Here is a 47,327-nt window from a genome sequence, read left to right as displayed (position 1 = left end):
GTGCATATGCTGTGGCGGCTTTGCATTTAAAACGGTCTTTTAGCTTTAGCAGAGCTAACAAAATTCATATCGTTGAATTAATCTTTCAGCGGTTTGGTTACCCGTAACGTGCTCCCCCTAAAATATCCCCGATTTATAGTTCGTTTGTTTACTTAAAGAGCCCTCACCATAACGCGCTGTTGGGCCGCTATTTGGGTGAACTTTTTCAAAACTGTCGTACGGTTTCGCTGCTAAGCGACTGTATTGGTAGGTTTCAGGCGCCATTTTTTGATTGTGGTCGCACTTATCCGTTGGGTTCAGGATCTGGTAGGTCGTCGAGCACCATGAACTTCGCCCCCTTCGCTATGTTGTGGCCGATGGCTGCCTGGCCGAACAGGTTACGGCAATCTCTTTGTTGCGGACCAAATCTGCCTTGGACAAAGGGTGACTTCGATAGCCCTTGCGTTCCACGTGATCGTCGATACCACACTGTTCCAATTTTTTCACGGGCTGCTTTGGGAAGAATAGGCCGCGTCTGCGTACAGCGCAGCCTCATCACCCAGCAGCAGGGTATCCCGCTCAGTACTGTCATCTACATTGCCTTGGGCAACAGTTTGGCGGTAGATGAAGCCATATTCATCAACACCGGTATGGACAAAATAGCCATAAGTAGACTTTATATTATCACGACTGTGAGCCTTTACGTTCCAGCCCGCATCCTTGTCACGCGTAGGTTTATCATTGGCGTCTTTGCCGTGCCCTGAGAGTTATAAGTGAATCTGGTGTTTGGTGGATTTGAAAGTTGGCGGTGCATCTGGTTGGATTGTCGTTGCGAGGCGTATCCTCCAACCGAAGAGGACGCACCACCATGGAAGAGAATACCATCGTCGAGTTCAACGGTCGAGATGCCGTTATTGACCCTTTGACAGATCTGCTGCGCAAAGGTGCACGACAGCTTCTTCAAACCGCTATCGAGGCAGAACTGGTGTCTTTTCTGAACGAATTTAGGGATCAAAAGACACCAGATGGACTGGCAGGAGTTGTTCGTAATGGCCATCATCCCGAACGGGCTGTTCAGACCGGTATAGGTCCAAGTTGCTTTCCTTCCCCATGGGACAACGGTCTGATGGCCAAACTGTAGGGGAAATATCCGCTTCAACACAGCTTGAGAATATGCCATGTCATTGTCTTGTCCCACCCACTTAAAAAATAAGGGAAAATGAACCGAACTAGAATTTCACTGACTTGGGTGGGCACATCAATATTCCCAATGCTATTGCTGAAAGATTTTTCAATTTGCTCAAACAGGAACTCATTTGGCACCGGTGATATTAATCAAAGTCTGATGCCAGACAGGACGTCTTCGACTACTCAATCTTGAGACCACGAAGTGTTAAGTACTCAGGATCACCGCAATTGGACAGAATTTCAATCTCCAGAAACCTCGCTGCAACTTGATTTGGTAGCTTTAATGTGTGCCATCCACCCGGTGCATTTGCCAGACAAATGTCATCTGTATTCCCCATATCGATCCATGACTTACCATTTTTACTAACTTTGACGTGAATGCTCTTGGCAGATCTTGCTGTTAATGTTGGGGCTTGGGGAAGAAAGGAAATTGTACTAAACGATTTCACTTCACTCAGATCGATACTCAACAACTGAGGATATTTAGGGTTTTTTTCTGCATGCCAGCCAGGAGATTTCTGCGCTAAAAGGCCCTCTGGCCCATAGTTGTTTAGCGTTGATGTCGCGGAGATGGTCGGTGTTTTGGCTATCGTGATAGTCGGGTTCTTTGGTTTGCTTGTTAGCTTGGACAAATTCATCACATAGGGTTGAATAGGGGCATTTATAGTCTCGTGACCGTCTGTATAAGCCAAAACAACATTATTGGGTCTAACTAGGGCAGAGCCGACACACAATGCCGTATCGAAGCCGCAATCAACTAAATTGAAGTTTGGGATATTGGTAGTCTCACGGAATACTGCATTCAGCATCCATGGTATCGAAACTGGATTGTGAGAGGAAGCTAGCACTGCATTTTCAGTACTAAACTTTTCATTATTGATCAAACTAGCTACGCCAATGGGTCTATGCATTTCTGGGCGCACGACTAGAATGAATCGATTCTTCGACCACCCTTTTTCTTCAATCCATCGATTTACCCCAAGCCTTAGAGCCTCGATTTCTGAACGTGTCGTTACTACTTCAAGAAATGAATTACTGTTCTGAGTTAAAGTGATGGGAAATAAAATAAACAATACCGGTAGAAAAAATACTCTATGTGACGATTTTATTGGTAATAATAAAATTAATTTACTCATTAAATAAACAATAGAAAAACTAAAGAATAGATAGAAAGAAATAACGTGGCGTGTTGCTAAGTGATCCATTTTGCTGAAAAGCCATGGAGATGTCGATGCTAACAAAACCAAATAAATGGTAATGAATAAAGTCGCAGTATGAATAGTAATGACAAAATAATTTTTAAATGAATTTTGTGAAAAATAAGAAATAATGACTGATAAAATGAAAGTGGCAACAATTATAAGTGTCATTCCGTGAATGGAGGGGGAGTTAAAGGGCGACATTGTATAGAAATAAAGTGTAATTTCTTCAATTCTGTCAATTATAGAACCAAGCGATAATTGGGCGGTGAATTTGTAGTTCCCGAGGTCTGGTAAATCACCTTTAGTCAAAAATAGTATAAAAATCACTATCTTTGTAATGCCGTAGTATATAAATGAAATTAAGGCGTAAAAAAATAAAGAAAATACCAATTCAATTATTCGTTTGAGGATGGTTAGTTTAATATTCGTAGCAAAATTTATTAACAATAATGGAAGAACGATAAATGCGAAAGCAGGATATATCATGCATGCAGACAAGAACAGTATTGCCGACTTAATATAGGTTTTGTAATTTCCAAGAACCCAAGAATCTATTTCCGATAAATATTTATATGAAGCTCCGGATAAAACAATAGATAGTAATACCATTAATGCAGGCCAACCCTGTAGATACATGAATGAGTATGCTGGGGATGTTACAAAGACTGCAGAAACAACAAAAGCTGAGACCAGATTGTCTGTAAATTTCACTAGTATCAAAGCAAAATAAGCAACTGTAAAAACGATAACAGCTAAAGACAGAGCCCTCAGAAGCCTAAAGTCCGAAATCTGTTCAACAAACGCATGCTCTAAACACTCTGTTGGCCAAACCAGTGGTCTTCCAGTTTGAATATAAAACCCTCGGATCATTGAAGAGCACTGCTTTAGACGATCAATAGAAGATTGCGCATCTGTTGAATAGCGAAAGGCTCGCCACTGATCTTGTGCAACATAGTCAAATTGAAGGGTTGGTAGGTAGGCAAAAATAACAAGAAGTAATGAAGTGATGATTAGAAATTTTGAAGATGTATCTTGGTTTTTCCATTGATAAGAAAATTCTCTCATCCCAAACATTAACCGCGCCTCCAGAACCACAACTCGCGGATGAACTGAAAGTAATAGGCTGCGCCCCACTGCAACACTTGGAGTTTTCTCTCGCCGCCGATGCGTGGCGGTTCGTCGCCAGGAATTTCGGCAATCATCAGTTTTGCTTTTGCTGCACGAACAGAGAGAAGCGGTTCCCAACTGATCTTGGTTCTGAATAGCTTTTCTGGTAACGCGTGAGCGTCCTCACGATTGAGGCCTAGTTCCTGAGCCATTGCTTTTCGATAGGCGCGATAGATGACCATAACATCGGTATAGTGTCCACCGTGCAAAAAGTTGACCGTATGGGTGAAAAGCCAGTTGCCGAAAGCGGTCACGAAATCGTCATCCTCGCTCTTGGCATCGCCCAAATAACGAGAGGCAATCACCATATCGTAACCTTCCTTCATCTTGGCAATCAGCTCAGGAATTAACTCGGGTACGGAATTACCATCAGGGCTGAAGGTGATGACAACATCTCCTTGGATGAACGGCCATACCTCTGTATAGGCATGACGAAAGCCTCTTTTTTGTTGGATGTATACCTCGTAACCATTTTCGTGCGCCCACTCTACGGTACCATCGGTTGATCCACCATCAACTACAATAATCTGATCAATCCAAGACCGGTCGATCTGTGGCATGATAGCTTTCATCCCGTTTATCTCATTGAGCGTCATTACCAGGAGTGTCGTTTTCATTTGCTTTCCTATCTTTTAGAAATTTTGGTAAACAATCTCACGAGTGCCAGAAAAGTTACCGCAGCCGATACGATGAGAATCCCGCGAATAATTTCGCTCACATCATCTTGGTTTGCTGTGAAGGTTTGTAGAGTGTCACCGATATAGGCAACTGCTATGGAGGGAGGTAAAAGGAAAACAAAAGTTGGCCAGAGAAAGCCAAGATTGGACAATGAGGTAAGACCCAGTAAGTAGTTCAGAGGTCCTGTGGGAATGATGGGGTTAACACGGGCAAAGGCTACAAATTTCCAGCCATTGCGTTCAAATTCCTCTTGTACCCTGCCTGCCCATCTGTTTTGGAAACGTTCCCCCATGGGTTGGCCCATTAGCCGCCGTGCCACAAAAAAAGAGATCCAACCACCGAATGTTACACCAATGGTGGAGTATATACCGCCTACGAAGCCACCCCAGAAGAAGCCTGCGGCTAGATTTAGGGGAAGCGAGGGCAATGCAGCAACGACCGAGACGGCATAGACTAACGTAAACAATAGAACGGCAGCAATTGGATGTTGGGTCCGATATTGTTCAATTATTGACGGGCTAAGCCCGCCGCTTCGGTAATTATACCAAGCCCAGACTACAAATATGACAAGGAGAATGAACAAAACTGCGCGCTTGGGTCCTATATATCGCCGAAGGCCTTTTTTATTTTTCAGGGATTTTATGAGATACGCCATGCACTCTGAGCCTCAACCCGAGGTCGCGGAAAATACGATTTCCGGCTCGTCTTACCGGGCGGTACTGATATGACCATCGGTATTTATGCTACACAATCGGCACATTATAGATGATCGCAAAGTGAGGTCGATTTTTATTCTGGTGCCTAACTCAATTTAGCAACTTCTAACGTATAACGGCAAGAGCTAAGAACCAATTCATATTCAAAAAGCTTTGGAAGGGGCCTGTCAGTCAAATTTGAATTGGCTCGCGACAGCCATTATCATTGTCTTTTATGCCACAGAAATACCGCGCCACTCAGCGAGAGCGGCGTTACGTGTCAGCTTGAAATTTAGCTGCTGTAGAAGCCACTCTCGCCGAGAGGCGAGATCCTGCCCGTTATATCGTAACTGTGCATCGACAGTTTCCAGGCACCGAAGCCCTGATCTATGATGATCTAGGATTGGCCACGGACCGCAAATCCAAGCATGAAGAAGCGCCCATGCGGAGTTTGGCTCTTGCCGTTGATCTAAACATCAATTCCGGAAATCATACACTCAATCATCTCCAGTCGTTCAATATCAATCTGCCATTTGTGCTCAAAGGCAGAATAGGGGGGGCGCCGCTTGCGGTTCTCGTTTGTAACAAGCACTAACTCTATGTCTCTGGTCGCGATTGAGGGATGTTCGAATAGCTCGCCTAACAGCCGCAGGCGTCTAGGTGTGACAAGATAGCGATCACTGGATATCATTCAGATTCCAAAACTGTTGATCGAAAGGGTCGGCTAGCCCATTCAATTGCTTAAGTACCAGAATCTTTGAGGCGTTTCTGCAGCTGATTCAACGGAGGATTAGCTTTGCATCATCTATTTCAGCGCACGAGCCTCGCACCAGACGACCTTTGAGCAGATTCAATCCAAATTGCAGGAGGAAATGTACAAATTCAGGTGCGGTCACGTTCGGCGGTATGTCCCTACTGCGGTCGACCCGATGTTAGGGATATGTAAAAGACCAGCAGTTTTGATTTTCGAACAATTCGATCCTAGAATTGTGTCTGTGCAGACAAGTTGCACGGAAGACTGTGAATGGACGTTCGTAATCATGTGTTGCAGTTCGATAAATGAAATTGGTTCCTGTATGAAAGGCAAGCAAAGAAGCACGCATTTGCCGTGTAGGTGGCATTGAAACGTTGCGGGAAAATACGATGAAGATCATTATAACGGGTGCCTCGGGATTGATAGGAACCTCTCTGACACAATTTTTGGCAGAGGAGGGACATCAATTGTTGCTGGTTGGGCGCGATGCCGCACGACTAAGAAACCTGTTTCCTGATCAACTCAGCTGCAGCTATACAGATCTGTCGCCGGAGTTACTAGGCGAGTATGAAGCGTGTGTGCATTTGGCAACGCGCAACAAAGACGCTGGCGGATCGCTGGCGGAATTCCAAGGCGCAAATGTCGAACTATTGAGTGATTTTTGTGATAATCTTGTCCAAGCCAATGTGCCGCAGCAAATATATTTCTCGTCCATTTTAGCAGACGAAGATGGTTCATCTTTTTATTCAAAAACAAAGTGGCAAGCGGAAAACCTCTTGCTGAATCTTTCGCAGCGCGTGCCTAATTGGCGACTGACAATCCTGCGGCCAGCTTATATTCATACGTTCACCTATCGCGGAAAGCTGACGCTTTTGAACCGGATGCCTAATGCTGTTTCCAAGCGGGCATTTCAGATACTTGCTGCATTCAGACCAGTGGTCTCGCTTGACGAGGTGCTGCAAACTGTTGATCTGGCTCTCGCAGGAACGCTGCCAGTGAATGAGGGGCCCGTCGTTTTAACCAGTCAACAAAAAGACAATCCTTTCTACGCCCTGATCCGCTGGCTGATTGATTATGCGTTCGTGTTTGCCGTGCTTTGCTTTGCGTGGTTGTTTCCCATTCTGTTTTTGTTGATCAAATTGGATAGTCCTGGCCCCATAATTTTCTCGCAACAAAGGGTCGGCAAAGATGGAAAGCTCTTCATGTGTCATAAATTTCGATCCATGCGGGTTGGGACTTATGATATGCCTACTCATGAGTTGCCGCCATATGTCGCGAATAAATTTGGACAGTTTTTGAGAGAAACAAAAATCGATGAGTTACCTCAGATCTGGAATATTCTGAGGAGAGAGATGACGTTGATTGGCCCCCGACCTTGCTTGCCAATGCAAGATAAATTATTGTATTATCGAAATAAATTGGGTGTGCTGAGTGTTCTGCCTGGCTTGACTGGCTATGCACAGGTAAACAAGGTTGATATGAGCGAACCTAAGCGCTTAGCGGCGATGGATCGTGACTATATCAACCGGCGCACATTATTGTTGGATTGCAAAATCTTGCTCAAAACTGCGTTCAAGTGATTTTTCCTTGGCTCCAAAACCGGTTCTATTCCGGTTGAAAACATACTGACTAGATGATAGTCGTTCGAAAATTATCCTACAATCTAGGCGGCAGATAGTGAGCGGGCTTTCAGCGTCAAATAAGATTTTTAGTCCAAGATTTTTACTGTACGCGCTTGCGGCGTGGATGCTTTTGATTGCAGTGTTTACTGTTTTGGGTAACGCTGCCTCTGATATTTGGCTCGTTGGTACTATCGTCATTTTTATTGCCCATTCAGCAGCAACACATCAATGGCAATGGCTACAAACAAGATGGTTCCAGCTTGCGATAGTTTTCTGGATTTGGTTGGTGATCACGTCGCTTCTATCGCAATGGCCGGAAAGCTCAATCAAAGTGTCTTTGCCATGGATACGATTTCCCCTTTTCGCAATTGCTCTGCCGATCCTACTTGGGTTGCAGTTTAGAATGCGGCACATTCTACTTGCGTCACTTGTCACATGTCTTCTTGTCCTAGCTATCGTGCTTGTTTTTGAGAAAATCAACAACCCTGGTGTTGAACGGCTGTATGGTGTCTGGAGCCAGGATCAATCCCCCAAAGCGGGTTGGCTGGTTGCTGGGTTTGGGCTTCCGGTGGCTTACTGGGCGTTGAGCAAAATGCTAGAAAGTGCGACAGCGGCTTTATGGGCATTGCCCCTCGTTGCCATTCTTGTGTTTTCTGCAACATTGACCGGTGAAATTTATATTACCCTGTCATTTTTGTTAGGCATTGCGCTGTTTCTCGTAGCCTGCCGGATGAGCGTCAAGTTATCAGCTTGGGCGTTTCTACTGGGTCTTTTAGTTCTTCTATTGATTATATGGTTTGCTCCGGAAACGGCTCAACGCTTTCAGCATTCTCTCACGACTCGCCTCCCGTGGATGCCGAGTAGCGATTACTATACCCCATGGATGAGAGGGCTTGCCGCAGCAGAACTCAATCCGTTTCTTGGAATTGGTGCAAAGAATCATATGTTCTATTGTGAAGAAACCGCCGAATTGCTCTCCATTGGTGGTGGTGTTTGTTTTCCACACCCGCACCAACTTTACATACAGATAGCCGCTGAAACTGGTGGAGTTGGGCTGTTTCTGTTTCTTCTAATGGTAGCCGCACTAATTTATGAAATTGTGAAAGGCGCGCATTGGCGCACTCTTCCGCTGCCCACAAAGGCCGCACTTTGCCTCGTAATAACAGTGCTCTGGCCCATTTCCACCTATTCTCATGCCTTCGGGCAGCACAGGAATTTCTTCACCTGGTTTGCCATAGCTTGGGCCCTATCATTCGTTTCCAAAAAGAACACATCGCGAGGTAATTCAAACCATCCCACGGCATGAGCTGCGACTGAAATTCGAAATGTGAGTTGAGGAGGTGTATCTAGCCGCTATAGATGAAGCTAAGAATGACGAAGTGCCGATCTCCGGCCGCAACGCAATACTGCAGGCGCTTTTTGATCTTTCCATATGCAGAAAATCAGAAGTATCGGACGCTCAAAGGCGCAGGCGTTCCATTTATTAAGATCTTTGCGACAGGCTCACGAGAAATCATCAAACAGGAATCTCACGAACAAGGCGCCTGTTTCACCGCTAAGCTTGCTGCATAATATCAACAACCAAATGAGGCAAAGTCACTCCAATTTTGAATCACACTTGGTTCTGTTTTTTTGATTGTTGAACCTGAAGGGTTTATTTTTTTGATATGACCTTTGAAGCTTTCGAAGAAAGCGGTTACAAGGGTTTTCTTCGAGCAATTTGGTCCCAATTGATATTTTTACACTGAGACCAGTTTAAGGAAAGGCTTCGTCTTGTTCAAACCCCACATGGGAGGCCGATTTAATTCGGGTTGCTTGTTGCCTCTTGTTAAACAGATAGTGAAAAGTCGGCGGTTGATCGGAGCAATGGCCATCCGAGATTTTAAAACGCGTCATGTCGGTACGTTTGGTGGCATCATTTGGGCAATCATCCAGCCACTTGCTCTGGTTACTGTATTTTATTTTGTTTTCGCCATCGGCTTTCGCGTTCAAAGCCCTGAAAAAACACCGTTCATACTGTGGTTTGTCGCTGGACAGGTTGTATGGACGCTTTTTAGTGATAATTTGATTTCAATTGTTTCCTCCATTACCAGTAACGCCCATTTTATCAAAAAAACTATTTTCCCTTCCGAAATATTTGCGGTTATCAAAGTCGTTTCAGGAACTATGTCGCATTTGATATTTCTGTCCATTCTCGTTTTGGTGATGATTTTTTTCAAAATTCCGTTTCATATCGAGCGAATACTCGTCCTATACTATTATTTTGGCATGGTTGTATTCATGCTTGGGCTGGGCTGGCTATTGTCCGCGCTGGAGCCGTTCTTTCGCGATATTTCTCAGGCCCTTGGGGTCGTCCTGAATATTTGGTTCTGGGTTACGCCGATTGTCTGGCCCGAGCAGATCATTCCCGAGCGTTATCATTGGGTGCTTGACTACAATCCCATCTACTATCTCGTAACCGGATACCGACAGTCTCTTATATATGACGAAGTTATATGGCCGGACTTATGGCAGACTGCCTATTTTTGGGGTGTAACAACTGTTCTCTTTGCTACCGGAGTGTTTGTTTTCAATCGCCTAAAAACAGAGTTTGCTGATGTCATCTAGCAAAATGCCGGATCCAATCACTTTAGAAAATATAGTGATCTCGGCCCAACAGGTCTCGAAAAAATTTCGCCTCTTTGACAATCCAAATGATAGAATAAAGGAAGCGCTTCATCCGTTTCGTAAAAACTATCATCGTGAGTTTTGGGCTCTGAACGACATTAGCCTTGATGTTCGTAAGGGTGAAATAGTCGGGATACTTGGACGAAATGGCAGCGGAAAGTCGACTTTGCTGCAGATAATCTGCGGTGTTATGCGGCCGACCCATGGAGCAATTCATACATCAGGTCGCATATCCGCACTCTTGGAGTTGGGAGCTGGTTTTAATCCTGAATTCACTGGTCGCGAGAATGTGTTGCTCAGTGGCGCCATAATGGGCTTTGAGGCCGATGAAATGAAAGCCCGGTTGCCTGAGATTGAAGCATTCGCCGACGTTGGCGCTTTTTTCGACCAGCCTGTAAAAGCATATTCTTCAGGCATGTTCGTACGAGTTGCCTTTGCTGCTGCAATTAGTATTGATCCAGAAATCTTGGTGGTGGATGAAGCGCTGAGCGTTGGTGACGCCAAATTCCAGCATAAGTGTTATAAAAAAATTGAATCGTTCAGAGCTGCAGGCAAAACAATTTTGCTAGTAACCCATGATGTGGGCCAAATTACCGCCCACTGCGATCGAGCAATCCTGATCGATAAAGGTAGCATGTTGATGGATGGTCCATCACGAGACGTCGTCGATAAATATATCGAGATGTTGTTCTCAGACACAGACGAACTTCCTCTAGAGGACAGACCAACTCGCGATATAGGCACCGCTTTCAAATCTTTGGAGAAGAAAGAAAAATCCAACTTAGAGAAATTTACTGAAATAGATAAAAGGATTGAGCAGCGCGGGTCATACTGCAAGGATGAAGCACGCTACGGAAATTTGGCGGCGGAGATTATCGATTGTGTCGTGGAAGTTTCTGGCGAGCTTAATGCGGTACAGCTTCAACCCGGAAAACCTGCGAGATTGCACCTCAAGGTAGCATTTCATCAGCAGATAAATCCCATGTATGGATTTGCAATCAAAAATTTGTCCGGAATTGAAATATACGCGACCAACTCCTTCATGTGTAGGCAGCCCATGCCACTGGGAAAAGCTGGAGAGACCAAAGTAGTGGTTATTGAATTTGATGTACCGCTCCAAGCCGGTGAGTATTTCTTGGATTTGGGCGTCACTGCTGTCGATGGGTCTGAAGGTGGTCTTGCCGCTGACGTTCGACGATCTGTGATGATGGTGCAGGTGGCATCAAACGCAAAGAAAAAAAGTTTTAATGGATTAGTCGATCTTTCCCCGAAATTTAGTGTCAAGTAGACAGCTTGCTGAGGCCTCGCTCGACCACAGTGGGATACAAAAATGACGCAAATGACCAAGAGACGCGGGTATTCGGACAAAGTCACAGCCACAGTGCTGCTTGAGGCCTAGATGGAGACAAGACGGCGCAAAAACAGTTTCCTATCATAAAATCGATTGAAGGAAAGTCGCGATATGGAAATGGCAAGCGATGATCAATCAAGAGGCCGTGGACCTAGCCCTGACCCGAGACTGCCAATTGCTAAGCTTGTTCTTTGCTCCCGGCACGTTGATATCAACCAGACCCTCCAGGGTACTGCCCAGTAAAGCGCAGCATCCAATTGTGCAGTGTTTGAGGCCCCCTTTGTCACCCGGCAGGTAGAACGTCAAGCAATTACCCTGTGAAAGGGAAAAGTAGCTCGGTTAGATCTATCAAACTATGTACGAGTATATCGGGCGCGGGATTAACAGTTTTCGGTTGTTTAGAAAACAGAACAGAAGTCCCGATACCTGCGTTATAAGCGGCTTCGATATCCGATGCTTTGTCTCCCACAAGCACCGATGATCCTAGATCAAGGGCATGCTCTTTGCTTGCACGATAAATCATACCTGGTCTTGGCTTTCGATCCTCGGAATTCACCTTGTAACGACCAATTCCATGCACCGGATGAAAAGGGCAAAAATAGATACCGTCAATGGTAACCTCTTCGCTTGCAAAATACGCGATCATCCATTCCGACAAAGAATGAAACTGCTCTTCAGAATAGTATCCACGCCCGATGCCAGCCTGGTTTGTCACGATGATGATTGGCATGCCAGCGGACATCGCTCGGCGGCAAAGGCCAAATATCCCTTCTACGAAATGAAAATCCTCAATTTTGTGCACATAACGAAGATCCTCATTGATTACGCCGTCTCGATCTAAAAACAATGCCGGTCTTTTCATAGCGTGAATTTGTCCATTCCTAAAATATCAAGCACCTTGCTTCGAAATTGTCTCATAAGCTGCAGGAAGGAGCTGTCGGGTATAGACTGGGTCATTAATGTGATGGATGGTTATTGATCCTCAGCAAGACCAAAGCCCACAGAACACCGCTGAGCGCCATCAGTGACTAGACCCCTTCTCCCCAGTCGGTCATCTGTTTCAATCGTCATCTTGGCTATGCCTTCTTGAATCCAGCATAATAGAACCGTAAAATCATCCAAACACACAGATAACAGCGCCAGGACAGGGGCAGGTTAGCGTCCAGAAGAAATAATCTGACATATGCGCGAATAGGGAAAAATATGCCGCGCCGATGGAGGCTCACGGGTGAAAAACTATGCGGGTGCAGAGGTCTTTCAGGAAATTTAATAGCATAGACCAGTCGCTCGGCTTCAGCTTCCCGTAGTGAGATGAGTTCGGCAAACGTATAATCATCGTCAAATCGGGCTCGTTCGGTATATGTTTTGTCTAATACGCTCGTATTTACGCGGTAATGGACATGCTCCATCACTATATTTTCAATGTAGATGAAGCGCTGTATCCCCTTCTTCTCAAGTCGTTTGAAAATGTCCATGAGATGGACATCGATAAAAGCTCCTTTATAGGCCCGAGGATAGACCTCAAGCATCAGATCGGTCATTTTGCGCGACATAATTGGAAACGTGCAGAGCTTTCTGCCTTTAAAAAGATCGTTGCCGTAGGCTAGATATATTCCATCCGGAAAGCGCCCGTCGATTTCGCGCACGATATCATCCCAACCTTTGGTCCTGAAGATCATATCATCATTCACCGCGATAGAAATCTCACCGCTCGCCCGTTCCAGGCAGATCGCATTATATGCCCCCATATTTTGCCGAGGGACAACAACCTGAATTAAGTTCAAACTTGGAAATTTTATGTCACGGCTATCATCATCGTCATCGTCAGAACAAATAATGACTTCAATTTTGCTAGGTTCAGCTGCCGTTTCCAAGACACTATTGAGAAAACGATAAACAAGCGTCCGTCGACCGCGCGTAGGTAGCAGAAGAGAAATCTGTTTGATCATTCAGATTGACACCATCATCAAAAAACACAGCCGAAGAAAGAGATCACTCGATTTACTGAAGCAGGCTTGGGCGCTTTAAAAAGAAAGACTTGAGGTGCTTCCTGAAGCATTCCCGATTGAAGGGCTGTATATCGTAAACACGACAAACAATAAAGAGGTGGCATTTAGCTGTGCCTGAGACAATTCCTCAAAAACACTTCAACACGTCAGAATTACACCGACGTTCAAATCGACAAATGATCTGTAATCGCCCAAAAATCGATCATGTCATGCGGAAAAGGGTGCTCGCGCTCAAATGTCTCGGCCATATCAACGTAATTATCATATGCGCGATCATACATTCCGCGCCAATCCTCTGAATAGGATTTTAGCTCGAGCATCCAGTCTTCATTGTCGATGCCAAGTTGGTAAGTGCATTTCGCCATTTCACAAGTATCAAAGGTGTCCAGTGAAACCGTTGCACGTCCGCAGCGCAATGCAGCCAATATTCGCATTGAGGACAACCACTGCCACTCTTTTCTTTGAGGGAGGTTTAGCACCAACTTTGCGCTGATATTGATCGCGTCCCTCTTCTCGGGAGCGAGTAACGTCGACGGATATTTGATTGATAAATCGTTTGCAGAAATTATCGACAGCAAACCTTCTCTAAATTTTGTTTTGAAACCAGTAAACGCAAAGTCGCACATTGGATTGGTCGATGTGTTGTTTGCCTTTTTTATTCTTGGAAAAGGTATTGATAGAACTTCTATTCCAACTAACATCTCAGACATATTGAGTAGTTCTGGAAGATCGCCTAAAACGAAGAGACATCTAATGTAAGATTGACAGCTGAAGAGGTATTTAAGTCGATCTACCTGCGTCTTTGGATGCATATAATCATTGTCGCTCCATAATGGTTGACCATGAATAAATACCTTGCCGTTTTTTAAGTCTACGTGCTCGGTCATGACAACAGCGACGCGTTTTTTAGTCCTCGTGCAATATTCCACTAATATTTCACGCGTGTCTGCAGAAAAGTTTTCAATAACAACGTTTAACGCATCATCGTTAGGTGACTGACTGACTGTTATTTCGTACCCATTCTGCTTGAATGCAGCCACGATGTAATCCACCTGATCGCTGATGCCGAAATAGAGGTGGTTATAAACCCACAAATTTATTTTTGGCTTCTGAGCAATTTCTTTAGGTTGGCCGCACACGCTTTGTCTCCCATTTGGTGTCGATGACTAGCACTTCCCGTTTCTAATGCACCTTCTAGGTGGTGCCAATATTTCAATGCATGGCGTAAATCATTAAGGTTGGAGTGATTTTGTATTTTTATTTCTATAATTTTCAATTTTACTTGTCATTTATGATGCGTGTGATCAGCTTACTATATCGAAAGTGCTTATAAATTCTCATGTATTCATTATTATTGAGGCGATAAACATCGAATTCACCTTCACTTACTGGAATTGCTATAAATAGATGGAAATATCTTACTATATTGAATCCTTCAATCCCCTCCGCAACCAGTTCCGAATCTTCCTTGACGCCAAATCCCAGTTTGTAACCTGCCCAGTATTTACTAAATCGAATGGCCAACAAAATGATCGCCTTCAAATATCTGAAAAAGCGCCTGACAAGACCATGCAATTTCGGGTTTCGCATGAGTTTTCGTGACACCCATTTCACGATAGACGGCTTGCCAGGCTCAGGCCCATACTTATCGGAAGGAAAGAGCATATCTACCAAGGCCAATAGATCATATTCAATTTTTAATTTGGGTGCGGACGGGTTTAAATAATGTTCCAAAACGGACCAATCATTCAAACTTATTTCGGAATTCCCATGGGCATGCAGAAATGTGCCACCCAACTCAAAAATCACGTCGTCGCCGGAATAAATACGTTTTACGGGTTGGGGAACGCTTTCAAAGACTCTGGCCCAGTCAGCCTTGTCCAAAGTTCCGTTCTTAAAAACAAATTGCCTCTTCTTCAATGTCGGAACATCAATGGCCGTGCTTTCAGTAATATTTTGAACAGACTGCCAAAAATGATCGCTAAACGCTTTGCCGGAAAACCTGGTTTTTGCCTCGCTGAGAATTCTACGCCTCAACGGGGTAATCGTATCAGGCTGATCGAGAAGACCACACACACGCGTCAGCAACTGAGAAACGAGCGAGTCATCGACAGACTTGGCCATCTTATAGTTGTCGAGAAAAATGCCCGTATCACTATCTCTAGACCAGATAGCCTTATGCATTCCCTTGAGAACGATCCCGGTTTCTCCGTCGTTAACATATACGGATGTCCCCAGCGTATCAGTTACTACGGGAATCGCGGCACAATGCATTGCGTGCAAGATTGAAGCCGAATGTAAGGAGGCACTGGGCAACAAGAAAAATTGCGAGCTCTGCATCAAGGCGTTTAATTCATGGTTGGACAGATATTTCTGAGTCCATAAAATACTCTTTCCCATTTCGGAAGCAACAAACTGCGGGTCCACGCCATTTTCTTTTAAACTCAAATCAGACGGACGGCCGCATTGTAGTATCAGCTGTCCTCTACGCCCTGATTCCAAATATTCCTTCCAAAAACGAAGGGCGATATGACCACCACGTTTGAAAAAATTATTAGGACTTTGACTGGCAGAGTTGATGAAGAGGAAGCGAGGCACATTTCCTTCCGAAAACTCTGGGTAGACCTCTTTGTCAAAAGACTTATTGCTTAAGCCTGCTTTAGAAGAGAAGAGTTTTTCGTCAATAGAAGGACTATTAAAAAACAGTCTAAAGCTTTCAAGCGTTTCCGGAATATGGGAGAATATTGCCAAACACATCGGATTGGAGAAAATTGACTGATAGTGCGCTTTCAAGGCAGCTTGCTGTCGATATTTCCCGTCACCCTGTTGCGTAAAAGGAAAAAATACGGGTGCGAAAGCCTCACAATGAAATACGAAAGGCCTTTTCATTGAAGGGAATGGCGCCGTATGATGAAACTCTATTTCTCCTTCAAGAGCCTCTGTTAACAAAATGTTGCTTGGAGTGAAAAATTCATAATAGGTTTTGGGTATGAAACCGGGAGGGGCCGAGTTAGCCGCCTTTTCAAGACGTTTCACATCGCACGCTATCTTCTCTCTTTTATCTTTATTCAGCTCCAGAAAACGCTGAAGCTGGACATTATCCCAAGCCTGAATATCCACCTCCGCTGGGGCATGGTCAAATAATGCCCTATATAGCGGATGAAATCCATTTAGAGGGATATAGTGACTAAGGCTCCAGGGGGCGGCTACCTTCAATACCCCTCCATTTTTTTTAGCTGTACCAAAAACCATTTCTGCCCCAAAAAATAGAGGTTGCGCTCCCTCTACAAAAAACTAGATGCTATCCGGATCTTTAAAACAGTTGAAGTTACCCATCAACGTATATTGATCCAAACTTTGTAATTTGCTTAGAAATAATTTGTGTCTCATCACAACCGCACGCGCGTGGACAACTTTCGTCAAGTTAGCCGTCTTCATTGTTCCGTCTATTCGCAAGCGGAGGCGTCGGAAGCAAACCCCAGAGCACCGAACCTTGTTGGATAACGCGTCCTAACCAGCTATCTTGACCGACTGGTCCAGCCCTTACTGCTTTTCCGCAACTCGAAAAAAAACGGGTAATTCAAGAGAGGGCACACCAGATGGCTGTTAAATGCAACCTTAAGTAAAGTATTGTTTTTTTGCCCTTTTCATGGGTCCCTATATTTTTTTAATCGAGTGGACAATGGAGCCGAAAATGTAAATTGTAGAAAAAACTGGAGAGGTGATTCGATGGATGCGTTCTTCATAAATCCGGATTCGTCGGCCAAAGCCTATCAAGATCTTGCTAAAACCTTTTCGGCCATTGAGCCGCCGACCTGGTCATTGCTGCTTGCTGAATCCTGCCGCAGCAAAGGTTATGCTGTCGGGATTTTGGATTGCGATGCGGAACGTCTATCGCTTGAGCAATCGGTGAAACGGATAGAGGAAGCTCGCCCACGTTTGATCGTCATGGTTCTATACGGGCAGAATCCAAATTCCGGTACAACCAGCATGATTGGTGCCATTCAGTTGGCGCGTGCTATCAAAGAGGCTGGATTATCCGCACCCGTTTGTTTTGTTGGCTCGCATACGAGTGCGTTGCCCAAAGAGGTTCTCTCCTATGACTGCGCGGATTTGATCCTTCTGAACGAAGGCGTTTATGCGCTGCACAATCTGTTAGCCTCGAATCTGAAGGATGATGTCAAATCCATCAGGGGTATTGGATACAAGGAAGTCAGCGGCCTAGAAACGTCACTGATTCTAAATGCACCTGAACGCGTGGTTCCTCAGTCACATATGGACATCGATTTGCCGGGATACGCTTGGGATCTCTTGCCATATAAGGAGAAACCGCTTGATCTCTACCGTGCACATTTTTGGCATGCCGGGTTTGATCACGCTAAAAGAACACCATTTGCGGCAATATACACGTCGCTCGGCTGTCAGTTCGCCTGTAACTTTTGCATGATCAATATCGTGAATCGTGTAGATAGTGATGACAAAATCGATGCATCCCATTCGCGTGGAATGCGTTTTTGGAGCCCCGAGTGGGTAGCGCGCGAAATGCGCAAGTTGGCGGATATGGGTGTTGAGACACTCCGTATCAGCGATGAGATGTTCTTCCTCAATCGAAAATATTATCTGCCGATTCTGGAGAATTGCATTGAGGAGGAATACGGGTTCAACATGTGGACCTACTCTCGCATTGACACGGTTCGCCCCTCAGCGCTGGAGACCTTTAAGAAGGCCGGTGTGAACTGGCTTGCTCTTGGTATTGAGGCCGGTAACCAGCTCGTTCGTCAGGAAGTCTCCAAAGGAACCTTCAAGGAAGTCAACATTCGCGAGGTCTGCAAGACGATCACGAATTCTGATATAAACATCATTTCAAACTATATTTTTGGCTTCCCGGAAGACAATCTCGACACCATGCAGCAGACGCTGGATCTTGCGCTTGAGTTGAACACGGAAATGGCCAACATGTATCCTTGTCAGGCGCTCCCGGGTAGCCCGCTCTACAACACTGTCAAGCAGAAGGGGTGGGCGCTTCCCTCAAGCTATGAAGGATTCGCGTTCCTTTCCTATGAGAGTGAACCCATGCAGACAAACCATCTGAGCGCAGCAGAGGTCCTAAAATTCCGCGATGAAGCTTGGCAAAGCTATTTTACTAATCCTGCCTATCTGGATCTGGTTGAGAAGCGTTTTGGTGCGGTTGAGCGCTCCAACGTTGAGGATATGACCAAAATTAGACTCAAACGTAAGCTTCTTGGAGATTAATGGCTCATGATTATTACAAAAACGCCATTTAGAATTTCCTTTTTCGGTGGAGGAACAGACTATCCAGGATGGTACAACAAGCACGGCGGTGCAGTCCTTGCCACGTCGATTGACAAATATTGTTACATCACCTGCCGGCTGCTTCCTCCGTTCTTTGAGCACAAGCACCGAATTGTGTATTCTAACATTGAGAATGTAAAAGAAATTGAGGAGATTCAACATCCTTCCGTGCGCAATGTCATGCACTGGATGGACGTCGTCGAAGGGTTGGAGATCCATCACGATGGCGACTTGCCTGCACGCTCAGGCATTGGCTCAAGTTCATCTTTCACTGTCGGTCTGATCCATGCGATCAAGGCTCTGCGTGGCGAGTATGTGTCCAAGAGAGATCTGGCTATCGATGCCATTCACGTCGAGCAGGATGTGATAAAAGAAAATGTCGGCTCACAAGATCAGGTGAGCGCGGCTTTTGGCGGTTTCAATAAGATTAGTTTCCCCTCTTCAGGAGATTTTTCGGTTGATCCGGTAATCATGAACAAGGAACGCCAGGCTGCACTGGAGAGCCACATGATGTTGTTCTTTACGGGATTTACCAGGATTGCATCGGAAATTGCGAAAACTCAGATCGACAACCTGTCCAGCCGTCAAACCGAACTAGAGACAATGCATGCGATGGTTGACGAGGGGCTCTCTATCCTGGGCAACTGCAGTACAAGCCTTGATGAGTTTGGCACGCTTTTAAATCATAGTTGGCATTACAAGCGCCGTCTGTCCGACCGTGTTTCCAACGCTGCAATTGATGAGCTTTATGCCACGGCCATAAAAGCTGGTGCTCTCGGGGGAAAAATTCTTGGTGCTGGCGGCGGTGGGTTTTTACTGATGTTTGCCCGTCCCGAAGAACAGCCGAAGGTCCGTGAAGCGCTTCGCAATCTGGTGCAAGTGCCGTTCAAGTTTGAGAATAGCGGCTCCAGCGTCGTTCTCTACCAACCGAACGGATTTTGAGATGCTGAGCAAGAATAGTCGCATCTATATCGCGGGCCATACGGGACTTATCGGTTCTGCCTTTGATCGAGTTTTGGCAAAAGACGGATACCGCAATCTTATCAAACGCTCTCATGGTGAGCTTGAGCTGACGGATGGGCCCGCTGTTGATCAATTTTTTGAAGCGGAAAAACCGGACTTCGTGATCCTATCTGCCGGCAAGGTAGGGGGTATTCAGCAAAATCAGGCCACCCCGGCCACATTCATTGATACAAACCTGTCGATCCAGCTCAATGTGCTCAAGGCTGCACACCATGTTGGCGTAGAGCGCCTTGTATTATTTGGGTCTTCTTGCATGTATCCACGCGAATGTCCGCAACCGATGCCGGAAACAGCACTTTTAACAGGGCCTCCAGAGCCAACCAGTTTGCCTTATGCAATATCAAAACTTGCAGGCGTGCAATTATGCCTTGCTTACAATAAGCAATATGGCAGTCAGCGGTTCATTCCGGTCATCCCCAATAGCGCCTATGGGCCAAACGACAATTTTAATGCGGATGCTGGCCATGTTCTTTCAGCATTGATGTCTCGTTTTCATAAAGCCAAAGAGAGCGGCTCACAAAGCGTCACGGTATGGGGAACAGGCACGCCAAGGCGTGAATTTATCCATTCACAAGACATTGCCAAGGCGGTCCTTCACCTGCTTTCTATGACTGGCCAGGCGATTGAGCTTCCTGTCAATATTGGTAGCGGAACCGACTACTCGATCCGCGAAGTGGCAGAGGCAATCGCTCAGACTGTTGGCTATGACGGGGCGTTGGAGTGGGACAACTCCAAGCCTGACGGAGCACCGCGCAAGCTGCTTGATTCCGAGCGTTTGCGGACGACCGGTTGGGCTCCGAGTGTTGATTTCGAAGCGGGGCTGGCAGACACTTACGACTGGTTTATGAGCCAAGGCCCTGGGCGAGAGGAATAAGATGAAAACGAACTTTTTGCGTGATAAAGCGCATTGGGTATGGCGAGAGACACTTGCCGTTCACCTCCGTGCGCCAGAGACCCGCATTGCCTCATCGCTCTCGCCGATCGAAATTTTCGTCGCACTCTATTATGATGACGTGTTGCGTTTTGATGCGATTAATCCACTTTCTCCAGAGCGTGATCGGTGCATCATCAGCAAGGGACATGGCTCCATTTGCATGTATCCTATCTTGGCCGATCTTGGCTTTTTTCCGAAAGATGAACTGGAAAAAGTCTGTATGGCAGGTGGTATTTTAGGGGGCATCCCCGATCCTGTGATCCCAGGCTATGAAACCGTGAACGGTTCGTTGGGGCATGGATTAGGGGTTTCGGCAGGAATGGCACTTGGCCTGAAAACAAGGCGTGCCGACCAGCAGGTGTTCGTCGTTTGCGGCGATGGTGAATTGCATGAAGGAGCCTGTTGGGAAGCCATTATGTTTGCTGCTCAGCACGGGCTTGATAACCTCAACCTGATCATAGACAACAATCATATTGCAATGCTGGGCTATACCGACGACATCGTTTCGCATGGTTGCTTTTCGGAGCGTCTTGGCAGTTTTGGCTGGAGTACCTATGAGGTGGATGGCCACAATATCAGTGATGTTTGCGCGACCCTTCACAGTATGAAGGCAACACGCGATGGCAAGCCGAAAGTGATGATTGCCAACACACTGAAAGGTCACGGTGTTCCCGGTTTGGAGAACCAACCATTGTCCCATATCATCAATCCGAAACCTGAAGTCATCGACAACCTTCTTGAAAGCTTAATGTGACCGAAAAACCCATTGCAATGCGTGACGCGCTGCTGACGCGGATTTGGCGGGCGATGTCCTCAGACGAGAATATTTATTTCACGTGTGCGGACTTTGGCTCGCCGGTACTGGACAAAATCCGTGTGGATTTCCCCGACCGTTTTGTCAATGTTGGCATCGCAGAACAGAACCTAATCAATGTTTCAGCAGGACTCGCGCTGGAAGGGTTCAAGGTCTTTGCCTATGCAATTGCACCGTTTATTACCATGCGCTGTTTCGAGCAGCTTCGCGTAAGTCTCGCTTTGCTTTCCGAAGTGCGCCCTATGAACATCAACCTTATTGGAGTCGGCGCAGGTTACAGCTATGTGGTTTCGGGACCAACGCATCAATGCTATGAGGACATCACATTGATGCGAGCTCTGCCGAACTTCCGCGTTTTGTCGCCTGCCGACCACATCACGGCGAGCGCTATGTTCGATCTCTGCACCGCCAATGTCGGCCCGAAATATCTCCGTTTAGACGCGCAAGTTCTGCCTGTGATATATTCTCAAGATATAGGGGCGCCAAATCTAGAGACGGGTTTTAAAATTCTGCGGACCGGCAGCAAGGTTTGCATCATTTCGACTGGATACATGTCCCACACGGCCATGAAGGTTGCGGACCGGTTGGCGGAAAGCGGCATTCAGGTGACCATCATTGATCTTTTTGACATAACCGGATTCGATCAGGCTCAAATGCAAGCACTGATCAGCACTTACAAAGGCCTGGTAACAATAGAAGAGGGTTTCCGCGGACGGGGTGGCGTGGATGCTCTGTTCTTTGAATTGGCCGCGCGCAATGACATCGACATCAAGCATCTGAACATTGGGGTCGAAGGAGGATACCGCTTCGAACTTGGTAGCAGGAGCGAATTACATGAGCAGGTCGGCATTGGAGAGAAAGCCGTTTTTGATGAGGTCAAAAACTTTGTTGCTTGTCTGTAAGTATCAGCCGACTTTTAGTTTTATACGAGAACCAAAATGAAAAAATTTCCCTTGATGCGCAACAATATCCTGCGCGAAGACCTCGATGCTGTCATCGAATATCTCAAGCAGGATGATCCAATCCTCACCAATGGCGCAAATGTACGTGCTTTCGAAGAAGAGTGGAGCGAATGGCTCGGGGTTAAATACTCGGTATTTGTCAATTCCGGTTCCTCGGCAAACTTGATGTCGATGACTATTCTCAAGTTCGAATATCCCGACGGCGGTGAGATCATTGTTCCTCCGTTGGCTTGGGTTTCGGATATCGCCTCGGTGCTGCAAACCGGGTTCACACCTGTCTTTGCTGATATCAATCCGCGTACGCTTGCGATGGATACCGATAAAATTCTCGAAAAAATCACCGACAAGACCCGGGCGGTTTTCTTGACACATGTTCAAGGTTTCAACGGACTGAGCGACAAGTTGATTGTCGAACTCAAAAAGCGCGGGATTCCACTAATCGAGGATGTATGTGAATCTCACGGAGCACGGCACAAAAACGCCAAGTTGGGAAGCATTGGCGTAATGTCCAACTTTTCCTTCTACTACGCTCACCACATGACCACGATCGAAGGTGGCATGGTTTGCACCAACGATTCAGAGATCTGTCAAAACCTGCGCATGTTGCGTTCACACGGTATGATACGCGAGAGCACGAATGAAACTCTAAAAGATGCCTATCTTGCCGCGCATCCCGACCTGAATCCCCAGTTTATATTCGCCTATCCCGCCTACAATATGCGAAACACGGAAATCGGCGGTATTCTGGGGCGCCGGCAACTGAAGCGTCTCGACGACCATGTCGCCCAGCGCACTAAAAACCAAGCTCTTTTCTTAGAGTTGATCGATTCCCATCGCTACCAAACCGACTTTGAAATTGAGGGATCGAGCAATTATGCCTTCAACCTCATTTTGAAACATCCCGATCCAGATCTAATGGCCTCGCTAACCTCAAGACTAAATGAAGCTGGTGTGGAATTTCGACGTGGAAGCGCAGGTGGCGGCAACCAGCTCCGCCAGCCTTATTTGAAGTCGCTTCTTCCAGCTGACGTCTATGACAGCTGTCCTCTGACCGATCACGTTCATTTCTATGGTATGTATATAGGTAATTTCCCGGATCTGTCTTCTGATGAGATCAAAGAGATTTGCTCGATTATCAACGCAGCCTGACAATTAAGGGGTGTCAGCAATATGACACGAGCGATTATCCTTGCTGGGGGGTTGGGGACGCGGTTGAGACAGGTCGTCTCTGACGTCCCCAAACCAATGGCGCCAATTAATGGGAAGCCGTTCCTTGCGCATCAGATGATGCATTGGAAGCGCGCTGGTATTGATGGCTTTGTGTTATCCATTGGATATCTTGGTGAAATGGTTATCGACTATTTTGGCGACAGTTATCTCGGACTGCCGATTAGTTACGCAGTCGAGAACACCCCGCTGGGTACTGGCGGGGGGCTTCTGCTTGCCATAGAAAAGCTGGACAGTGACGAACCCTTTCTATTGTTGAATGGTGACACCTATTTTGATGTCGATTTAGGGCAGCTTTTGGAGCTCCATTCTCAAAGCGACGCAGGCGTCACTTTTGCGCTCTTTCGTGCAAATGAGCCGGATCGCTTCGGTGGAGTAAGAATGACTGCTGAAGGTCGTATCACCGAATTCCGCTCTGGAAAAGCCGAGGTAGGACAGTTGGCCAATGGCGGTGTCTATTTGATTGATCCGTTGGTCATAAAACAAGTCTTCCATGCCGCCGGTAATAATATTTCGTTCGAGGAGGACATTCTTCCTGAACTTTTCAAAGCTGAGATTCCCTTTTTCGGACTGCAAAGCCACGGAAAATTCGTCGATATCGGCGTGCCTCGGGACTTTGCCTGTGCGTCCAATATCATGTTTGAGCAAACTGGAGATACCTAAGATGTATGGTGCAGAATTGCTTTTGAAAAAGAATCTTAAAGCTTCAATTGCTGCGAAACAGCAGATGCTTGCGTCCGACAAACAGATGAAACTATTCGCTTGTGCAGCTAATGCCGTGGTTGAGTGCTACAAACAAGGTGGGCGTCTTTATATCGCAGGCAATGGTGGCTCCGCCGCAGATGCCCAGCACCTCGCGACTGAGTTTGTCAGCAAACTGGCTCGTGATCGTGCTGCCCTGCCAGCGGAAGCCTTGACGGTTGACAGTTCCGTCCTGACCGCTATTGGCAACGATTACGGCTTTGACAATCTCTTTTCCCGTCAGATTGAGGGAAAAATGAGGTCGGGCGATATCTTTTTAGGCATCAGTACGTCAGGTCAGTCCCCTAACATACTCAAGGGTCTTGAGACCTGCAAAAGCCTCGGTATCACGTCTATTGTTTTTTGCGGCAACGATGGTGGCCAAGCCAAAGATCTTGCTGACTATTGCATCATCGCACCTGGCAGTACGACCGGAACCATACAGGAAATTCATATTGTTCTTGCGCACACGCTGTGCGGTTGCGTGGAGAGTGTCATTTTTGGAGAGAGTAAATGAGCTACAACATACTTGTTACCGGTGGCGCTGGCTATCTTGGTTCAACGATGGTGCCCGATCTGTTGGCAGACGGTCACAAGGTAACGGTGCTTGATAATTTCACGTTTGGACAAGCGAGCCTCAATCACGTCTGCAATCAACCAAACTTTTCGGTTGTGAACGGTGATGTTCGTATCGAGGAACACATTGCGCCGCTTATCAAAAAAGCAGATGTGATTATCCCTCTGGCTGCGCTCGTTGGCGCCCCCCTGTGTTCCAGAGATCCGGTTGGTGCCAAGACAATCAACCACGATGCAATCATGATGATGATGAACCTGGTTTCCAAGGAACAGAAGATCCTGATGCCGACAACAAACAGTGCTTACGGCTCTGGCGACAAAAATAATTTCTGTACGGAAGATTCTCCACTTCGGCCAATTTCCAACTACGCGATTGAAAAGGTTGCTGTCGAAAAGGAACTGATGCAACATCCAAATGCGATCAGCTTTCGCTTGGCAACTGTATTTGGCATGTCGCCGCGGATGCGCGTTGATCTTCTCGTAAACGACTTTACCTACCGTGCCGTCAAAGACGGCGCCGTCGTGTTGTTTGAGAGCCACTTCAAGCGCAATTACATTCACGTGCGCGACGTTTCAAAGGCTTTTCGCCATGGTTTGGCCAACCACGATAAAATGAAGGGGCAGATTTATAACGTCGGCCTTTCCGACGCAAATATCTCAAAGAAAGAGCTTTGCGAAACCATTCAGAAGCAACTTCCCAACTTCACTTTTGTTGAGGCGGCTCTTGGTAAAGATCCAGACCAGCGCAACTACATTGTCTCCAACGACAAAATTGAGGCTACCGGCTTTAAAACCGATAATTCGCTTGATTCTGGTGTTAGGGAGCTAATCAAAGGTTATACCATGCTACGCAACACCCGCTACGGCAACATCTGACAAGAATGTGGCCCGCGACGGTAGAAATTGGGGACCATGTTCGCTCTTTTCGACAATCCGCGGGCCTTGCGCTGATAAAGTGGAGGGTTGCCCACTCGGTTTATGCAGCCATGCTTTTAGTGGTGCATTTAAACCTTCTGGTTCTGCACCATGAATATCGTTGTCCTTGTTGTCTTCAAAACGATCGCACTAAACCATGGATGCCCCGTCCATGGTCACAACCTCAATCGACGAATGGCAGTTGATTATCCTGCCTTTCGTCGATTGGTTTGGATGCTAATATCAACGCATTTCGAACAATTCTTGATGGAATGCACCTCCATCGAGCCCCCGCTCAGAAAGTTTCGATTTTAGTATTTTCCCCATTTGAGCTGGGCCACAAAACCAAAGTCCGGCATCCTTCCAGCCAGGCACTTCAGAGTCTAATTTATCAGCACTAAACCCCGTACCATCCTTATCGATAATGAGGTGTAATTGGATATTGGCTTTCTTCGCATCTGCTTTGAGTTGCTCTTCCAGATCAGGAGAAATGGCCGCGGTGACATGAAACAAATCGATTGTCTGATTGGAACGCCTTTTGGTCAATTGCTTCATCCGGGCTATAAATGGGGTGATGCCGATACCTGCACCAACCCAAATCTGGCGATTATTGCCGTCTTCAAATGTAAAGTGCCCGTAGGGTCCCTCGATGGTTACAGGATCACCTTCCACAAGAATGCTGGACATTTGAGAGGTATAGTCGCCCAGTTCCTTGATCAGGAACGTGATCTCGTGGCTCTGATCGTCCCAGTCGGATGCCATGGTAAAGGGATGTTTGCCTTCTTTATCGTCAAAACTGACAAAAGCAAATTGTCCAGCCTTGTGGCCTTTCCAGTCCCCATCAACTTTGACTGTGATTGAAAGGGTCTTCATGTTGGGGTGTTGCAAGAGTGCTGTGATCATACCTTTGGTCTGGCTCGCTTTACCATGAAGTCGAGCAAGGATCAGAACCGCAGAGATTACGCCACCGATCATCAGAGTACCCATGAGGATGCCCAACGGATGCAGCCAAAGTTCGAAGGGAAAGAGAATTACAGAATGGGCGACCAACACCAAATACGTGATGGCTAGCAGCGTGTGCGTTTGTAAAAAACGTTTGTAAGGGAAGTATTTAATTAGTGCCAGGATCATCAGGAGTGCGGCTAAATAGAATGCATACTCACCCAGCCCTTCTGCGGTTGGCCGTAAGTCACGAAATATGCTCTGAATCATATCTGTCGTGGTTAGTGTCGATGTATCACCGGCACCTGCAATAGGTCCCTTATGTTCGGGGCGGGCCATCAAACCGAGGCTAACCATCCATTTGGGTAGATTGACAATGAACCAGTGGGAAATGCTTGTTATCAGCGCAGTGATGCCAAGCCATTTATGCAGCCGGAAGCTTTTGTCTAATCCATTAAGCCAAGACTCAAACCATTTGGCGCGGGTCGCCAGTATCATTGTCGCAGACATGGCACCCATGCTAAGAATGCCGGAATAATCGATTATTGCACTCCGAATAGAAAGGAGGGAGAAGCTGGCGGGATAAGCACTGGGTTGGGAGAACCAGAGAGCAGTTAAAGCTGCTAGCAAGCTCCAAAGAGAAATCTTAATTGCTTTCATCAATTTTGCCTTTTCATGTCAGTTTTTTGCCTGAAACCACCAGCGATTGGTTTCTATACCGGCGCCTGTTACAGGGTCAGTATTCCGAAATTGGAATTTGTGAAAGGCAGCCTTAGATCGACTTCACAGGCAAAGTGTATCCATCTGTCGCAACTTCAATGACCGACACAAATTGCGACACTTTTAGACCAAATGCAGATATTTTTTTGGATGCTTTGAGCAGAGTGTTTGAGACGAGCCAGCATGTGCTTGGCCCATTCTCACTAGGGCAGGGCCGCAAGATGATTCACACAGGTACTTTAGCGGGCGGCGATATGTGGAACCCAGCCCAAGCTGGTGAAGTTTTTGTCACGATGGGCAAAATGCTCATGGACGGAGAAGAAATCAAGGCTGGCATTGATATTCCTGGCCTTGGCGTTATCGATCCTGATGTAGAAGGCCGCGATATCATCACGGACAACCTTCTAGAGGTGGATAGAAAGACGGTACACAAATTGGCCGATATGGGTCTCTAAGCCGTTCCTCTCAAAGGGTGCGTGGGCGCAGTAAGCTTTGCGCACCCTCCTTTACAAGGTTCGATAACATGACACATGCCAACGCAGAGCGCTTTGCCCTGCGCCTTGGGCTGATCCCCCCCCCCGTGCGGTTCGTGCCGCGAAGATGAAGCAGAAGGCGCAGGCGGTTCTTGATCGATTGGATGTAAAACTCGAACTAGATTTGCCTCATTGCGCGACGGTAAGACAGTCGGTGTGTTTGATCATCGTTGAGGGCAATTATCTGTTGTTGGATAGAGAACCCAGGAACAAGCTTGCTGCTTGCTTTGATCTGACTGTGATAATTGATGTTCCCCAAGATGTGCTCAGGCAGAGGCTCCGACATCATTTACTCACAAGAGTAACCCAATATATTTAATTCCTAAACTGGTTTTGTCCCGTTTCCTCTGAGGGTCTCGTCAGAAGGAAAATGGTTTGACTCTTGGCGGTCTGCTGAACCCGAAGCGCTTACGTATGGCCACCTTTTTTTCTGCCAAACTGACCGGTTTTTACGACCCCATCGATATCAATGGATCTAGCCATCCAAAGCCTGTCGCATTTGTTTGATGGCATCACCAATCTTATCGCCATAACGCAACAAGCTGCCGCCCAGCAGGTAAACACAATCCTCGCCATACAGATCTTTCATGTCTGGCAAACGTTCGATGCTCATGCCGCCACCGGGGCTGGGCAAGATTGCCTTGCCAAGGCCTCCAGATGTACGGCAACGCGAAACAATTTCCTCGCATTCCGCAACGGAAAAACCGAACCGTCCTCCGTGGTTGGGAAACACCGAGATATCGGCGCCGGCCAACCGCATCAAATCACCGAACAGCATACCGTGGCCGTAACCAAAGTCAGGCGACAATACATAAGGGCCCAAATGGGACGGGTGGGCCATGATGGGCAGGTTGAAATCTGTGTCTTGCGCCAACCGGTTCATCGCATCAAAGCCAAACAGTCCGGGAATGAGAAGAATACCGTGAGCCCCGGCATCTTGCGCGTAATATGCAAGGTCACGAACCTGATCGCTATGTCCGCCAATGTTGGCAAAATAAAGCGATTTGGTGGTCTCGCCCTCATTGGCGCGCTCTCTGTTTGCAAGATTAACCGCCTCTGCCGCCAATTTCACGCGGTCCCGAAAAGGAGCGGCATCCTGATTGGCTAGGCCGTGGTCTTCTTTGACTATGTCGGCACCAGCACGGGCCGTCAAATAGCATAAATGTGCCAGCCGTTCAGAAGAAGACCCCTGTGGTTTGATAACAGGGCAGACATAGCCTCCGCTTTTTCGGCCAGTCAGCTTGCGAAGGCCATCAACGCCGAACTGGGCACCGGGGAAGCGCGCCTTGATGTCGTCATTAGCGGTGATGGCAATTGCCTTGACCCCTTTCAGGATCGAGGCATTACCGAGTATGACATTGAGCAACTGGGGCAATTCGTGTCCCACCGCATCGATATGATAGCTTATACGGCTCAGCCAACTGTCCTCACCTTCTTGCTCAACGGCTTCTACTTTGCCCAGAACAACATCTTCAATATAGCCAACCGGCACAACATCGCGCGGAATTTCGACGGTATCTTCCAGTGCGATGTTGGCCGCCCTATCTTCGGCGTCAGATTGGTCGTCAGCAAACAGGCGGTAGGTGATTTCAAAACGATCCATCACAGCCCCTCCGCCTTGACCAGAGAATGCACCTCTTCAACCCGTGCTGCATCCAAATCGGCTTCAGATATGCCAAAACTCTCACCGACTAGATCTTCAATGCCCTTGACCAGAGCCAGTGCATCCAGACCGTAATACCGCATCAGGTAAGCGCGCGAGCCACCATGGGCATAGGTGTCTTTCAGGCCCAAACGTATGAGACGTTTGCCAACGCCTGCATCGGCCATAGTCTCGGCAACAAGCGAACCAACGCCGCCTTCCGTAATGTGGTTTTCGAGGGTTATAACGCCATGTTTGACCGATCCGATATGGTCCAATAGCGCTTTGTGATCAAATGGTTTGATCGTGTGTAAATGCAAATGACGGATCGATAGTCCGGCATTGGCAAGGGCTGATCTGGCCCTCATGGCTTCTTCAGTGCAGATGCCTGATGTTACGACGAGGATGTCGTCCCCATCTGAAAGTTCGCGCATCTCGCCAACCTTGATGGCTGTGTCGAACAAGCGTGGCACAGCACCGCGCAGCACGCGGCAATATACAGGGCCATCAATGGAATCGGCCGCTTCGCAAATGGATTCGACTTCGGTGGCGTCTCCGGTTTCCAGAATAGTCATGTTTGGAATGGAACGCATGACCGAGATGTCTTCGATCGACTGGTGCGTCATACCGCCGGGTGTGGTGATGCCGGGCAGGAAGCCCATAAGCCTTACTTTGCGGCGCGGATAGGCTATCGAGGCCATGAGCTGATCATAGGGGCGGCGATACAAGAATACGCCGAAGGTGTGGATGAAGGGACGATATCCCGCCAATCCAAGGCCACCGGCAAAACTCATCATATTTTGCTCGGCCATACCCATCGATAGGAACTGATCGGGGTGGCGATCGCGAAAGCCGTCAATTTCGCAGGATGAAGTCAGGTCTGCAGAAAGACAGAGGACTTCAGGGTGCGCTACCGCATAGGTCTCAAAAGCGGTTGCATAAGGTCGTTTAACCATTTCTACCATAATAATGCTTCCTCAGTGAGCGTAATCAATAGGGTCAACACCGAGATCGGCAGCGATAGACACATTCATGCGGGCGCGCTCTTCTTCGGATTTAAACCGCACATAATGCAGACGTGGGAAGCGCTCTTCAAGAATGCTCATGGTGTGGAACGGATTGGTACGTGCCATAATAATCAAAGGCTTGCCTTCATGAGGTTCCTTGGCGGCATCGCGTATGGCGCTTAGATCATGGCCGTCGACCTCAACGCAGGCAGCACCAAAATTGATGAATTTTGAGCGGATATCGCCAACTTCCATGACGGACGACATGGCACCATCACACTGCTGTTCATTGACATCCATAATCGCCATAACAGTGTCGATGCCATGATAGGCGCATGCCTGAACCGCTTCCCAAGTTTGACCTTCTTGCACTTCACCGTCAGACATAAAGACCCATGTGCGGCCGGTGTCGCCATTGCGGCGGCGGCCCCATGCAAGGCCCGCAGCGGTGGACAAACCGACGCCGAGCGTGCCGTTGTGTACTTCCATGCCTGGGGAATGCTCCGCACCAATCATTTCGACAGACGAGCCATCCTGATTGAACATTTCCAAGCCTTCGGGGTCCATGCGCCCGGTCTCAATAAGCGTGGCATAGGCCACCAGCGCATAATGGGCAGGCGCAATGAAAAGCCTGTCAAAGTCAGGTGTTGCCGGGCCATTGTAGCCGGCACCGGTGTGATAATCGGGATTTTCTGCAGAAGGCACCCCCGCAAACGGCTTGGGGATGGCGGGCAACGTGGGATCACCCAAATTCAATTCTTCATTATAGAGCCAAGCAAGTTGTTCGGCAGAGGAACAGGCTTGAGAAAGATAACCACCGTTGTTCCGCATCGCGTGTTCATACACACGACGACGGATGCCCAAGGCTACCTCTTCAGTTGATTTTTTATTTCGCATGTCAATATCTCGTCACTCGTGCCAAAGCATATGTCTAGCGCGTGGGGTTGGGTCTAAGGAACTAAATACGGATGTGTCGGGCAACCAAATCAGCCAGTTTGGCCCAATCACACGACGCCTTTTCTCAAGATGAAGCAGCCATAGGCGCGCACTTCGCAGGTGCGAACAACTGCAAAGGCTTCATTGGCCTGCGCATAGAAAGCCTGTCGCTCAATGCTTGATAGAACGCCATTTTTGGGAAGACGCTTTTTGAGAATGTGCCATGCGTCATTGTGGACGTCGCCCGTGGTATCTGGCTCATTGTCAATCTGCATGCGCAGTGCAGAATAATCAAAAAATCCGTCTAGGGGCATCAAATCCGTAATCAACTCAATAGCAGCGGGAGCGTCAAGACCCGCGAGCGGAATGGCCTCTTGGACAACGCAATGGCGTGCCGTTGAGCCGGAGGGAAAATTAGCGTCGGCCACGACAATTTCGTCTCCATGCCCCATAAGTGCAAGGCAATGCAAAAGGGCAGGAGGCATGCGACGGTCAATTCCAATTAACATCGTGATACTCCTCGGTTCGGCATACTTGTGGGTCTCAAAGGCCCGGCCTTTTACAGGCCGGGCATCATCTTGTTGCTTTCGACTTGGTATCTTATCGTTTTGGCAATGGCATCCAGCTTGGAACAGAGACGTCTGCATGGGCAAACTGTGGCATCTTTGTGCCCAATTCTTCCATGTTTTTGATGTCATTTTCATTGAGGAATTTTTGCGTGATGAGTGTTGGTGGAACGATAACTTGCGCACCAGGATCTTCATTTGCCAGCATCATTGCCAGTGAACGGACAGACACTTCGCCCACAACTGCGGGGTTGGTTGCAACTGTCGCGGCCCAAGCCGAGCCGGGTTCGCGCATGGCAGAGATATCGGCGGTTGAGACATCGGCGGAGTAGATATCGATATCATCGCTAAGACCAGATTCGTCAACCGCGATTTTTACGCCTTTGGCAAACTCGTCATAGGGAGCAAACATCACGGTAATGTCGGAATAGCCCTGCAAAACGGCGCGTGCCTGATTGGCAACAGAGTTGGCAATTGGGTTGTCCATTGTGCCGAACATCGCCGCTTCCTTGATGCCCGGATTGGCTTCTTTCACGTCTTCCCAAGCAATATGGCGGCGGTCCAGTGGAGCGATACCTGCAACATAGACATAGCCTGCCGTGAAGCTGTCACCGTTGTCTTTTATGGCTTGTTCCAAAGCCAGCTTGCCGAGCATATAGTCAGATTGCTCGATCTGCGGGATCTTGGCATTTTGAACATCCACGTCAAATGCCACCACCTTGATACCCGCCTCAACAGCGCGTTGGGCGGCATCGCTCATGGCTTCAGTCAGTCCATGCTGAATGATAATGCCATCGACTCCAAGGGCGATCGCCTGATCAACCATATCGGCCTGTAGAGCGGCGTCTTGTCTGCTGTCGAAAACACGCAAATCAACGCCCAGAGCGGCAGACTGTTTTTCAACACCTGACAGATAGGCCTGAAAGAAATCGCCCGTTGAAAGATAGCGTACCAATGCAATGGTAACTTTTTCAGGGTTGTCGAATGGGGCAGGCATATCCGCAGCTTGTGCAGCTGGAAACGCCCCAAGGACGAAGCTTGCAGCGCAAGCCATTTTCATAAACTGTCGTCTCAACATGTTTTAATCCTCCCGTTTAAGACATTTGGTAGACCTGAAAAGAGCCAAGAGCGGCAAAGACAGATCCATCGCTCGTATTCGAGTGTGGGCTTATCACTCCCAAAAATAATTCGCCCATCTGAACAGGCCACAAACCTGCAAATGAATGTGACATGTTCCTTTTGGTTTTTGTGTCTGATGCTTTGAGCCAAGCCCTTCAAACCAAGCCCCAATTTCTCTTTCTATTTTGCATAGCCCCCTGAACCGCTATTTGGTTTTAGCCAACGAGGTTACGTTCAAGTCTTTCCACCAGAGCTGCTGCGTGCATCGAGGTAGAATGTGAACACCAGAGCGACAACCAGCACGGCGCCTTTGACGAAATCCTGCGTATAATAAGGAGCGTTGAGCATGGTCATGCCCTGCAACAGAATGCCGACAAACAATGCGCCAATGGCGGTGCCAAAAGCATTGGGGCGAGCCGCACCAAGCACCGCATAACCGATGAGGGCGGCGGCGACGCTGTCGAGCAGCAGGTTGTTGCCTGATGCGATGTCACCCCGTCCAAGGCGAGCTGCCAGCAAGATGCCTCCAACCGACGCCATAACACCGGAAATCATGTAGGCAATGACCTTGTATTTTTTGACCGGAGTACCGACCAGTGCCGCTGCGCGTTCATTCGAGCCGATGGCATACATCAGGCGACCATGGCGGGTGAGAGCCAAAAAGATCCAGATGCCGACGGCAATGGCGATGAAAATTAAGACCGGAACAGGCAGCAGGCGCTCGAGCACCAGATCAAACCGGTGCCGCCCGATCCACAGAAATGCCGGAGAGAAAACGCCTTGGGCTGTGGTGCCATCGGTCAGGCTCATGCCAGTGGCAATGGAGTTGCCTTGTGTCGGAATGCGTTGAAGTCCAATCAGAAGGAACATCATACCAAGGGTTGCGAGAAGATCGGGGACTTTGAATTTTACGATCAATAGTCCGTTGATCAGTCCAACGAACGCACCCATTGCGAGGCACAATACAACTGCGACAAAAGCAGACTGTTCCAGAATTACCATGGAGTAGGCTGAAAGCATGAGAGAGGAGGTCGCAACCGCTCCAATGGAAAGATCAAAGCCATCAACGACGAGCGTGCAAGTGACGCCCAGTGCCAAAATGCCGGTTATCGAGACAGATTGCAGAATAAAGACGGCTGAGCGCGGGGAAGCAAAGCCTCGGGATGCCACACTGAAGAAAATGACAAGGCCGACCAGCAGGATCAGAAATCCGTATTTGATGGCGAAGTTTATGATTTTGTCGTTGTCCATGATTCACTCTGCCGCTTCTTGATTTGTTGGAACGCCCGATACTTGAGCGACCAGTGCGGTTAGATCGATGTCGCTGTTGATATGTTCACCAGCGATGGCTCCTTCATGGAGCACAATAATGCGATCAGCAATTTCCAGTGCTTCGTCGATCTCGGCGACGAAGACGATGGTTGCGCGTCCTTTAGCTGTTGCTCTGATGTGGTAGCCAATGTCTCGGCGCGCGCCGATATCTACACCTTGGAAAGGCTCATCCAGCAAAAGCACCCGTGATGATTCAATAAGCCAGCGGCCAATCATAACCTTCTGTTGGTTGCCGCCTGACAAGGTGTTGATGCCGTCGCTATTGGCCTGACAGATAATGCCGATCCGACTGATCATGCTGTCGGCAGCACCACGTTGCTTGCCTGAGCCCAAAAGAGAGAGCCGGCTGAATGCGCCCAAAAATGGCAAGGTCATGTTGTTGGCGATGTCAAAGTCGGGGATGACTGCGTTTGAGGCGCGGTCTTTGGGCGACATGAACACACCGCATTTGACAGCATGTTGGGCGTCTTTGGGTTTGTAGGGCTTGCTGTCCAGAAACATCTCGCCAGTGCCCGACTTGGACAGGCCAAAAATGATCTCACTGAGGCGGGACTTGCCGCTCCCCAGAAGGCCCGTGATGGCGACAACTTCACCGTCGTTGATGGCAAGGTTTATCGGCTTGGATTCGGGGATGAGTTGGATGTTTTTAAGCTCAAGAATAGGCGCTCCGCCTGATACGGGATGAATGTCCGCATCGGTCATTTTCCTGCCAAGCATGGCCGTGACCGCACCCTCATAGTCCAGAGTGTCGCCTTCGAACTGGCCGGAAATCTTGCCGTCTCGCATGCAGATAATTCGATCGGCAAGGCGGCGGATGTCGGACATGCGGTGAGAGATATAAAGGATGGCAACACCCTGCGCCCGCAAACGGTCAATCAGGGCGAAAAGACGATCTGCTTCAGATGCAGAAAGCGACGAGGTCGGCTCATCCAGAATAAGAAGTTTTGGAGCACGCGCCATCGCGCGGGCAATGGCGATCATCTGGCGGTCCGCCACTCCCAAGTCTGCCACACGCGTGCGCACATCCATGGACAGGCCCATGCTTGCAGCAATTGCCTCGGCTTCCTTGCACATGGCGCGATTGCGCACAATCAATGGCGCATTCGTTCGTGCCAATTGGTCCAGCAGCAGATTGTTTGCAACATCCAGATCCGGGATGACCCCGTCGTCGATGGACTGGTGTACGGTCACCACCCCTTGCGATATGGCATTCGCCGCGTCGTGGGGGCTATAGGGAGCGCCTTCCAGCTCCAGCTTTCCATCATCCGCCTCGTAATAACCGCAGATGACTTTAACAAGCGTGGATTTGCCCGCCCCGTTGGCTCCCATCAGGACTGTAACGGACCCCGGGTAGAGCTCCATATCCAGTCCGCGCAAGACAACATTCTGCCCGAAAGACTTGCGTAAACCCGCAACCCTAAGCGCTACTTCAGTCAATTTTTCCTCCCAGCACCGAACAAGCGGTGTATTCCTCGAAGCCAAGTATTCACACAAATTATTCAAATGTCAAGTCACTTGACGTTTGAATAATTTGATGTCATTGTGCTTGCAAACATGGGAGGAAAATAGCCATGTCAGACCTACAGACATACACACCATATTCAACGGAAACCCTGCCTTCTTACCTGATGGGTTTTGCGGCCATAACCGAGCGGCTGGGGGGAGCTCCCGCCAGTTGGAAAGTCAAAGAAGTTGGCGACGGCAATCTAAATCTCGTCTTTATTGTGGATGGGCCGAGCAGTAGCATTATTGTTAAACAGGCACTGCCTTATGTGAGGCTTGTGGGAGACAGTTGGCCGTTGCCGCTGTACCGCGCATTCTTTGAATATCACGCATTGAAGCGTCAGGCCGAGCGAGATCCGGGTGCGGTTCCCGAACTCTATCATTTTGATGAAGTCCAAGCGCTGATTGTGATGGAATTTATCGAACCACACTCCATTTTACGCCATAAAATGATCAACGGCGAAATGGTTGCAGGTCTTGCTGACTTCTTGGGAAAATTCTGTGCCCGAACAGCGTTTCGCGGCTCTGAGTTGTCGATGAAATCTGCTGATAAAAAGGCCGACGTTGGCTTGTTTTCTGGCAATGTTGAAATTCCCGCCATTACAGAAGCATTGGTTTTCACTGACCCATATTTCGATGCGGAAATGAACCATCACACACCGGAACTTGACCCGGTTGTCGCCAAGTTGCGCTCAGACACTGTGCTCAAAGCGCAGGCTCAGCGGATGTTGATGAAATTTGCCTCCAACACCGAAACAATGGTGCACGGGGACTTGCATTCCGGCTCGATTATGTCAACGGATACGGAGTCCCGCGTTATTGACCCCGAGTTTGTTCAATATGCTCCTATGGGGTTTGATATTGGCATGATGACTGCCAACTTTCTGATGGCCTATTTCAGCCAGCCCGGACATCGTGGTGAGGATCTGGAGCGTTATCAGGAATGGATCTTGTCTGTTATCACCGACTGCTTTGCCAGCTTCGAGGCTGAGTTCAAGCATCTTTGGCAGACTGAACGCACCGGGATGCTGTATCCTAAAACACTGTTTGAAGATCAGCAGCAGAGCTCGGAAGCGGCCTGTGAGGGTGTTTTAAAAGACATTTGGGATGACGCGCTAGGGATTTGCGGTATCGAGATGCATCGACGCACACTGTCTTTGGCACACAATGCTGATTTTGAGACGATTGAGAATACGGCTGTGCGCGCTGCATTGGAAGCACGTAACCTGATGATGGGGGCCGAGCTTGTTCTTAACAGGGATACAATCCCAAATGCGACTGGCTTGGTTGCAATGGCACAGGACTTTAACAAAAGGGATTTCCTATGAAGGTCAACGGCAAACACTATCGCTCGCTCTGGTGGGTTGAATCCCGTGGCGAGCTGGAAATTATTGATCAACGCTGGTTGCCTCACGATTTTCGCATCGAGGCCCTAACTACAATGCAGGATTATGCCGACGCGATCGTAGAAATGCGCGTTCGGGGTGCCCCGTTGATCGGTGCGACGGCGGCCTACGGAATGGCGTTGGCGATGGCGCAGGATCCATCGGATGCCAATATGGATAAATCTTGGGACTTTCTTGACCGTACGCGCCCGACTGCCATCAATCTGCGCTGGGCTCTGAACCGATGTCGTGAGGCTCTTCGTCCTGTTGCAGAAGGCAACCGCGCAGATGTTGCACTCAAGCTTGCTCATGAGATTGCCGATGAAGATGTTGACATTTGTCACAGCATTGGCCAACACGGACTTGCTCTTATTCGCGAAATTGCGGCCAAAAAACCAGTTGGAGAGCCAGTCCGCATTCTAACGCATTGCAACGCAGGCTGGCTTGCTACCGTTGATTGGGGCACAGCAACATCTCCGATGTATCAGGCCTTCGATGCGGGCATTCCTTTGCATGTTTGGGTGGATGAAACACGACCAAGGAACCAAGGTGCTTTGACGTCATGGGAGCTTGGTAGCCACGGTATTCCTCACAAGTATATCGTCGATAATGCAGGTGGTCATCTGATGCAGCATGGACTGGTTGATCTTGTCATCGTTGGCACCGACCGGACCACCCGACGCGGTGATGTTTGCAACAAAATCGGCACCTATCTCAAGGCGCTTGCTGCGCATGACAATGGTGTGCCCTTCTATGTCGCGCTTCCATCACCAACCATTGACTGGACCGTTGATGACGGTGTTGCTGAAATCCCCATCGAAGAGCGTGATGCCTTTGAAGTCACCCATGTACAGGGGTTAAATGCCGATGGAAAAATCAGCACAGTGCAGGTTTCGCCGAACGGCACACAGGGGGGTAACCCGGCTTTTGATGTGACGCCGAACCGGTTGGTGACAGGACTGATTACTGAGCGTGGCGTTTGTGCTGCAACACCGGAAGGGTTGGCTGCGCTGTTCCCTGAAATGGCAAAGGTCTCTGGCTAAAGCTATTTTCTTTTGGTCTTGCCGGCATTATTGGCAGTATCTGGGCGGCTCGTTTCCCTAAACGAGCCGCTCCTGAACAAAGGCGTTTTGGCTTTAACGCTACATGCTTTAAATGAACCGACATTCAGGTGATTCCTCCTGAGGCCTTCTTGTTCGAATAATCTATGGATTTTTCTCAAGGGTTAGGGGGGCGCCGATCATTCTTTAGGGAATGACACTGTTTTCCTGCAGTCTGGATGGTTGCCGGAACTGAAAGCATGAAGGGCAAAGTTATGAGTTCGGACACCACGTCAAAAGCCAAGCCGTCGCACTCCTTGCCGCGCCAGATTTCGCGTCAGGATGATGCTATTATAGAAGCCACTTGGGCCTATTATCATGATGGGCTTAATCAGAGTGACATTGCCACCCGTTTGGGGGTTAGCCGTGCATCCGTGGTCAATTATCTGACCGAAGCACGCAAACGAGAATATGTTCGCATTACTCTTGATAGCGAGGTCTTTTTGAACCATGAGCTATCGGTGCGCCTCAAGCGGGTTTACGGTCTTGCCGCGGCCCTCGTTGTGCCTTCGGACCCGACTGGGCAGGCGGGAAGCACTGAGAGAGTGGCCCGCGCAACTGCAGATTGGCTACCGCAATTGCTTGAACCGGGCGATCGGCTTGGGATTGCTTGGGGTGAAACTCTGTACCGTGTTGCGGAGGTCGCACCGCATTTGTCTATCAATGATGTCACCGTTGTGCAGCTGGTTGGCTCTCGCGCTGCGGGTCTTGGGTATGCGGCCGAAGTTTGTTCGGCGACTATTGCGCGACATTTCGGTGCCAGCTGTATCAACCTGCACGTTCCGCTCATTGTATCCAACAGCGATTTGGCTGCACAGCTGTGCGCCGAGCCAGATATTGCTGAACAGCTTCAAGCGGTCAATGATTGCAACAAGGTTTTGTTTGCTTGTGGCACGGTGGGTGACAATAGCCATATTGCCCGAACCAGAATTCTCGATCTGGCCAGTCTCGCGGCTCACCGAAAGCAGGGCGCTGCCGGTGTCATTTGCGCGCGTCTGATTGACCATAATGGCAAGCCGATCCCGACCGAGGTTGATGATCGCATGATCGGCGTGACGCTTGACCAAATGCGTAACAAAGAAATGGGATTGCTGGTCGCCTCTGGCCCGGAAAGGGTCACTGGGGCCAAGGCTTCTATTTTGGGGGGCTATGCAACCCATTTGGTGACCTGTTCCAACACAGCACAGTTATTATTGGAGTAAAGACGTGAGCAATATTCTTCCTGACGATCTGGCCACACGGACTGCCATCATCAAAGCCTGTCGTTGGATGAACAGCAGTGGTATCAACCAAGGCACATCCGGCAATATTTCGGTTCGAACGGGAGGCGCTGGAGAAGACATGCTGATCACCCCATCGGGTGTTCCCTATGATGATCTGGCTCCCGAAATGATTGTACGGATGTCGTTGAGTTCCGAACCGGTTCTTGACGCTCCGCTCAAGCCATCCAGCGAATGGCGTTTCCATCAGACGCTATTGCGCAACCGTACAGACATGGCCGCAGTGGTGCATGCGCATCCCGCTTACTGTTCTGCGCTGGCCATCAATCGAGAATCCATTCCAGCATGCCACTATATGATTGCGGCCTTCGGCGGACATGATGTGCCCCTGACCAAATACCATCTTTTTGGCAGCCAAGCCCTTGCCGATGACGTTGTAAAAGCGATGCGCGACAGGCATGGCTGTCTGATGTCAAATCATGGCTCAGTCGTAGTGGGCGAGTCTTTAGAGAAGGCATTGTGGCGCATGGAAGAGTTGGAAAACCTAGCAAAGGTCTACACGCTTAGTCGCCAAATTGGCACACCTGTAATTTTGGACCGGGATGAGATGGCTGCGGTCGTCGCTGCCTTTGCAAATTATGGCCCTGTCAAAGCACCCTGAAGGGGGGGGCTGTCATGTGTGGACAGCCCCGGTTTTGCAAGAATTTATTTGAACTTATAACGACCTCGGCAGGTTGCGGTGATGTGTGCCGCCTATTTGCGCAGTGCGCTTGACCGAAGGCTGTCTGTCATCAAGGAAACTGACACCAAGTTGGCTTTAGAAATAAGGCATAGGTTTCTCTTCAAAATTGATCAACAAGCCATTGACTAATTGGAATGACGATTTAATCTAAGGTAGATTACTTAGTTATTTTATCTAAGGCATTGCATTCAATGGCTAAATTTAAGATTTCGACGCCGCGAGATCCGGATCTTTATCCTCTTCGAATCCACGAAATAAGTGTCCAAATAGATGATGAAGTACGCAAAGGCGATACACTAGCCACCTTCGAGCTGATGGATGGTAGCAAGGTGCGCATGCCTAGTCCACTTGATGGCATCATACGACAGATCGAAAAATCTGGCCGGATCTATATGGATCGTGAAGAAATTGCCTTCATCGAACAATTGAGCATTGCCGAAACCCAACTACGTGAAAAACCGAAGGCAAAAGCGCAGGTTGACACGGGGTCTTCTCCCTTGCCTCTCTGGAAATCGTCACTCTCTGTTGATCAGGTTGATCTGGTTGAGAGGGCCTTTCGTCAGGCATTTGGCTCAGCCTGTGATGGGGATCCTCAAATCCACCCTGCTGATCGTGCTGTCAGTGCGGGGGTTGCGTTTGGCGAGATTCTGGACTTTGAAAAGTCGGCCTACTCCTGCGTCCATCAGCAGGACAGCTCACCGACGGACATCGCGATCTGGAGAGCGTCCCACAATCGCGAACTTTGTCGCAGGGATGGATATGAAATCAAGGCATTTGTGGATACCAAAACTTCAGAACGGAGCATATTCCTGATCCCAGCGTTTCTCGGCCCCGTCATTGACTGCCTAACAGAGTTCGGGGCATTCAAGTTTTTCAATTTATATGCCCTTGAAGAGGGTATGAAAAAACGTCCCCAAACGTTTGAGGAGGCTTGGGATTATGTTTTGCCCGATGCCAGGCAGCTCAGAACGATCTGTGCGTCTCATTCACCAAATTTCGATAGTGGTGAAAACAGGAAGGCTATGGCCTTTGGCACGTCGGAGCTCGAACGAGTTTTGGTACGAGGATTTTCTGACAATAAGAGTGCCTCTACCGCACTCTGGAGCGCATATTCTCTTTTGGTGAAAGAGAAACTCTCACAAGACATCCCTGCCGAAAGACCAGTGGATCTCCATCCTGTCGACTTTATAGCGCGCCATGGCAAGGCGCTGGGGTCGTGGCAGAGAGACGCAGCTTTAGAACAGGCTAAATCCAGCCTCAATGAACGAGCGAAGATCGCAGGTCTCTTGCCGACGCAATACCTGACCGCTGCCTATGCTAAGCATCTGGAGAAAGGCGAACTATCAGGCGCTGCCAAGCTATGGACCCGATTTCGGTATCCAACCATCGTTGGTGCGCCTCTGCTTCTTGCCGCAGCGGTGATCATTGCTCCCGATGCTTTCGATCGTTTTTTTGAAGAATTAATTGATGTCGCCGGTAACGCAACCCACGTCATTTCGAGGCCGTCAAAAGAGGTCGCAGTCCCAGCGAAGTCTTCACCTGTAGAATGGACAGCGCAAACACCGCTGAGTTTTTACGAGCCGCCAAGTCTCAAGGAAATCGATAACGGACGTAAGCCTCGGCCATCTGAGGCAACACAAGTCGCTTTTAAAGCCTGGCTGGAGGATTGATTATGTTTAGAGACGTCCTGTTCCGTGTGTTCAGTTTGGGTTTCCTGATTTTTGCCATGAGTCTCCTTTCCAGCCCGGCCAAGGCGGTCAGCCTTAGCTTCCAATCATCAGACATTGATCTGGATGGTTGCCACATTACGGTGAATGGATCCTGGGACGTCGAACTCAAACTCTATTCCCTGATGGGGGAAGCTATTGAATCAACCCGTTTTCGATATAGCCTCAATCCTGGGCTCACTTATGTCTCGCTACCGGCCCTGGATGGCTCACACAGTTATTTCAAGACCAGCCTTAAGGAAATCCCGTCTAACGCTCGTAATCTTTTGCAGCTCTATGATGTCAAAATCAGATTCCGCCTCAAAACTGGTCTGCTTGAAAAGCCATTTGTTTATCTGATCTCAGATGTTGGCAATCCCGGGAAACCAGATGGAAAAACATGGTCCTTCAATGTGCCCGGCTCGCCCGATTGGGGGCGATTTCTCACGGGTGAACCGGGAGGCTCCTACCTTAGCGCCTCCGATGCCAAGAAGCTGTTTGCCTCTGGTCTGGAACTAGCCGAAGCAACGATTGTATCTTGCAAATTGACTGAGTACGAGCTGCAAAACTGGTATAAGAGCAATACAAAGTGGCCCGAGGTGCGTGCCATGCACAAAGCTTACAACTATCTGTCGGAAGCCATCAGGCGAAGCACCGGACTGAATCCGCCTATCTATAGATCGCTACATGTTAACTCTACTGTACACACCATTCGCGACAGCGTCATTGAAGACCACGACAAATGGTTGCGCATGTTTCAAAACAAGGTCAAAAAACTGGAGAATCTGCCCGATCGATTTATCACAGATGATAACCCAAAGCCATATCAAGCCGCCCTTGCAGAAGTTCCGAAAATTATAGCCAAGATAAAAGACTATGTTGGCAATTGGCACTCGTCCGATGTGGACCCGTCCAGCCTCCCTCAGGGGTATCCGCCGCAGGTGCCGGGCATGTATCAGCTTGAAGAAAAAGACGATGGAATTTGGGTCATCGACTCGTCTGGCACGCGTTTTATGAAATTGACGGGATACATGGAGCTTTTAGGGGGGACACACATTATTGAAACATTCTATATGGGTTGCTCTAAGAAACCCGGTGTTCAGACAATTAAAGTCATCAATCCTCAAAATGGTGATTTGTTGAAGCAGTTTGATTTCCCATGTAATCGGGTAGGAAAAAGAGCTCACCGTTTCGAAGCTTTAAACGTTGAACCTGTGTATCAGAATGAAGATAAAGAAGCAGGCGAGTTGAAAGCAATCAAACTGCAAGTCATAAACGACAGCGGAAAGCAACTCGGAGCTTCTCCGAAGCGATGCTCAGGAATGAAGGCCGTCAATTTCGATGTTCGTGCTCACAACTATCGCGTCGAGCTTCCTCATCTCACGTTGAAGGATCTTGGAGAGACTACAATAAGGCTACAGAGGAGTTTGGGTGACGCTTTCTGTCTGTCAACAGGGTAATCGCACAGGGCTAAAAGCAGAGGTTTGGTTTATAACCCAACTCTTCTCCGAATAGCCCCTAGAATTGTAGACAGCTTGTTCCCCAAAAATGAGGCAAGCAGACTAATTTCAAGATAAATCGCAATATTGCTCTCGCTGGGTGGCTGTCCTTGTGCTGCATAAAGGGCATAGTAGAGGATGCTCTTGTGCCAAGCTGCGTTTGTTAGATGGTGCCCTAGCGAGTTTTTCTCTGCATTCAATTTTTGCTCTTTGCGGGACGCGCCCTTTTGCGATTGTGCCTGGAGCGTGCGATCAACCTATTAATAAAGTCCAATTTTTTAACGACAGGAGGCGGCATGACAAACGGATACATATCCCGCTGCCCCATTGAGCGTTGAAAAGTGTTTAAAGCGATGCTGATCGGAACCCAGACTTCCACAAGCTCTTCCGCACTGGTTGACGCATACGGGTCAAATTCAAGTTCAGCATCAAGGGAACGATGTCGGAGCGGTTCCAAAGACATGCCAAATGATTTCACAGACTCAAGGGTGTCCACAATATGGAAATAATGTGCCCAGCACTCTGCGAAATCTTCTGATGGGTGGCAGCTGGCATATGTTGAGATAAACCTCTCCTGCCAGTCGCTTGGAGGACCTTGTTCATAATTCTGTTTCAACGCCTCAGCATAATCTTTTCTCTCGTCCCCAAAAAGCATACGGGCCTCGTCGAGCATATGGTTTTTCTCAACCAACTGAGCAAAATAAAAATGGCCCATCTCATGTCGGAAATGCCCGAGTAAAGTCCGGTATGGTTCGCCCATGGAAATACGAACACTTTCTCGCACCGCGTCATCAGCCTCTGCTGCGCGCAAACTTATGAGCCCGTTTTCATGAGCAGTAATCGCAGGAATGAGCGTTCCATCTTCGCCGACTTTATCTTCAAGGAAATCAAAAACGAGACCTGTTTGAGCATCCTCGCGGCGACCGGGGCAGGGAAGCCCAAATCTTAGGATGGAATAGAATAAATGCCGTTGAGCAGCACCGAGCTTATGAAAACGATTGATGCCTTCAGGACTGTCGGTGTTGGGGGTGGCGCGATTGTAACGCGCAGGTATCGCGAACGGATTTGGATCATCCGCCTCGACCAACCAGTTGCTACCATCAAATGGCGCATTTGCGCAATAACGCCAGCGTTTGATAGGCCGACCCGGAATTTTGAAAAGGCCATCGCCTACTTCTTCCAAACGGTGTGCAGTCAGCGTGTCAGGAGCAAACCCAACAGGCGCGTTGTTTGCACCCACGCTGGAATGGCTGTCAAAGTAGAGTGGCATGCCACTGATATCACATTTATAAAGGCGCATGGGGAATCCGGTCGGTTAAGGTTTTCTGATAGTATAACACTAGACGGCCTAGATCGTTCCAAATTAAGTTTGATGGAGGCGCTTTGGGTCGTAACAGATAAGTTACGCTCCCATGGTGCTGAGATGAAGCCGATCTGCACCCTAGAACGCCAGAAAACAAGGCTGTGAGGGAACAACAGGGTCGAAAAGCTCGCATATACTGTTCCGACGAAGGGGAGGCGCTATGATCCACTTCAGGCCCATACGAAGCTTGCTGAAATCCGTTCCCGCCCATGCTTCATTCTAGCCGTTAGAATTTATTAAAATCTAAGTTTGAAAAGTTTTTTGAACCATTTCCGGATGTGTCGCGACTGATGAGTATAGGCGCTGATGATCGACGCCAAACAAATTCAAAGCGACACACAAGACCTCAATAGAAACAATCAAATAATCATCCGGAGAAACATCATGTTTAAGAAAACCATCGCAACCTTCGCTCTGATCGCAGCCATCGCAACAGTAGCTCTGCCAACCAGTCAGGCCCAAGCCGCAGGCGGTCGCAACGCAGCCTTCGCGATTGGCGCTGTTACCGGTTTGGCCGTGGGCGCAATCGCACATGATGTCGCCTACCGCAATGGTCATCGCAATTATCGCCCAAACAGACATCACCGCGTTCGTCACTCTGGTCGACCAGCCCCTTGGACCCGTGCTTGGTATCGTTATTGCGACGCTCGCTATCGGTCCTTCAACCCGCGCACGGGCTATTTCCGCGGTTATGACGGGCGTCGCCACTTCTGCCGCTAGAAATGGGCCGAACAATATCAAAAATAGAAAGACTGCCTCTGTGGGCGGTCTTTTCGCATATTGGTTGAGACACTCTTTTACCGGGTCATAAGGATAGACGCGCACTCCAAATGTCTGCCATCAAACAAACCTCGCGCCATTCTTGCTGAAGCTATGGCTACTGGAATTTAAGTCAACTGGAATTTGTCCAAATAACATTGCCACGTTAAAGAAACAAAGTCGCGCGGAACTTATATACGAGAACAATTCAGACCGCAGCTGTCTCCGTGCGCCACACACGCATTGCTTCATCGAGAAACTGGCGCAATGTATTTCGGGAAATCAAGTGGCGTTGGACGTTGAAGATATTGTAAATGGAAGCGTGAACTGAGAGAAGCCTTTGAGCAGATCCTGGTGCAATTGAACTGCTGCATATGTCGTTCTCGCCATCGAATTGGTCGGTGAGGATGCTCTGCCCGATTATTGTGTCTGCCACCAGTGTCATGGATATTGGAAAGGTGCAATTCTCTTAATGCTGCTCCGTATGACGGTAATTTATCGGTCACAACAGTATCTGGCACAGAGCCGTGTTTCTTCAGAAGTTTTCGCAATATCTTAAGGGCGGTCCGCTTTTTTCCGTGAGATTGAACCAGAATTTCCAATATTTTCCCTTCATCATCAACAGCCCGTCACAGGTTGAGCGTTTGCCATTGATCGAAACGAAACCTAATCCAGATGCCACTGACCCGACGGGCTTGGGCGGGATCTGGTCGATTTTTTTGCATAAATCGATCCAAACTTCAAAACCCGACGGCGAACAGATTAGTAAGAAACCTCTACCCCGTTCTGCCAGTAAATCTTCAACATCTCGGTAGCTAAGCGAGACTTTGAAATAAAGCCAGATCGCATGCTGAATGATCTGCGGTAGAAATCGATGACGGGAATAGGAGGTCTTTTGCATCAATCCAGTTTATAACCTCACGGGCATACAGTTACTCAGTTAACGTGACAATGCCGACCAGAATGCTTTTGGCAATAGCCCTTGCAAACACAATGGCACGCATAATTTGGGCTATGCTAATCAAGAATGAGGATTAACGGAATCCGGTGCAGACTGCTGTTGCATGACAATCATGAAGCTTAACAAGACTGAACTCGGATAACGGTAAAACAGGAAGACGACGCCCCGAATGGGCACAATGATCGAACAGATCAGGATCAGGAACCCCAGTTTAGAACCCAGAGCAGTAAAGCTCGTGAATCAGATTTGGACCTGATCTACGGATCACCATCCCGGTCAGCGGCTTTCTGAAAGTGTCGCATTCAGAGGCCTGACAGAAGACCGTACTCGATCATATGCACAACGGCGCAGAATCTTCTTGCACAAAGGGCGGCAACCACAGAAGGCTCTAATTTGTCTGACACAGCCGTCGAGTTTGTTATAAGCTCAAACGAACTCTTGCAAAACAGAGGTCTACACCTGCACTGAATGCTAT

37 protein-coding genes and 2 pseudogenes are annotated in these 47,327 nt (G+C 48.3%); 22 read left to right on the top strand and 17 right to left on the bottom strand.

Going from position 1 to position 47,327, the window contains the following annotated elements; genetic code table 11:
- Window positions 1-847: 847 nt before the first annotated feature.
- Window positions 848-1,072 (top strand): annotated as a pseudogene (locus tag C0081_RS10605) (IS256 family transposase); the annotation flags it as partial.
- Between the two features lie 274 nt (window positions 1,073-1,346).
- Here the strand turns inward: C0081_RS10605 and C0081_RS10600 are convergent.
- From C0081_RS10600 to C0081_RS10590, 3 genes are read right to left on the bottom strand one after another with little or no spacing between them, the layout of a single operon-like run.
- Window positions 1,347-3,443: a discoidin domain-containing protein gene (locus C0081_RS10600; RefSeq protein WP_101533803.1), complete on the bottom strand. Its 2,097-nt coding sequence runs from the start codon at window positions 3,441-3,443 to the stop codon at window positions 1,347-1,349.
- Window positions 3,443-4,153, bottom strand: coding sequence for a glycosyltransferase family 2 protein (locus C0081_RS10595; protein WP_180966837.1), 711 nt, complete (start codon window positions 4,151-4,153; stop codon window positions 3,443-3,445). Before C0081_RS10595 ends, C0081_RS10600 begins: the two co-directional genes overlap by 1 nt.
- 8 nt (window positions 4,154-4,161) lie before the next feature.
- Window positions 4,162-4,797 carry a TVP38/TMEM64 family protein gene (locus tag C0081_RS10590; protein WP_180966836.1) on the bottom strand — a complete coding sequence of 212 codons (636 nt, stop codon included), beginning with the start codon at window positions 4,795-4,797 and terminating at the stop codon, window positions 4,162-4,164.
- 1,255 nt (window positions 4,798-6,052) lie between these two features.
- Here C0081_RS10590 and C0081_RS10580 point away from each other — a divergent pair.
- The 4 genes from C0081_RS10580 (at window position 6,053) to C0081_RS10560 (ending at window position 11,240) form a co-directional block, all read left to right on the top strand.
- Entirely contained in the window at window positions 6,053-7,243 is a 1,191-nt protein-coding gene (locus C0081_RS10580; protein ID WP_101533800.1) for a hybrid nucleoside-diphosphate sugar epimerase/sugar transferase, read from the top strand.
- A gap of 97 nt (window positions 7,244-7,340) precedes the next feature.
- Window positions 7,341-8,591, top strand: a complete 1,251-nt coding sequence (locus tag C0081_RS10575; RefSeq protein WP_146006441.1) for an O-antigen ligase family protein — start codon at window positions 7,341-7,343, stop codon at window positions 8,589-8,591.
- Window positions 8,592-9,151: 560 nt separating this feature from the next.
- Window positions 9,152-9,892, top strand: a complete 741-nt coding sequence (locus C0081_RS10565) for an ABC transporter permease (RefSeq protein ID WP_180966835.1) — start codon at window positions 9,152-9,154, stop codon at window positions 9,890-9,892.
- Window positions 9,882-11,240, top strand: a complete 1,359-nt coding sequence (locus tag C0081_RS10560) for an ABC transporter ATP-binding protein (protein WP_101533796.1) — start codon at window positions 9,882-9,884, stop codon at window positions 11,238-11,240. Before C0081_RS10565 ends, C0081_RS10560 begins: the two co-directional genes overlap by 11 nt.
- Window positions 11,241-11,613: 373 nt before the next feature.
- Here C0081_RS10560 and C0081_RS10555 read toward each other — a convergent pair whose 3' ends face one another.
- From C0081_RS10555 to C0081_RS10540, 4 genes are all read right to left on the bottom strand, one after another.
- Window positions 11,614-12,165: a D-glycero-alpha-D-manno-heptose-1,7-bisphosphate 7-phosphatase gene (locus C0081_RS10555; RefSeq protein ID WP_101533795.1), complete on the bottom strand. Its 552-nt coding sequence runs from the start codon at window positions 12,163-12,165 to the stop codon at window positions 11,614-11,616.
- 214 nt (window positions 12,166-12,379) lie between these two features.
- Window positions 12,380-13,252 carry a glycosyltransferase gene (locus C0081_RS10550; RefSeq protein WP_101533794.1) on the bottom strand — a complete coding sequence of 291 codons (873 nt, stop codon included), beginning with the start codon at window positions 13,250-13,252 and terminating at the stop codon, window positions 12,380-12,382.
- A 224-nt stretch (window positions 13,253-13,476) separates the two neighbouring features.
- The gene (locus C0081_RS10545) at window positions 13,477-14,451 is read right to left on the bottom strand and encodes a hypothetical protein (protein ID WP_101533793.1); all 975 of its coding nucleotides are present in this window, start codon (window positions 14,449-14,451) and stop codon (window positions 13,477-13,479) included.
- Window positions 14,452-14,590: 139 nt separating this feature from the next.
- Complete coding sequence (locus C0081_RS10540; RefSeq protein ID WP_101533792.1) at window positions 14,591-16,564, bottom strand: glycosyltransferase; 1,974 nt, start codon at window positions 16,562-16,564, stop codon at window positions 14,591-14,593.
- A gap of 477 nt (window positions 16,565-17,041) precedes the next feature.
- On the opposite strand from C0081_RS10540, the gene C0081_RS10535 reads away from it, so the two are divergent.
- Genes C0081_RS10535 through C0081_RS10495 form a run of 9 tightly spaced genes read left to right on the top strand, consistent with a single transcriptional unit; the run spans window position 17,042 to window position 25,778 of the window.
- The gene (locus C0081_RS10535) at window positions 17,042-18,565 is read left to right on the top strand and encodes a B12-binding domain-containing radical SAM protein (RefSeq protein ID WP_101533791.1); all 1,524 of its coding nucleotides are present in this window, start codon (window positions 17,042-17,044) and stop codon (window positions 18,563-18,565) included.
- Between the two features lie 6 nt (window positions 18,566-18,571).
- Window positions 18,572-19,567, top strand: a complete 996-nt coding sequence (locus tag C0081_RS10530; RefSeq protein ID WP_101533790.1) for a GHMP family kinase ATP-binding protein — start codon at window positions 18,572-18,574, stop codon at window positions 19,565-19,567.
- A gap of 1 nt (window position 19,568) precedes the next feature.
- Entirely contained in the window at window positions 19,569-20,522 is a 954-nt protein-coding gene (locus tag C0081_RS10525; protein WP_180966834.1) for a GDP-L-fucose synthase family protein, read from the top strand.
- Window position 20,523: 1 nt separating this feature from the next.
- The gene (locus C0081_RS10520; protein WP_101533789.1) at window positions 20,524-21,336 is read left to right on the top strand and encodes a transketolase; all 813 of its coding nucleotides are present in this window, start codon (window positions 20,524-20,526) and stop codon (window positions 21,334-21,336) included.
- Complete coding sequence (locus C0081_RS10515; protein WP_101533788.1) at window positions 21,333-22,298, top strand: transketolase family protein; 966 nt, start codon at window positions 21,333-21,335, stop codon at window positions 22,296-22,298. The genes C0081_RS10520 and C0081_RS10515 overlap by 4 nt, the downstream gene beginning before the upstream one ends.
- Window positions 22,299-22,352: 54 nt before the next feature.
- Entirely contained in the window at window positions 22,353-23,507 is a 1,155-nt protein-coding gene (locus C0081_RS10510) for a DegT/DnrJ/EryC1/StrS family aminotransferase (RefSeq protein WP_245417920.1), read from the top strand.
- 21 nt (window positions 23,508-23,528) lie between these two features.
- A complete protein-coding gene (locus tag C0081_RS10505; protein ID WP_101533786.1) occupies window positions 23,529-24,248 on the top strand; it encodes a sugar phosphate nucleotidyltransferase in 720 nt (239 codons plus the stop codon).
- 1 nt (window position 24,249) lies between these two features.
- On the top strand, window positions 24,250-24,843 hold the full coding sequence (locus tag C0081_RS10500) for a D-sedoheptulose-7-phosphate isomerase (RefSeq protein WP_101533785.1): 594 nt from the start codon (window positions 24,250-24,252) through the stop codon (window positions 24,841-24,843).
- Complete coding sequence (locus C0081_RS10495; RefSeq protein WP_101533784.1) at window positions 24,840-25,778, top strand: NAD-dependent epimerase/dehydratase family protein; 939 nt, start codon at window positions 24,840-24,842, stop codon at window positions 25,776-25,778. Before C0081_RS10500 ends, C0081_RS10495 begins: the two co-directional genes overlap by 4 nt.
- A gap of 282 nt (window positions 25,779-26,060) precedes the next feature.
- Here C0081_RS10495 and C0081_RS10490 read toward each other — a convergent pair whose 3' ends face one another.
- A complete protein-coding gene (locus C0081_RS10490; protein WP_101533783.1) occupies window positions 26,061-27,419 on the bottom strand; it encodes a ferredoxin reductase family protein in 1,359 nt (452 codons plus the stop codon).
- Window positions 27,420-27,643: 224 nt separating this feature from the next.
- Here C0081_RS10490 and C0081_RS10485 point away from each other — a divergent pair, with 224 nt between their 5' ends.
- Window positions 27,644-27,934, top strand: a complete 291-nt coding sequence (locus C0081_RS10485) for a type 1 periplasmic-binding domain-containing protein (RefSeq protein ID WP_210200465.1) — start codon at window positions 27,644-27,646, stop codon at window positions 27,932-27,934.
- A gap of 553 nt (window positions 27,935-28,487) precedes the next feature.
- Here C0081_RS10485 and C0081_RS10475 read toward each other — a convergent pair.
- The 7 genes from C0081_RS10475 to C0081_RS10445 form a co-directional block, all read right to left on the bottom strand.
- The gene (locus C0081_RS10475) at window positions 28,488-29,615 is read right to left on the bottom strand and encodes a RuBisCO large subunit C-terminal-like domain-containing protein (protein ID WP_101533782.1); all 1,128 of its coding nucleotides are present in this window, start codon (window positions 29,613-29,615) and stop codon (window positions 28,488-28,490) included.
- Complete coding sequence (locus C0081_RS10470; RefSeq protein WP_101533781.1) at window positions 29,615-30,619, bottom strand: transketolase family protein; 1,005 nt, start codon at window positions 30,617-30,619, stop codon at window positions 29,615-29,617. The genes C0081_RS10475 and C0081_RS10470 overlap by 1 nt, the downstream gene beginning before the upstream one ends.
- Window positions 30,620-30,631: 12 nt before the next feature.
- Complete coding sequence (locus tag C0081_RS10465; RefSeq protein ID WP_101533780.1) at window positions 30,632-31,558, bottom strand: transketolase; 927 nt, start codon at window positions 31,556-31,558, stop codon at window positions 30,632-30,634.
- Window positions 31,559-31,665: 107 nt separating this feature from the next.
- Window positions 31,666-32,106 carry an RbsD/FucU family protein gene (locus tag C0081_RS10460; RefSeq protein ID WP_101533779.1) on the bottom strand — a complete coding sequence of 147 codons (441 nt, stop codon included), beginning with the start codon at window positions 32,104-32,106 and terminating at the stop codon, window positions 31,666-31,668.
- Between the two features lie 91 nt (window positions 32,107-32,197).
- Window positions 32,198-33,217 carry a substrate-binding domain-containing protein gene (locus C0081_RS10455; RefSeq protein ID WP_245417919.1) on the bottom strand — a complete coding sequence of 340 codons (1,020 nt, stop codon included), beginning with the start codon at window positions 33,215-33,217 and terminating at the stop codon, window positions 32,198-32,200.
- Window positions 33,218-33,516: 299 nt separating this feature from the next.
- Window positions 33,517-34,533 (bottom strand): ABC transporter permease, encoded by a 1,017-nt coding sequence (locus C0081_RS10450; protein ID WP_101533777.1) that lies wholly within the window; start codon window positions 34,531-34,533, stop codon window positions 33,517-33,519.
- A 3-nt stretch (window positions 34,534-34,536) separates the two neighbouring features.
- Complete coding sequence (locus C0081_RS10445; protein WP_280952867.1) at window positions 34,537-36,051, bottom strand: sugar ABC transporter ATP-binding protein; 1,515 nt, start codon at window positions 36,049-36,051, stop codon at window positions 34,537-34,539.
- 134 nt (window positions 36,052-36,185) lie between these two features.
- Here C0081_RS10445 and mtnK point away from each other — a divergent pair, with 134 nt between their 5' ends.
- The 6 genes from mtnK (at window position 36,186) to C0081_RS10415 (ending at window position 43,730) form a co-directional block, all read left to right on the top strand.
- The gene (mtnK, locus tag C0081_RS10440; protein WP_101533776.1) at window positions 36,186-37,445 is read left to right on the top strand and encodes an S-methyl-5-thioribose kinase; all 1,260 of its coding nucleotides are present in this window, start codon (window positions 36,186-36,188) and stop codon (window positions 37,443-37,445) included.
- Entirely contained in the window at window positions 37,442-38,545 is a 1,104-nt protein-coding gene (gene mtnA, locus C0081_RS10435) for an S-methyl-5-thioribose-1-phosphate isomerase (RefSeq protein ID WP_101533775.1), read from the top strand. The genes mtnK and mtnA overlap by 4 nt, the downstream gene beginning before the upstream one ends.
- Window positions 38,546-38,802: 257 nt before the next feature.
- Complete coding sequence (locus tag C0081_RS10430) at window positions 38,803-39,804, top strand: sugar-binding transcriptional regulator (protein WP_245417918.1); 1,002 nt, start codon at window positions 38,803-38,805, stop codon at window positions 39,802-39,804.
- Between the two features lie 13 nt (window positions 39,805-39,817).
- A complete protein-coding gene (locus tag C0081_RS10425; protein ID WP_280952868.1) occupies window positions 39,818-40,483 on the top strand; it encodes a class II aldolase/adducin family protein in 666 nt (221 codons plus the stop codon).
- Window positions 40,484-40,755: 272 nt separating this feature from the next.
- Window positions 40,756-42,234, top strand: a complete 1,479-nt coding sequence (locus C0081_RS10420; RefSeq protein WP_101533773.1) for a biotin/lipoyl attachment domain-containing protein — start codon at window positions 40,756-40,758, stop codon at window positions 42,232-42,234.
- A 2-nt stretch (window positions 42,235-42,236) separates the two neighbouring features.
- Window positions 42,237-43,730, top strand: a complete 1,494-nt coding sequence (locus C0081_RS10415; protein ID WP_101533772.1) for a hypothetical protein — start codon at window positions 42,237-42,239, stop codon at window positions 43,728-43,730.
- A gap of 235 nt (window positions 43,731-43,965) precedes the next feature.
- Here C0081_RS10415 and C0081_RS10410 read toward each other — a convergent pair whose 3' ends face one another.
- Window positions 43,966-45,069 carry a zinc-binding metallopeptidase family protein gene (locus tag C0081_RS10410; RefSeq protein ID WP_101533771.1) on the bottom strand — a complete coding sequence of 368 codons (1,104 nt, stop codon included), beginning with the start codon at window positions 45,067-45,069 and terminating at the stop codon, window positions 43,966-43,968.
- Between the two features lie 447 nt (window positions 45,070-45,516).
- Here C0081_RS10410 and C0081_RS10405 point away from each other — a divergent pair, with 447 nt between their 5' ends.
- The gene (locus C0081_RS10405; RefSeq protein ID WP_101533805.1) at window positions 45,517-45,852 is read left to right on the top strand and encodes a BA14K family protein; all 336 of its coding nucleotides are present in this window, start codon (window positions 45,517-45,519) and stop codon (window positions 45,850-45,852) included.
- A gap of 247 nt (window positions 45,853-46,099) precedes the next feature.
- Here C0081_RS10405 and C0081_RS10400 read toward each other — a convergent pair.
- A pseudogene (locus C0081_RS10400) lies at window positions 46,100-46,792 on the bottom strand (IS6 family transposase).
- Window positions 46,793-47,327: the final 535 nt, after the last annotated feature.

Origin of the sequence: Cohaesibacter celericrescens (assembly GCF_002866925.1) — a bacterium.
Lineage (GTDB): Bacteria > Pseudomonadota > Alphaproteobacteria > Rhizobiales > Cohaesibacteraceae > Cohaesibacter > Cohaesibacter celericrescens.
The sequence above is the reverse complement of the archived record's forward strand: the minus strand, read 5'-3'. Positions and strand labels throughout refer to the sequence as shown.

Bases quoted from the DNA above. Each gene is read 5' to 3' on its own strand.
- C0081_RS10550 (WP_101533794.1), bottom strand. From the start codon at position 13,252: ATGATCAAACAGATTTCTCTTCTGCTACCTACGCGCGGTCGACGGACG.
- C0081_RS10555 (WP_101533795.1), bottom strand. From the start codon at position 12,165: ATGAAAAGACCGGCATTGTTTTTAGATCGAGACGGCGTAATCAATGAG.
- C0081_RS10495 (WP_101533784.1), top strand. From the start codon at position 24,840: ATGAGCTACAACATACTTGTTACCGGTGGCGCTGGCTATCTTGGTTCA.
- C0081_RS10430 (WP_245417918.1), top strand. From the start codon at position 38,803: ATGAAGGGCAAAGTTATGAGTTCGGACACCACGTCAAAAGCCAAGCCG.
- C0081_RS10415 (WP_101533772.1), top strand. From the start codon at position 42,237: ATGTTTAGAGACGTCCTGTTCCGTGTGTTCAGTTTGGGTTTCCTGATT.
- mtnA (WP_101533775.1), top strand. From the start codon at position 37,442: ATGAAGGTCAACGGCAAACACTATCGCTCGCTCTGGTGGGTTGAATCC.
- C0081_RS10530 (WP_101533790.1), top strand. From the start codon at position 18,572: ATGATTATTACAAAAACGCCATTTAGAATTTCCTTTTTCGGTGGAGGA.
- C0081_RS10600 (WP_101533803.1), bottom strand. From the start codon at position 3,443: ATGTTTGGGATGAGAGAATTTTCTTATCAATGGAAAAACCAAGATACA.
- C0081_RS10410 (WP_101533771.1), bottom strand. From the start codon at position 45,069: ATGCGCCTTTATAAATGTGATATCAGTGGCATGCCACTCTACTTTGAC.
- C0081_RS10490 (WP_101533783.1), bottom strand. From the start codon at position 27,419: ATGAAAGCAATTAAGATTTCTCTTTGGAGCTTGCTAGCAGCTTTAACT.
- C0081_RS10460 (WP_101533779.1), bottom strand. From the start codon at position 32,106: ATGTTAATTGGAATTGACCGTCGCATGCCTCCTGCCCTTTTGCATTGC.
- C0081_RS10455 (WP_245417919.1), bottom strand. From the start codon at position 33,217: ATGGCTTGCGCTGCAAGCTTCGTCCTTGGGGCGTTTCCAGCTGCACAA.
- C0081_RS10450 (WP_101533777.1), bottom strand. From the start codon at position 34,533: ATGGACAACGACAAAATCATAAACTTCGCCATCAAATACGGATTTCTG.
- C0081_RS10510 (WP_245417920.1), top strand. From the start codon at position 22,353: ATGCGCAACAATATCCTGCGCGAAGACCTCGATGCTGTCATCGAATAT.
- C0081_RS10595 (WP_180966837.1), bottom strand. From the start codon at position 4,153: ATGAAAACGACACTCCTGGTAATGACGCTCAATGAGATAAACGGGATG.
- C0081_RS10565 (WP_180966835.1), top strand. From the start codon at position 9,152: ATGGCCATCCGAGATTTTAAAACGCGTCATGTCGGTACGTTTGGTGGC.
- C0081_RS10560 (WP_101533796.1), top strand. From the start codon at position 9,882: ATGTCATCTAGCAAAATGCCGGATCCAATCACTTTAGAAAATATAGTG.
- C0081_RS10405 (WP_101533805.1), top strand. From the start codon at position 45,517: ATGTTTAAGAAAACCATCGCAACCTTCGCTCTGATCGCAGCCATCGCA.
- C0081_RS10470 (WP_101533781.1), bottom strand. From the start codon at position 30,619: ATGGTAGAAATGGTTAAACGACCTTATGCAACCGCTTTTGAGACCTAT.
- C0081_RS10505 (WP_101533786.1), top strand. From the start codon at position 23,529: ATGACACGAGCGATTATCCTTGCTGGGGGGTTGGGGACGCGGTTGAGA.
- C0081_RS10465 (WP_101533780.1), bottom strand. From the start codon at position 31,558: ATGCGAAATAAAAAATCAACTGAAGAGGTAGCCTTGGGCATCCGTCGT.
- C0081_RS10420 (WP_101533773.1), top strand. From the start codon at position 40,756: ATGGCTAAATTTAAGATTTCGACGCCGCGAGATCCGGATCTTTATCCT.
- mtnK (WP_101533776.1), top strand. From the start codon at position 36,186: ATGTCAGACCTACAGACATACACACCATATTCAACGGAAACCCTGCCT.
- C0081_RS10475 (WP_101533782.1), bottom strand. From the start codon at position 29,615: ATGGATCGTTTTGAAATCACCTACCGCCTGTTTGCTGACGACCAATCT.
- C0081_RS10500 (WP_101533785.1), top strand. From the start codon at position 24,250: ATGTATGGTGCAGAATTGCTTTTGAAAAAGAATCTTAAAGCTTCAATT.
- C0081_RS10520 (WP_101533789.1), top strand. From the start codon at position 20,524: ATGAAAACGAACTTTTTGCGTGATAAAGCGCATTGGGTATGGCGAGAG.
- C0081_RS10580 (WP_101533800.1), top strand. From the start codon at position 6,053: ATGAAGATCATTATAACGGGTGCCTCGGGATTGATAGGAACCTCTCTG.
- C0081_RS10535 (WP_101533791.1), top strand. From the start codon at position 17,042: ATGGATGCGTTCTTCATAAATCCGGATTCGTCGGCCAAAGCCTATCAA.
- C0081_RS10525 (WP_180966834.1), top strand. From the start codon at position 19,569: ATGCTGAGCAAGAATAGTCGCATCTATATCGCGGGCCATACGGGACTT.
- C0081_RS10540 (WP_101533792.1), bottom strand. From the start codon at position 16,564: ATGGTTTTTGGTACAGCTAAAAAAAATGGAGGGGTATTGAAGGTAGCC.